The following is a 57,671-nucleotide window of genomic DNA, read 5'->3' as shown; positions in this document are numbered from 1 at the left end:
GCTGGAGCGCCTCGCCGAGCCCTCCGAGGAGTCACGCGCCTCGACTCTGCACGCCCGGACGATGGAGATATTCGAGCTGCGCGGGCTGTTGAGCCGTTTCGGCGACCTGCCGAACGAGCCGACAGGGCATTTCGGGGGCATCCCCCTGCCGCTGAACGAGCCGGGTCCGTATCCCGGACAGTGGAAGTCACCCCAGACCGAGACTGTCGCGATCCTCCGCGAGTGGGCCAGGGGACTGGGTGCGCGGATACTCGACGCTCATGAGTTGCGCGGGCTGTCACAGCACGACTCCGGCGTGCTCGCCACGGTATCCACACCAGAGGGTCCGTGCACGGTCGAGGCCGATGCCGTCGTCGGCTGTGATGGGGAACATAGTGCGGTGCGGCAGCTGGCCGGCATCCCGTTGCGCGGGCGGGCAGCCGATAAGCAGATGCACCGGATGGACATCACTGGCGTCGATATACCCGGCCGACGGTTCCAACGGCTGCCAGGCGGGTTGGCTGTCGCGGCCCGACGCGGTGAGGTCACTCGAGTGATGGTGCACGAGTTCGGCGCCCGTCCCGCGGCCACAGGCGCCGAACCAGGGTTCGCCGAAATCTGCGCGGTGTGGCGGCGAGTCACCGGCGAGGATATCGCCGCGGCGACGCCGATCTGGGTCGACAGTTTCGACAACGTCTCGCGACAGGCCGAGAGCTACCGGTCCGGGCGAGTGCTGTTGGCTGGCGACGCGGCTCATCAGCAGATGCCGGTCGGTGGGCAGGCGATGAACCTCGGTATCCAGGACGCGTTCAACCTCGGCTGGAAACTCGCCGCATATCTGCGCGGACATGGCGGCGAGCCCTTGCTCGACAGCTACCACCGCGAACGGCACGCAGCCGGGGCGAAGGTGCTCGCCGATATCGAGGCACAGACCACCCTGTTGCTGGAAGGACCGCGGATCGAGCCGCTACGCGAGGTGTTCACCGTTCTGCTGCAACAGCAGGAGGTCAGGCACACGCTCGCCGCAGCGATCAGCGGTGTCGATATCGACTACGCGGCTCTGGATTCAGAGCATCCACCGACAGTGACCTCCGCCGCCAGAGTGGACCCGCAGTCGATCACGAGTGCGGACGCGCGCACGGCGCTGCGCGCGGGTCTGGGCGTACTACTCGACCGTTCTGCGGACGATCGCGCACACGAGCGACTCAACAGAGCATTGCTCGGCTACCGCGACCGGGTCGTTGTCGCCCGCGACACCGAGCGACCCGCCAAATATCCGCTACGCCAACTTATCCGGCCCGACGGCTATGCCGCGTGGGCAGCGGACGAGGCCGAGGATTTGCCCGCACCGCAGCTGCTCGCACACTGGTTCGGGCCGGAGCGGGCACCTGCCACGAACGGGTCGACCCCGAGCACAGACATATCACGAGAACACACCATTACGAACACATCTCGATCGGAGTATGCAATGAACCGACTCACCGGAAAGACCGCACTCGTCACCGGCGCAGGCCGTAATATCGGGCGAGCGATCGCTACTCGCCTCGCCGCAGATGGAGCACTTGTCGCAGTTCACTACAGCACCAGTAAGGACGAGGCCGCCGATACGGTCGCCGCCATCGAGAAGGACGGCGGTCGAGCATTCGCCATCCACGCCGACCTCGGCGAGCAAGCCGGTATCCACCAGCTGTTCTTCGAACTCGAGCAAGGGCTCAAACAGCGCACCAGCTCGACGGAGCTGAACATTGTGGTGAACAACGCGGGCGTCATGGGCGGGACGACGCCCGAGGAGACCACGCCCGAACAGTTCGACCGGCTGTTCGCGGTGAACGCGAAAGCACCGTTCTTCATCCTCCAGCGCGCTGCCGCGCTGCTGAGTGACAACGCCCGAATCATCAACATATCCTCGGGTCTGACCCGCGTCGCCAACCCCGCCGAAGTCGCCTACGCCATGACCAAAGGCGCGATCGAACAGCTGACCCTCCACATGGCCAAACACCTTGCGCCACGCGGGATTACGGTCAACAGTGTGGCGCCCGGCATCACCCGCAACAACAACCCGGTCTTCGGTATCCCCGAAGCCGTCGAGCAGATGGCGGCGCTGTCGGCATTCAACCGGGTCGGGGAGCCGAGCGATATCGCCGACACGGTAGCCTTCCTCGCCTCCGACGACGCACGCTGGATCACTGGTTCGTGCCTGGACGCCAGTGGCGGAACGCTGCTGGGCTGACCGACCCGAGGCAATCTCGCCGGACTCCTCGGGAGGGAGAGTCGATGCCCACCACACCCACAGAACGCGCACTAGATGCCGGGCCGCTCACAACGTCGGCGCGCAGGCACGGGCTCGTGGCTTTCCTGGCCGCGAACATGCTGATCGATGCACTCGAAGTTTCGATCATGATCGTCGCGATGCCGACGATCGCTGAGGATCTCGGCATCAGCCGGACTACAGCGTCCTGGGCGATCACCGGATTCGCCATCGGATTCGCCGGCGCGCTGCTACTCGGCGGTCGTCTGGCCGCCCGACTCGGCATGCGTCGGGTGTACCTGGCCGCGCTGCTGGTCTTCGTCCTGGCGTCCCTACTCGGGGCGGCGGCCAACGATCCGGCCTTGCTCGCGGCCGCACGCGCCCTCAAGGGCGCGTGCGCAGCGCTCACCGCGCCATTAGGACTCGCGATCATCTCGACCGCACTACCGCCTGGACGTGCGCGCGACATCGGACTATCGGTCTACACCCTCGCGGGTGGCGCCGGATTCTCCGTCGGATTGATCCTGGCAGGTGGGCTAGCGCACGCGGACTGGCGTTGGACCTTCCTGGTCCCGGCGGTAGTCGGGAGCGTGGTCTTGGTCGCGGGCGCCGGACTCATCCCTCGCGAGGGGCCCGCGGCGCGCGGGCGCGCTGGTGCGAAACCGCTCGGGACGGTGAGCGCAGTACTGTTCACCCTCAGCGTAGCTACCTGCGTCCTGGCGATCACCACAAGCGCCGAGTACGGGTGGTACAACCGCACTACCGTGACATGCCTGGTGCTCACCGCACTGTCGGCGCTCGTTCTCGTCGCTGTCGAACGCAGAAGTTCGGAAGCGCTGTACCGCTCGCCGGTACTCACCGACCGGACGCTGCTGGTCTCGATGGTCGGCGCGGCAGCTATGAACGGCACCAATCTGGCGCTGCTGCTCATCGTGACGATCCGCTTGCAGTACGACCTGGGATGGGGTCCGCTGTGGACAGGAATCGCCCTGCTGCCCGCGAGCATCCCTCTCGTGGTCGCCGCCCCGCTTGCTGGACAGCTGCTCCGGCGATTCCCGGCCTCAGTACTGGTCGCAACGGGCACCGCGTGTTCGGTCGCCTCCGCACTGACCTTCCTGTCCCCCGCGGCGCCGAGCCGTTACCTCACCGATGTGTTGCCCGGAATGCTGCTGCTGGGCGCCGCGTTCGCCGCGGGCTTCGCCGCACTCAACGCGCAGGCCGCGACCACCGTCGATCCGGCACGCAAAGCCACTGCCATCGGCCTCTACCAGACCGCGGTCCAACTGGCTGCGGCGATCGTGCCCGCCGCCGTCGCCGCTGCTCTGGTCGTGGGTTACCGGCATGCCGTCGTGCTCACAGTCGTGGTCGCCCTTGCGGGTGTGCCCGCGGCCATAGCAGGCGTGCTGCTCAACGCGCGCAACCGAGCTGAACCCTCTCGCGTCGAAAAGTAAGCGACGCGTGCTCGCCGCACTTCGCACGGCGCTGCACATCGACCAGAAAAGGAAAACCATGTCAGACAAGCCGATCCGCCTGATCGTCGTCTGCGCCAGTGTGCGCGACGGACGTTTCGGTCCTACCGTCGCGCGGTGGTTCGCCGAGTACGTTGCCCGCAACGAGCAACTCGAGGTCGACTATCTCGACCTCGCTGAACATCCGCTGCCGTCGCGGATCACCGAGCATCCCGACGCACACGACGCGGAGTCGCTCGGTGAGGTGTCCGCCAGCCTCTCTCGGGCCGATGCCTTCGCTCTGGTCACCCCCGAGTACAACCGCAGCTTCCCGGCCTCGCTCAAACATCTGATCGACTGGTGCCGAGAGGAATGGCGGGCCAAGCCAGTGGGATTGGTGTCCTACGGCGGGCTCGCGGGCGGGCTGCGCGCGGTTGAACAACTACGTCCGGTGCTCGGTGAGGTGCACGCGGTCGCCCTGCGCGACACGGTCAGCTTCCACAATGCCTGGGACCAGTTCGACACTACGGGACAACCGACCGACGAGGCCGGTGCGAACGCGGCGGCCGACACCATGGTCGAGCACATCCTGTGGTGGGGTCGCGCGCTGCGGACTGCGCGCGACGAGACGCCGATGCACTGAATCGGCGACGAAAATCCTGCTGCCAGGATCACGCACCGACGGTCAGTGCAGATACCGGAGACTACAGTGTTCAAAACGCTTACGGCGTTCCACGAATGGTTCGCCGACCAAAACAGGAAAAGCGATTACCGGGTCGCGGTTACCCCGCTCGAAGCGCTCGACGGTTGGGGAACCGATACGGAAACCGGGACGCTGCGCCACAAGAGCGGGAAATTCTTCTCCGTAGAAGGCATCGCGGTCGAAACCGACAACGGAGCCGCGTGGTCCCAGCCGATAATCAATCAACCGGAAATCGGCATACTCGGCATCGTCGTCAAACGAGTCGGTTACTCCTATTACTGCCTGATGCAGGCGAAGATGGAGCCGGGAAATATCAACCTGATCCAGCTCTCGCCGACCGTGCAGGCGACCCGTAGCAATTACACCAGGGTGCATCGCGGCAATGCGGTCCCCTATCTGGAACATTTTGTGACGCCCGCGCCCGGCAGCGTGGTCTTCGACTCTTTGCAATCCGAGCAGGGCTCGTGGTTCCTCGGTAAACGCAATCGAAACATGATCGTCGAGGTCCCGGATTGGTTGCCGCTGCGCGACAACTTCTGCTGGCTGAGTCTCGACGAACTCGCCGAGCTGATCCACATCCCCAACCTCATCAACATGGATTCGCGAACGGTGCTTTCAGGTCTGCCGTTTCTCGATCGCGGTCACCGCGCGGTCGAAGCGGGCGTGCCCGAGCCGCCCGGCCCCGCGCGGCATCCCCTTAGCGCACTGCTGAGCTGGTTCACCGACGCGAAAGCACGGCATCGGCTCGCCCGACGATCGACATCGCTGCGGCATCTGCCCGAATGGACCTATTCTCCTGGTCTCATCTACCGGCCCGACGGCAGGCACTTCACGGTCATCGGCGTCGACGTCCAAGCTAGCAACCGAGAAGTGGCCCAATGGGCACAGCCCATGTTACGACCGATCGGCCAGGGGGTAATCGCCTTTCTCGGCCGCCATTTCGATGACCAGTTCCACATCCTGGTGCACGCGCGCACCGAGGCAGGCACGGCCGACGTCGTCGAGATGGGACCCACCGTCGCCTGCATCCCCGACAGCTATCGCGGTGACCCAGGTGCAGACCAACCGCTGTTCCTCGACATCGTCCAGCAGGCCGGGCCTGCCGACCGCCTGGTCGACGTCGTGCACTCAGAGGAAGGTGGACGGTTCTACCAGGCTGAGAACCGCTATCTCGTCATCGATGCCGGCGACAGCGTGCCGCATGAGGTGCCCGCCGACTACTGCTGGATGACGGTCGCCCAGCTGACCGGATTCGTGCGCTTCGGCAATCACGTCAATGTCGCGGCGCGCTGCCTGCTCAGTTGCATGGCCGACGATATCGCGGAGAAAGCGATGGCAACCCGATGACGACTACGACACCCAAGCGGGCCCTCGTGCTCGGTGCGACAGGCTTCGTCGGCAGACATATCTGTGCGGCGCTGCGGGCCGATGGGTTCGAGACGGGCGAGGTCGCTCGCCACCACCCCGACACGCCGCCGGAAGGCCCGTTCACGACACTGGATCTCGGCGCCGCCGCGCCGGAGACGATCGGCGGACTCATCGACTCGTATCGACCGGATGTCGTAGTCAACACCATCGGCAGCATCTGGGGTCGGTCCGACGAACACATGTGGTCGGCTGCGGCCGAACCCGTGCACAGGCTCATCGCCGCACTCGGCGGCTGCGAGCACCGGCCATGGCTCGTGCATCTGGGTTCGGTCCTGGAGTACGGGCCCATCGGCGAAGGGAAGCAGGCGGGCGCCGATCGTAGCCTCGCCCGGCCCACCAGCGCCTACGGCGAAGCGAAACTCGCAGCTACCGAAGCCGTGTTGGACGCGGTGGCCACCGGGACGGTCGACGCGGTCGTGCTGCGCATCGCGAACGTCACAGGTCCTGGCACGCCTGCGGTCAGCCTTCTCGGCATCGTGGCCCAGCGCCTACTCGCGGTGACAGACCTCGCGGTGACAGACTCGGACACGCCGCCCGAGATCACCCTCGACGCGCTGGTGGCCCACCGCGATTACGTCGACGTCCGAGATGTTGCCGCCGCTGTCGCCGCCGCCACGCGCGTGCGCAGGCCCGGCGCTGTCTTCGACATCGGGCGCGGTGAGGCGGTAAGCGTACGCGAGCTGGTCGCCATGCTCATCGCCGCGAGCGGTTCAGGGGCACGCGTCGTCGAGCGGGCACGCACGGCGGATCCAGGCGCATCGAACTGGACGAAGGTCGATATCGAACGCGCGCGCCGCGAGCTGGGTTGGCGGCCCGAAATCCCACTGCGGGAATCGGTCGAAGCCTTCTGGGACGAAATCCGCGCTACTCGTACAACGGCGCTTTCCGATCCCGCGCACACCGGATGAGGCGGACCCGCGCCGGACACACATCGCTGATCACCCCACAACCCAAGGAAAGACCATGAAGATATTGTTCGCCGCGCACGCGAGTCACGCGACGGCCTTCGCGCTGGCACCGCTGGCCCACGCTGCGAAAAGCCAGGGCCACCAAGTGGTCATGGCCGGTTCACAACAGACCGTGGCAGCCATCACCGCCTCCGGACTGCCTGCCTTCGCCTGTACCGACCGACCTCTGTCCGAATTCATCCTGCTCGAACGCGACGGCACACCCGTCGCCCCCGCCGACGGCGACGCGGGCATGATGTTCAACGCGGGCCGGTTCTTCGGCAGATACGCCGCCACTATGTTGTCCGCGCTGACGGGACTGACCGAGCACTTCCGGCCCGACTTGGTGGTCGGCGGGAGCCTCTCGTTCGCGGCGCCGCTTCTGGCAGCCGCACTCGATGTGCCTTATGTCCGACAGACCTGGGACATGTACGAGATCGCACCGTACTTTGCCGGCGCCGAGCACGAACTCGCACCCGAACTAGCCGCCGCGGGCCTGCGGAAACTGCCGACTCCATGCTTGACGCTCGACGTGGCCTTGCCGTCGCTGGCGACCCGCCACGACGACTCGCCCCACCACCCCCTTCGTTTCGTCCCCGCCAATACCCAAACGGCCTTCGAACCGTGGATGGTGCAACGGTCGGGCCGCCCGCGCGTGTGCGTGACAATGGGAAGCCGGGTACAGCTGGTCGACACCTACGACACCAGCTTCCAGAAACTCCGCAATCTGATTACGGCGCTGGCGGATCTGGACGTGGAGATCCTCGTCGCCGCGCCCGACCAAGTCGCCTCGCAGATCGGTCATCTGATACCGGTGGGGCACGCAGGCTTCATCCCGCTCGACATCGTCGCGCCGTCTTGCGATGTGGTGGTGCACCACGCGGGCGGCGTCAGCAGCCTGACCGCACTCGACGCGGGTACACCGCAGGTCATGCTGCCCGATGCCGAGATATGGGAACGCACCACCAACCAGATCGAGGCGTTGGGCGCAGGGGTTTCGATATCCCCCGGCGAAGGGGTGATCGAGCGCGCGGTCGCGGCCTGCCGGACAGTGATCGAGGACGACTCGTTCCAGGCCGCGGCAGGAAAACTCCGCGAAGAGATCCGCTCGATGCCACATCCTTTCGAACAAGTGGCCGAACTGGAGGTCGCCCGGCGAAATCACCGCTGATGCCGGATACCCGCAATACCTCGCCACCGATAGGAACGTTCGCAGCAATACCGTAGGAGCGGCATCGTGAAAGGCATCATCCTGGCCGGAGGACACGGAACCCGGCTCTATCCGATCACCCTCGGAGTATCCAAACAACTACTACCCGTCTACGACAAACCGATGATCTATTATCCGTTGTCGGTCCTGATGCTGGCGGGCATCACTGATATCGTGATCATTTCCACGCCGCGCGACCTGCCCGCATTCCAGCACCTACTCGGCGACGGCTCTGCGATCGGATTGTCTTTGAGCTATGCCGAACAAGCCGAACCGCGTGGCCTGGCCGACGCATTCCTGATATCACAACACCATATCGGCGACGACTCCGTCATGCTCATCCTCGGCGATAATATTTTTCACGGCCCTGGTTTCAGCCTGATGCTGCAGCGCGCGATCAAGGAAGTCGACGGATGCGTCCTGTTCGGATATCCGGTGCACAACCCCCAACGCTATGGTGTCGCTGAGATCAGCGGTGCGAATGAACTCGTCGACATCCAGGAAAAGCCGGAGAATCCACGGTCGAATCTCGCGATAACCGGTCTCTACGTCTATTCCAACGATGTCGTCGATATCGCCAAGGAACTCCAGCCGTCGGCACGCGGAGAACTGGAGATCACCGATATCAACCGCGCCTATATCGCCCAGCGACGCGCGGAACTGGTCCAGCTCGGCCGCGGTTTCGTCTGGCTCGACACCGGAACCCACGAGAGCCTGATCGAGGCGGGCCAGTACGTGGAGATCCTGGAACGACGCCAGGGCGTACGGATCGCATGCATCGAAGAGATCGCCCTGCGCATGGGCTATATCGATCCGGAAACCTGCCACCAGCTCGGACATCAGCTCGGTACATCACCCTACGGCCGCTACGTCATGGACGTCGCGAGCGCCCTGTGACTCGACACGACGAAAGGAGTCGGCTCATGTACAGCTTCGCTACGGACCCGGCGAGGAGTCATCGATGAGAATTCTCGTCACGGGCGCGGCGGGTTTCATCGGTTCGCACTACGTCCGCCGCAGACTGGCCGCAGGCACCGAGGTCACGGTTCTCGACGCGCTGACCTACGCGGGCAACCGCGCGAATCTGCCCGCCGACCATAGACGACTGACGTTCGTGCACGGCGACATTTGTGATCGTCCCACAGTCGAGGCCCTGGTCTCCGACTGCGATGCAGTCGTCCATTTCGCGGCGGAATCCCACGTCGACCGATCGGTCGGCTCGGGCGCTGCCTTCGTGCGCACGAATGTGCTCGGCACCCAAGTCCTGCTGGAGGCCGCTGTCACCCGCCGCGTACGCAAGGTCGTGCACGTATCCACCGACGAAGTGTACGGAACGATCGACGACGGCTCGTGGACCGAAAGCTCTCCACTGCTACCGAATTCGCCGTACGCGGCCTCCAAGGCGGGTTCGGACCTGATCGCACGCGCCTACTCGCGCACGCACGGACTGAACATCTCGATCACGCGTTGTTCGAATAATTACGGCCCACATCAACACCCGGAGAAATTGATCCCTCGATTCGTCACCAATCTGCTCGAAGGCATCCCCGTTCCCCTCTACGGCGACGGAGGCAACACCCGCGAATGGTTACACGTCGACGATCACTGCCGCGCTATCGATCTCGTACTGGAGGGTGGGCAGGCCGGAGCGATCTACAATATCGGCGGACAGGCGATGTCGAACCTGGGGCTCACTGAACGAATCCTGGAACTCTGCGGCCACGGGCCGTCGATGATCCGCTACGTCGCTGACCGCCTCGGCCACGATCGCCGTTATTCGGTGGACGACAACAGAATCCGCGAAGAGCTCGGATGGTCGCCCACAATCGCTTTCGACGACGGCCTGGCCGAGACCGTCGCCTGGTACCGGTCGAATCGCCAATGGTGGGTGCCGCTGCGCGAGTCCCCCGCGCCGTCACAGACCACCCCTCCCCTTCCGATCCACTGACCCGACAGGAGCCATCATATGAGTACCTACGTATGGGATTACCTCGCCGAATACGCCAAAGAGAAAGACGACATACTCGCCGCAGTACAGACTGTTTTCGAATCGGGACGGCTGGTGCTCGGGGAGAGTGTCAGCGGATTCGAGCGCGAGTTCGCCGCTTATCACGATCTAGCGCACTGCACTGGAGTCGACAACGGGACCAATGCCATCAAACTCGGGTTGGAGGCAATCGGTATCGAACCCGGTGACGAGGTCATCACCGTCTCTAATACCGCCGCGCCGACCATCGTGGCCATCGTCGGCGCCGGCGCGGTCCCGGTGTTCGTCGACGTACGCGAGGACGATTTCCTCATGGACCCCGACTTGGTCGAGGCCGCCATCACACCACGGACCAAAGCTATTCTCCCAGTGCACCTCTACGGTCAATGCGCCGACATGGCACCGCTGCGCGCACTCGCGGACAAATACGGCCTGCTGCTATTCGAGGACTGCGCCCAGTCTCACGGTGCCCGCCAACACGGCGAACTCGCCGGCACAATGTCCGCGGCGGCGGCGTTCTCCTTCTACCCGACCAAGGTGCTCGGCGCCTATGGCGACGGTGGTGCCGTCATCACCGCCGATGAACGAATCGACCGCAATCTCAAGCAGTTGCGCTACTACGGGATGGACAAGGTTTATTACGTCGTGCGCAGTCCCGGCCACAATTCCCGTCTCGACGAAGTGCAGGCCGAGATTCTGCGGCGCAAGCTGACCCGCCTGGACCAGTACATCGCCGGGCGCAATGCAGTCGCCCAACGCTACGTCGAGCAGCTCTCCGACCTAGAGCGGCCCGGCGGTTTTCGGCTGCCGCGCACCAATGCGGGCAACACCCATGTGTACTACGTCTATGTGGTGCGCCATCCGCAGCGGGACGCGATCATCGAAGCACTACGCGCATTCGATATCCATCTCAACATCAGCTACCCGTGGCCGGTGCACACGATGAGCGGGTTCGCCCACCTCGGCTACAGAGAGGGCGACCTGCCTGTCACCGAGAAACTAGCCGGGGAGATCTTCTCGCTGCCCATGTACCCGTCCCTGTCGGAGACCGAGCAGGATCGGGTCATCGCAGCCCTGCGCTCGGTCCTGAACCGGCTGTGAGCCGAACGCACCGCCGCGACGGCGCCGGAGATCTGCTCGACCGCGATCCCCGGCGCTGAGGTATTCCTGGCACCGGGGTATTCCTGGCACCCGGGTATTCCTGGCACCGGGCTACCGCGCGACACCCGCGAACTATTAGCGACACCGCTGTGGGCGACCGGGCAGGCGCTGTGGCGCGACTTCAGTCGATGATCCCGCGGATCAGGACAGCAAGCCTGGCCTCGCTGCGATTGCGCTCGGGATCATGACCATCGGCCCAGGCCAACGCGTTGGCGAGAACGAATACGTCAGCGCCGTCGACCTCAGCGCGCACCCGTCCCCGTGCCCGCGCCACAATTGATTCGGTGAGCGTTTCCAGGCTGCGGCAGATATGGGACAGCGGTCCTTCGCTGTCCGGCCCAGCGGCCAGCACGGTGTCCGGCAGACCCGCATAGATACCCGCGTAGTCCGAGAGCAGCCGGATCCATTGCGACAGCGCATCAACCGGATCGTCGGCCGCATACAGGCGGTGAGCGTCGGCGTGCAATTCCGCGACGTGGTCGGCGACCGCGGCGGCCACCAGATCGGAACGGGCCGGGAAATGACGATACAGCGTTCCGGGACTGACACCTGCCGCGCGAGCGATGTCATCGAGCGGAGCCTCGACTCCCTTGCCGGAGAAGGCGGCACGCGCGGCGGCGACCACCGCCGCTCGGTTGCGCGCGGCGTCGGCGCGCAGGGACTTCCCGGTGGATGTGGCCACAGCGTTTCCTTCCCTTGACCTATCCGGATGCAGTCTCCATATAATAATCGAATACAGTCTCCGTTTACTGTACGGAGTGCACATACCAGACAAAGGAGTATCCCATGAACGGATCCGCGCCGACCACCGGCGCCGGACATCCGGCCCGGTGGGTTGCGCTCGCCGTGCTGGTGTTGCCAGTACTGCTGACCTCGATGGACTTCTCGGTGCTGTATCTGGCGATCCCGGCGATCAGTGCCGATCTGGCTCCCACCAGCAGTCAAATGCTGTGGATTCTCGACATCTACGGATTCGTCCTCGCGGGCCTTTTGATCACGATGGGCAACCTGGGCGACCGATTCGGACGCAGGTTGATCCTGCTGATCGGCGCGACGATCTTCGGCGCCGCATCGGTGCTCGCCGCCTTCTCTGCCAGCCCGGAAATGCTCATCGTCGCACGAGCTCTCATGGGCTTGGGCGGGGCTACGTTGATGCCGTCGACACTGTCGTTGATCCGCAATATGTTCGACGATCCCGATGAACGCGCCAAGGCGATAGGCGTGTGGACCGCGGCCTTCGCCGGTGGCGGCGCCCTCGGCCCGATAATCGGTGGCGCACTGCTGAACTATTTCAGCTGGGGCACGGTATTCCTGATCAATGTGCCGGTCTTGATCATCCTGCTGATCGCGGCCCCGGCTCTGGTCCCCGAGCACCGCGACCGCTCCGGTGCCCGGTTCGATCTGCCCGGCGCGGCGCTATCCATGGTGGCGGTCCTGCCGCTGGTGTACGCAGTCAAACACGCCGCCGAGATCACCGGTTGGGATGCACGGGCATCCCTGGCGACCGTCATCGGCGTCGTCGGCGCGACACTGTTCATGCTGCGACTGCGCACCGCGGCCCATCCGCTCATCGACACTTCACTACTACGCAACCGCCGCATCCTCGGGGCACTGGCCGCGATCACACTCGGTATCATGGCGCTGCTCGGGCCCAATATGTACCTGGCCCAATACCTGCAACTCGTCATCGGCCAGTCGCCGCTTACCGCGGCGCTGTGGATGATCCCCATGACCATCGCCGCCATGGCTGGATCGATGCTCGCACCGCAACTACGCGCCAAGACCGGAACGGCGGCCGCAATCGCCATCGGATTCACTACCGCCGCAACCGGGCTCGTCGTCATCGCACTCACCCCGTCCTCGGATGGTGCCTTGATCATCGTGGCGGGCGGCGTCGTTCTGGCCGCAGGCGTGACCACCGTCATGACCTTGGCCACCGACGCCATCATCACCGCCGCGACACCCGAACAAGCAGGCGCGACATCCGCCGTGCAGGAGACTGGATCCGAATTCGGCGGCGCGCTCGGCATCGCGTTCATGGGCTCGCTCGGCGCCGCCGTATACCGTTCCGAACTCGACGACGCGGGCGACATACCGGCCGCCGCGCGCGAATCCCTTGCCGGCGCGCGCGAAACGGCCGCGTCCCTGCCCGAACAGCTGCGCGACGATCTGCTCACACATGCCAATGATGCCTTCACCTCGGGGCTGACCGTCGCTGCGACCGGCGCCGCAGTCGCCATGGCGATACTGGCTGTGGCCATCCCGTGGCTCATCCGCGGCACCGACGAGACTGCTGCCGCCGGGGGGATCGAAGCAGACAATGAACTGGAAAAGCACAGCGTAACAACCACATCGAGCCCCATGGGAGAGGAAAACCCCGCATGAACTCTCAGCAGCCGCTCGGCTATCTGATCAAATCACTCGACAATGCCCTGCACCGCTACGTCGATGGTGTGCTGCGCGAAGCCCACGGCGTCAGCCGCGGTCACTGGCAGGCACTACGTACCGCGCAGAATGAACCAGATCTGACCCGCGAAAGGTTCGCCGAGGAGGCCACCGCCTTCTACACGCCTGATCAGATCGAGGAACTGTTCGTGTCGCTGACCGACAACGGCTGGCTGCTCCTCGTTCCGGTGGATACCGAAGCCACCGCTATGCAGATCACCGACGCAGGCCGCGAATTGCTCGAACAGATGGGCCGCACGCAGGCACGCACCGCCGAAATCGTTTCTCACGGGGTGTCTTCCGAGGACTATGCCACCGTCTTGCACACACTTGGCAAGATGCTGGACAATCTGGAAGCGGCCACGCCGCGGTCCGCCGAGAAGGCCACTACTTCCTGATCTCACATCGCCCGCGAAAAGGTCGGTGCGGCGGTATCGTTCGCCGCCGCACGACTGTTGAATCCGGAAGCCGGGATGAAGACGTCAAGCCTCGCCGATCCGGAAGCCGATGCCGCGCACGGTCACTATCCAGTCGGCACCACCGAGTTTGTTACGCAGGCTGCTCACGTGGGTGTCAAGGGTCCGGCGCGACCAGCAGTCGCCCCATACCCGGCGCATGATCTGCTTACGCGGCATCACCCGCCCCTGTGCCGAGGCGAGCAGGTAAAGCAGGTCGAATTCCTTAGGGGTTACGGAGACCGGATGATCGTCGAGATGGACCTCACGGGTGGCGGAGTCGATACGCAGGGGCCCGTGCACGATCACTCGGTGCAGCGCTTCCTTTGCGGGCAGGGTGCGACGCATCACTGCCTCCATTCGCACCAGGAGCTCACGAAACCGGTACGGCTTGACGACGTAGTCGTCGAGGCCCGCTTGGAAGCCGAGAACCATGTCGAGCTCGCTCTCGCGCATGGTCACCGCGATCAGCGGCACGTCGCTGGAGGATCGGATCGCACGACAGACCTCGATGCCGTCGAGATCCGGTAATTCCAGGTCGAGCAAGACGATCGAGGCCTCGTCGTGAGTGCGCAACGCCTCGGTCGCGGTTTTGACGGCGGTCACGGAGTAACCGTGCCGCTGCAACTCCCGACTCAAGATGCCGACATGCTCGTCGTCATTCTCTACGAGCAATACGTCGAAAGACTGCGAGATCTCAGTCGGAGTAACGGTTTCCCGCAAATGGCCATTGGCGTTAACCCTGTCAAGCATCGGGTCTACCCCCCTAGCTGGGTTCGCCGCATTCATGCGGCATGGGACGAAGGGCTCGCGCGCAACGACGGACGTGGCCCATGACTAAATTTCCGACGAACTCCGAGCTGGGGGGTCGGAAATATTTCGGACAGCAAAGTTTTGGTTTTCTCAGGCTGCTGTACTCTGTCCGAGTCACTCGGACTCTACCTCGTTCGACATCCGACAGTCAATTCCGGAATGTATTCGAATCCGGCTGCGCCACAACTCGACATAGCCGATCAATCCTTTCCCCATATGCTCATATGTGGGATACTCTGTGCAGTTGGCACGCGCATTATCCAGGGCACCATCGAACGATTCCGCCCAGGCGTTACCGAAGCGAGTAGCTGCGCGCCCTGCCAGATGCCGAACACCCAAATCCTCAGTTATGGAAGCGAATTCCATCAGTAGGTACGGCGAGCCGCAATCGTCGCGGAAGATCGCCTCCGCACACAGGAAAGATGGACTCCGCACCACCATACGAAGCACATCTGCCACCAATTCAGTGCACGTGCACTCGGCCAGCACACAATCGGCGACCTTTTTCGAGAAACAATCCAGCACGGCTAAACAATCGAGCACGGCCGTCCTTATATGACTTGCGAGCACATGCTCGATTTATTCCATTTCCCCTGTTCAAGTCCGAGAAATCATTAATGTAATTTTTTGTTTATACACAGTTAATATTCCTGTCATATACATTCCGCCTTCTGAACGATTCCGACGGATTCCCGGACGCATGGCGACGACGACCGGAAACCGGACCGCGAGACGGCGTGCGGATGGCTAGCGAAATTCTGTGAGAGCATCTGGGACACGTTGTCCGCCAACATAATTCCCGGTCAGCTGACCAAGTTGTCCGGTATGTGGTTCAACAAGTCATATGCACTGATCTCCGACGACGATCCATAGCAGTTTTCGCTGGATTTCGCGTTGTAGAGCCGAAATCTGGTGCGGCAGGCTATCCGCCGGGATCTACTCGCGGCGATCCAAACGGCGGGCCGTGAAATCTATGGCACGAGCCAACGCGAGCGGTCGATAAAGCAGTGTCCACCCGAAGCGAATGCCGGGCCGAGGTCGGACCGAAAGCGACTGGACCACGCCGAATCCCCCGGCATCGCATCCTACGACCTGGTATCAACCGCTACAGGAAGTGCGGCCAGAGCCGTTACCGATACAGCCCCGGCTCAGGACAGCCTCGGTCGGTCAGCTGTCTTTCTTAGGCTGGTTGCGATTGACCAGCTCCGACAGATCGAAACCTTCCAATCCAGGAGGCAGCTGGTTGAGACCGTTGGGCATGCTGGAGAGATCGGGCATCCCGGCAGGCATCCCGCCCATAGCCGGAAAACCACCACGCACCTTCGGCGGAGTCGGCCCACGGCCACCCTTCTTACCTTTTTTGCCCTTCTTCGTGTTACGTCGGCGGGAACCGGGCAACCCCATCTGCCTGCCCATCATCGCCATCATCTTCTTGGCCTCGAAGAAGCGGTCGACCAGCTGGTTGACCTCGGAGACCTGGACGCCAGAGCCGTTGGCGATACGCAGGCGACGAGAGGCGTTGATGATCTTGGGGTTATCCCGCTCGGCCGGAGTCATCCCACGGATGATCGCCTGCACTCGGTCGAGTTGCCTGTCATCGACCTGGGCGATGGCGTCCTTCATCTGCCCCGCGCCCGGCAGCATACCGAGCAGGTTGCCGATCGGACCCATCTTGCGGATGGCCAGCATCTGATCGAGGAAGTCTTCAAGGGTGAGTTCGCCGCTGCCGATCTTGCGCGCGGCCTCCTCGGCCTGCTCGGCGTCGTAGACCTGCTCGGCTTGCTCGATCAGGGTGAGCACATCACCCATACCGAGAATACGGCTGGCCATCCGGTCCGGATGGAAGACGTCGAAGTCCTCCAGCTTCTCGCCAGTGGAAGCGAACAGAATCGGCACACCGGTGACCTCGCGGACACTCAGTGCCGCACCGCCCCTGGCGTCGCCGTCGAGCTTGGTGAGCACCACACCGGTGAAGCCGACACCGTCACGAAATGCCTCGGCTGTGGCGACCGCGTCCTGACCGATCATCGCGTCCAGCACGAACAAGGTCTCGTCCGGCTGCACGGCGTCACGGATGCCCGCAGCCTGCCGCATGAGCTCTTCGTCGATACCGAGACGGCCCGCAGTGTCGACGATGACGACGTCGTACTGTTTCTGTCGCGCTTCCTCGACACCGCCGTCCGCCACATTCACCGGATCGGCGGCCGAGATACCCAGCGGATTCTCACCACCGCCGACGGAGGTGCCGGGGTGTGGCGCGTGGACAGGCACGCCCGCGCGCTCGCCGACCACCTGCAACTGAGTGACGGCACCTGGTCGCTGGAGGTCGCAGGCCACCAGTAGCGGCTGATGTCCCTGCTCCTTCAGATGTTTCGCCAGCTTGCCCGCGAGTGTCGTCTTACCGGAACCCTGCAGACCGGCGAGCATGATCACCGTCGGCGGTTTCTTGGCCAGGTGCAGGCGCCTGGTCTCACCACCGAGGATGCCGACGAGCTCCTCGTTGACGATCTTCACGACCTGCTGGGCCGGATTCAGTGCCGCAGAGACCTCTGCCCCCTTGGCGCGCTCCTTGATCCGGCTGATGAAGCCTCGCACCACGGGCAGTGCGACATCGGCCTCGAGCAGAGCAAGGCGGATCTCACGGCAGGTGGCATCGATGTCAGCCGGTGACAGACGCCCCTTACCGCGCAGGTCCTTGAGGGCACCGGCAAGCCGGTCGGACAGGGATTCGAACACCGATCGCGCTCCTGATCTCGGGGGACGTCACATTCTCTCCCAGAGTAATGGGATCGCCCAGCCGATCGCGCAGGCGGTACGCCCTTCCAGAAGGAGCACGCCTACTCGTCGAACACATCGCGGCGTGGTTTGACCGTTTTGCGGTAATCGTGGTTTTCTGCGGCCACCATGGAGACCGCCTCATTGGCGGTCAGCCCCAGTTCGAGCGCCAGGTGATCGAGGACTGCCCATTCCGCCATGCTCGGAATAGGCTCAGCGGCGACCATGGAAGCGATCGTCATCGCGGTCACCGCCTGTTGCCCCGTCACGGTACGCCCTGGCAGCCAAGAGACCACCCAGCGGTCACCGCCGACACAGCGCGCCATATGCGTAGTCTCGTCACTTGTCATGGTCGACGCCGAAACTACTTCAATTGCCACCGACCCGCTCCCTCGCGCTCGCGATAGCCAGACATTCTAGATCGTAGAGGGCGATCCGCCGCATGGAACTCAGCGATAGCAAATATTTCGCAACATATTGGCTACCACACGAAAACGCATGCCATCACCAGTATCCGAGCGCTACTCAGCCTTCGCCGCCGGCTTCGGAACAGGCTTGGGAACTACTGCGAGAATGGCCTCCTCAATCGTTTCCCGGCGCACCGGACCGTCCTCGGCACCCAGCTCGAGGCAAAAACTGTCGACCACCGCAGACCCCATAGTGAGTACCTTGGCCCAGCGAACGTCGGCTCCGCAATCGGCCAGCGCGGCGGCCAACCGGCTCAGCAAACCGATCCGGTCCTCGGCGCGCAGCTCCAGGATCACTTGGCCCGGCACTGAGACATCCGACCAGATCACCCGAGGCCAGGCCTGCGCGTACCGGTTCGAGCCTGCCTCGATCGCCGCTTGCTCCCGTCTGACCAGCGCCGCGGACACATCCAGATCCCCTACTACGGCGCGGACCAGTTCCTGCCGCAACAAGCCGGGGTCCGGCGGGTCACCGAACGTGGGAGCGACCACGAAAGTATTCACGGCGGAAGCGCCTTCGACACCGAGCGTCGCCGACAACACCCGTAGCGAGTGCAGTGCGAGTACACCCGCCGCGGCGGAAAGCAGCCTCGGGCCGTCAGGCGCTATGACGGTAACCGCATAAGTGTGTTTGCTCTCGCCTGGCTCCAGCGTGACGTGCACTCCGCCTGCCCTGGCCCGCTCGATCAATTCCGGTGCGACCGGCTCCGGCGCGGGCAGCTGATCGCCCGCCATGACCAGCCTGCAGCGCCGGACCAGCTCACGGATCAGCGAAGCCTTCCAGTCTCCCCACACCCCGGGACCAGTGGCCAGAGAATCCGCCTCGGCCAAAGTGTGCAAGAGTTCCAGCAGCTGTGGATCGCCGTCGAGTGTCTCCACCACGTACCGCACCGTCGCTGGATCGGATAGATCACGTCTGGTCGCGATGTCCGGCAGCAAGAGATGGTGGCGGACGATCGCACTGAGAGTCCGCACATCAGATGGCTGCAGCCCGAGGCGTCGACCGATATGGGTGGCCAGCTCGGCACCGATGGCGCTGTGGTCGCCTGCGCGCCCCTTGCCGATGTCGTGAAGCAGCGCGCCGAGCGCGAGCAGGTCCGGACGGGCTACGCGGGTACTGATCGCACCGGCGTACGCAACCGTCTCCATAAGATGACGATCGACGGTCCACGTGTGCAGGACATCACGTGGTGGCAGGTCACGCACGGCGCCCCATTCCGGAAACAGCCTGCCCCACAAGCCGGTACGATCCAGTGCCTCGATCGTTTCAATGGTGCCGCGACCGGCGTCCAGAAGAACCAATAGATCTTTGAGGGCGTCTTTGGGCCATGGCTCGCGCAACTCCGGCGCGTTCTCCGAAAGCCGGTTCAGGGTGGTGGCCGACATCGGCAGCCCGGTCTGCGCCGAAGCTGCCGCCACCCGCAGTACCAGTCCGGGGTCGCGCTGTGGGCGCGCGTCCCGAGCCAATACGACTTCGCCCGCGTGCTCGACCACCCCCTCATCGAGTGGTCGGCGCACCGGCATCCGGCGAAGCCGGGCCAATCCCCGGCGTGGAAGCGCATTGGCCGCAGTACGTAGCCCGACTTCTACCGAATAGCTCACTGTTCGCGCCGAATCGCTCAGTGTACGAGCCAGATCGAACCGGTCACCGAGGCGCAGAGCCGCGCCGATCTCATCAGCGTCCTGCGCACGCAACTGGTCCCGGGCGCGGCCTGCCACCCGATGCAGTTCGGTGCGCACGTCCAGCAAACGCCGATGCGCCTGGCGCAATCCGCCTCCGGGCACATCCGGCCCCAATCCCGGCATGGCGTCGGTCAGCTGAGCGATGGCCAGCGCTTCGAGCAACTGGATGTCGCGTAGTCCACCGCGCCCGTTCTTCAGGTCGGGCTCGGCCCGATGCGCGATCTCACCACTGCGCTCCCATCGAGCCAGCGCCTGTGCGACGAGCTCATCGAAGCGGTTGCTGATTCCGGTGCGCCATTCCCGGCGTACCCCACTGATCAGCAGATTGCTCAACTCCTGGTCACCGACGATATGCCTGGCCTCCAGCATGCCGAGGGCGGCGATGAGATCTGCGGAAGCCACCCGGACCGCTTGCGGCACCGTTCGTACGCTGTGGTCGAGTTTGATATGTGCGTCCCAGAGCGGATACCACAGCCGATCGGCGACCTCGGCCACCCGGACCGGATCGACGTCGGCATGCACCAACACCAGATCCAGGTCCGAGTAGGGCAACATCTCACTGCGGCCGAGCCCACCGACGGCCATCACAGCCAGCCCGCTATCGGCGGTGATGCCGAGTTCGGCGCCCTTGCCGGCGAGCCAGAATTCGTACAGGTCGACCAGAGCGCGGCGCAGCGATTCGACATCCAGCCGAGGGCTACGCGGCAGGCCACCTTCCAGCAGCTGAGTTCGGGCACGGACCAGGTCGGCGGCCCCTTTGACTTCCTTGTCCGCTGCCGCAGTCCTCCTCGGATCACTGTCTCGCTCGTTCCGCCTACCCACAGACCACCACCCATTTCATGCGCGCGACCCCGCCCCGACCGGCACGCCGGTGGGAGCGGGGCCACCGCTCGACTCGATATTCGTTACAGCGCGTCGGTACCGCGTTCGCCGGTCCGCACCCGAACGATCGAATCCACTGGGGTGACCCAGACCTTGCCGTCACCGATCTTTCCAGTGCGGGAGGCCTCCACGATTACCTCGACGACCTTGTCGACGGACGCGTCGTCCACCACTATCTCGACGCGGACCTTGGGCACGAAGTCGACCGAGTACTCGGCGCCGCGGTACACCTCGGTGTGCCCCTTCTGCCTGCCGTACCCCTGCACCTCGCTGACAGTCATGCCCAGCACACCCGCCTGCTCGAGCCCGGCCTTGACATCCTCGAGCGTAAACGGTTTGACGATTGCGGTGATCAGTTTCATATTCGTCATGCCTCCTTGACGGCGGAACGTGCCGTGCTACCCACAGCGGCGAAGTCGTAGGCGGTTTCCGCGTGCTCGGACTCATCCAGGCCAACCGACTCGGCTTCTTCGCTCGCGCGCAGCCCTATGGTGAACTTCACGATATAGGCAATGATCAACGTTGCGATGAAGGAGAAGGCAAGCACCACAGCGGCACCCGCTATCTGCCGCCACAACTGATCGAATCCTCCGCCGTAGAACAGTCCGGCGACACCGGCACCCATCTCGGGCGCCGCGACGAAACCGACCAGCACCGTACCGACGATACCGCCGACCAGGTGTACGCCGACCACATCGAGCGAGTCGTCGAAACCGAACTTGAACTTGAGGCCGACCGCGAGTGCGCACAGCGCACCGGAGATCACGCCGATGGCGAGCGCGCCGAGCACGTTCACTGATGAACAGGACGGAGTGATCGCGACCAGGCCCGCCACGATGCCGGAAGCGGCGCCGAGCGAAGTGGCCTTACCGTCACGTAGCTTCTCTACCAGCAACCACGCCAGCATCGCGGCGCTGGTCGCGACGGAAGTGATGATGAAAGCCGAACCAGCCAGGCCATTGGAGCCGAGAGCGGAGCCGGCGTTGAACCCGAACCAGCCGAACCACAGCAGACCGGCGCCGAGCATGACGAACGGCAGATTGTGCGGCCGAAACGGAGTGGCGGGCCAGCCCTTGCGCCTACCGAGCACCAGCACCAGCGCCAGCGCGGCGGCACCGGCGTTGATGTGCACCGCCGTACCACCGGCGAAGTCGATCGCTTCGAGCTTATTGGCGATCCAGCCGCCTTCGTGGACGATGACGTCCTCGTTTTCGGGGTCGGTCGCATTGAAGTCGAACACCCAGTGCGCCACCGGGAAGTAGACCACCGTGGCCCAGATGCCCGCGAACAACAGCCATGCGCTGAACTTCAAGCGGTCGGCGACCGCTCCCGAGATGAGGGCTACCGTGATGATGGCGAACATCATCTGGAAGGCGACGAAAACCGTCGCCGGTATCGTGCCCGCGAGCGGAACCTCTTCCGAGCCGCTGATCAAGCCTTTGAGACCGAAGAACTGCGTGGGGTCGCCGATCAAGCCGAAGGTGTTGTCACCGAATGCGATCGAGTAGCCGTACAGCGCCCACAACACTCCGACCAGGCCCATGGCGCTGATGCTCATCATGAGCATATTGAGTACGTTCTTCGACCGGACCATGCCGCCGTAGAAGAAGGCCAGACCGGGAGTCATCAACAAAACAAATGCTGCGCTCACCAGCATCCATGCGGTATCACCGGTGTCCGGTACACCGGTAAACGGGTATTCCACTTATGTCCTCCTCATCTTGGGCCCAGTCGGTTCCGGCGAATGGACCTGCAGAGAAGGGTGCTTATTCGGTGTTTCATCCGTAGAGCTACGGTGTTTCACCTGAGTGAACGGATGACATGGCTGTGTTGCCACCACGTTTCACAAAGTGCGCTGGATGTTTTCCGGTGCAGTGAGCCGGTGTCCGGACAACACCGTGAACAGCGTTTCCATATGGTGAACACCCAAAGTATGCGGCCCGCGACATAAGCCTCAGGTCACGATCCCTTGGACCGCGCACTCTTGGGACCACGCACCCCTGAGAGAGCTCAACCCAGCAGCGCGTCCACGAACGCGCCGGGCTCGAAAGGGGCGAGGTCGTCGGCGCCCTCACCGAGGCCGACCAGTTTCACCGGCACCCCCAGCTCATGCTGTACCTGGAAGACGATCCCACCTTTGGCCGTACCATCCAGCTTGGTAAGCGCGACACCAGTGATATCGACCACCTCGGCGAATACTCGCGCCTGGGTCAACCCGTTCTGCCCGACCGTGGCATCCAGGACCAACAACACTTCATCGACGGCGGCCTTCTTCTCTACGACTCGCTTGACTTTGCCCAGCTCGTCCATCAAGCCGGTTTTGGTGTGTAGCCTGCCCGCGGTGTCGATCAGCACTGTGTCGACTCCCCGATCGATACCCGCGGCCACCGCGTCGAACGCCACCGCCGCCGGGTCGGCACCTTCACGACCGCGGACGGTCTCGGCACCCACCCGCTCTCCCCACGTCTGCAACTGGTCGGCGGCCGCGGCCCGGAAGGTGTCGGCTGCGCCCAACAGCACCCGCCGACCGTCTGCGACGAGCACACGGGCGAGTTTACCGGTAGTGGTGGTTTTCCCGGTTCCGTTCACACCGACCACCAACAAGATCGACGGATGATCCGGGTGCGGCAGCGCGCGGAGCGAACGATCCAGTTCCGGCCGCAGCTGCTCGGTGAGCACCTCCCGCAGCACGGCCCGCGCTTGATCGGTGGTACGCACGCTGCGAGCCGCCATCTCGGCGCGCAAACGGGATACCACCGCCTCGGTGCTCGCGGCACCGAGATCGGCCAAAACGAGGGTGTCTTCGACCTCTTCCCACGAGTCCTCGTCGAGATCACCGCCGCCGAGCAGCCCGAGTAGGCTTTTGCCTACCGCGTTCTGCGATCGGGACAACCGTCCACGCAAGCGGACCAAGCGGCCCTCGGTTGGCTCGATCTCTTCCAGCGCGGCCGCGGTCTCCGCACTCGCCGTAGTATCCGGAGCGACAGTATCCGGAGCGACGAACTCAGTGACGGCGGTGCTGGTTTCGGCAGCGGCGATGTCGGCAGTGGGCGGTTCCACCTGCGATTCCGCTCGGTCGGTCGGCGCCGACGGAGCCGACTCTGCTACCGGAGGGCGTGTCGCGGATTCGGGTTCGGCGGGTGCTTTCGTCGGCTCCGTATCACCGGATACCACAGGCTGCTCGACAGCATCCGTCTCCGGTAGCGGGATATCGGTAATGCCCCGCTTGGGCGCGTCGCGCGGTACTGCGGCATCGTCTCCGATGCGTGGCTGTCCTTCCGTGTCGGTGCGCTCCAGGGGCTGCGGTTCGGTCGCGGTGCCGCCATGGCTGAAGCTGAAACCGCTGGAAGCGGTATAGCCACCGGACCGATCGGTCACCTCTTTCTCCCGTGTGGGCGAAGCCAGCGACACGCGGCCACGCTTGTACCGGATGAAACCGGCGACAAGCAGAACCATCAGCAGCAATACAGCGACCGCGGCAATCAGAATCCACACTTCAGAACTCACGCGGACCATCCTTGCAGATATACCGGCACGGACCGGGCATGAGCCACGCCGAGCGCGATCGGATAGCACCAGCTCGAACAGTGGCACAGCGGATATCCCGCGCCGAGAACCCCGACACAGCCTGCGAGATTTCTTGTCCTGCGGAACTTCTCGCAAAGTGACAATAGGATCAGCGGCGTGACTGATCGAAACGTGCTTGGGGGGCCGCTAGAAGAGTGCGGCACCGATCCCCTCACCGGCTTCTACCGGGACGGCTGCTGCAGTACCGGGCCGGAGGATCTGGGCAGCCATACCGTGTGTACCGTCGTCACGGCCGAGTTTCTGGAACATCAGGCGTCCATCGGCAATGATCTGAGCACGCCACGCCTGGAGAACAACTTTCCCGGCTTGCAACCGGGTGACCGGTGGTGCGTGGTGGCCGTGCGCTGGTTGCACGCGCACGAGGACGGTGTCGCCGCGCCTGTGGTGCTCGCGGCCACGCATGAGAACGCCCTGGAGGTGATCTCGATGGATGTTCTGCGCAAGTATGCCGTCGACGTACCGGATGATGTCAGCGACCTGCTCTGAGCACCTGCGGCCTATCGGAGTTCATACGGTCGAGAGATACCGGGGATCGACTACCCGACGGATCAGCCCGCCGTGCCCGCCGGAGTCGGATTCTCCCCGCGCAGCCGCTGCGAGATCACTTGAGTGATGCCGTCACCGCGCATGCTGACCCCATAGAGTGCGTCGGCGATCTCCATCGTCGGTTTCTGATGCGTGATGACGATCAGCTGACTTTTCTCCCGTAACTGTTCGAACAACCCGATCAGGCGGCGCAGATTGGTATCGTCCAGCGCGGCCTCGACCTCGTCCATCACATAGAATGGCGAGGGCCGAGCACGGAAGATCGCCACTAAGAGCGCGACGGCCGTGAGTGATTTCTCCCCACCGGACAGCAACGACAGCCGCTTGACTTTCTTTCCCGGCGGACGGGCCTCCACCTCGATACCGGTGGTGAGCATATCGGAGGGGTCGGTGAGTAACAGCCTGCCTTCGCCACCGGGAAACAGTTTCGCGAACACCTCGACGAACTCCCGCTCGACATCGGCGTAGGCATCGGTGAACACCTGCAGGATGCGGGCATCGACCTCGGCGACTACGTCCAGCAGGTCTTTGCGAGCGCTCTTGACGTCTTCCAGTTGAGTTGCCAGGAAGTTGTAGCGCTCTTCGAGCGCCGCGAACTCTTCCAGCGCGAGGGGGTTGACCTTGCCCAGGGTGGCGAGATCCTTCTCCGCGCGTTTAGCGCGCCGCTCCTGGGTCGGCCGATCATAGGGCATCGGGGCAGGAGCGCTGACCTGTTCACCGTGCTCCTTGGCCTGCTCGTACTCCCTCGACTGCAACGCCGAGGGGGGTACCGCAACGTCGGGACCATACTCGGCGATCAGATCATCGAGCGCGATACCGAACTGCTCGACAATAGTCGCCTGAAGCTGCTCGATGCGCAGCGCCGCCTGAGCCTTGGCCACCTCGTCGCGGTGCACCGCGTCGGTGAGCTGGGCCAGCTGCGAGATGAGCGTACGAACGCGCTCCTTGATCTGCTCAACCTGAGCAGCGCATTCGGAACGTCTGCGTACCAGCTCGTCTCGGCGGGCATCGGCCGCGGCGATCACCTCATCCAATTCGGCGGCGATCTGCCCACCGGACTCGGCTACGGCAGCAGCCACCTCGGCCGCCCGCTTCCGCGCGGCCTGGGCGCGCTCGGCGCGAGCACGGCTGTCCCGCTCAGCGCGGGCGGCGCGGCGCAGCGAATCCGCCTTGCCACGCACCGATTCCGCGCGTTCTTCGGCAGTGCGCACGGCGAGCCTTGCCTCGACCTCCATCGCCCGTACTTCTGCCAACGCGGCTGCCGCCTCTTCGCGTGCATAGCCCGCGGATTCAGCGCCTGCCGCACCCGCACTGTCGGCTTCGACCTCGGATTGTTCGTGTTCTGCGTGCCGAAGGCGATCTTCTAGTTCGGCGAGGGAGGCCAGCGCCTCCCCTCTACTCGCCTCGGCCTCGGTGCGCTGTATCGATAGCCGCTCGCGCTCGGTATGCGCGGTGCGGGCGTTTTGACCGAGTCTGCCGAGCCGCTCATAGATCGCCACCAACGCCTGGTCGGATTCATGCAAGGCTAGTAACGCCTGGTCGACGGCATTTTTGCGATCAGCCTGCTCGGCCAGCGCGCCGGACAGCGCTGCTTCGAGTTCCTCGGCGCGGTGCTGGGTCAGCACCAGCTCGGCCTCGGCCGCATCGATATCGGCCTGGACCTCCAGCCGGCTCGGCGCGCGATCGGAACCGCCGAGCAACCAGCCGTTGCCCGCGAGATCACCGTCGCGAGTGACCACGCGGATATCAGGGCAGGACGCAAGAGTCGCCCGGGCCGCGGGCAAGTCGTCCACCACCGCGATGTCCACCATAAGCGCGGCGATCGCACCGCGCACAGCGTCGGAACACTCGATCACATCGAGCAGTAGGCGGGCATCCGCAGGCAACGCATCGAGCTGCGGTCGATCGGTGGACGCGGTGCCGAACACCACGGCAGCGCGCCCGACATCAGCCTCCTTGAGCGCGCGGATCGCGGCGTAGGCTGACTCACCGGTGTCGGCGGCGACCGCATCGGCGAGTGGACCGAGCGCGGCGGCGACCGCCGCCTCGTAGCCGGCCCGCACCCCCAACAGCGCCGAAAGTGGGCCGAACGAGCCCTTTGCCCGGTTCTCTAGCAGCCAGGCTCCCCCGTCGCGGCGGGCCAGGTTCATCCCGAGCGCCTCGATACGCGCGCTCAACGACGCCACCCGCTTGCTCGCCTCACGATCCTGCGCACGCAGTTCAGCGACACGTTGGTCAGCCAGCTCCAGCGCCTGCACCGCATGCTCATGCTGTGCGTCCAAACCCGCCTCGCCTTCCTCCAGTTCGTCGAGTTCGGCCTGTCCACTGTCGAATTCGTTCTGTGCGGCTGTCCCGCGGTGACCGACCTCATCGATGGCGACCGAAAGCCTGGCAATCTCCGTGTCCATCGACTGAGCCCTGGTACGCAGAGTGTCGACCTTGCCTGCCAGCCGGGCCAGTCCCTCACGCCGGTCGGCGACCGCTCGCACTGCGGCCAAATGCGCCTGCTCCGCGGCCTTGGCCGCGATTTCGCGTTCGGCCAGCTGGTCTCTGGCCGCCTCCAACGTCTCGACCGCGATCTCGACCGACTCCCGCAGTTCGGCCTCCTCATCCGCGACCCGCTCGGCCTCAGCCTCCAGTTGTTCGGGGTCGCGCCCGGTGCCGACCGGGACAGCGGCTGCCAGATGACGCGCGCGGTCACCAGCGATGCGAATAGTCGCGTTGACCCGTTCGGCCAGCGCGGAGAGCTGAAACCAGATCTGTGCCGCGGCCTCCGCACTCGGAGTCAACCGTGAGAGCTGAAATTCCTGCTGAGCCAGCGCCGCATTGGCGGCATCCAGCTCCGATTGCACCGTGATCTGCTGCTCACGGGCGTATGCCTCTTTACTCTGTTGACTTTCCAGTTCGCGACGGCGAGTGACGAGATCGTCGGCGGCCAGCCGCAGCCGAGCATCACGGAGGTCGGCCTGCACGGTCGCTGCTCTGCGAGCTACCTCAGCCTGCCTGCCCAACGGCTTGAGCTGACGGCGCAGCTCAGTGGTGAGGTCGGTGAGGCGAGCCAAGTTCGCTTGCATCGCCTCGAGCTTGCGGACCGCCTTTTCCTTGCGCTTGCGATGCTTGAGCACACCGGCGGCCTCTTCGACAAAGGCGCGGCGATCCTCCGGACGCGATTCCAGGATGGCCGACAGCCTGCCCTGCCCTACGATGACGTGCATCTCGCGACCGATGCCGGAATCGCTGAGCAATTCCTGCACATCCATCAGGCGACAGGAATTGCCATTGATCTCGTACTCGCCCGCACCGTCACGGAACATACGCCGGGTGATGGACACCTCGGTGTAATCGATCGGCAGTGCGCCGTCGGAGTTGTCGATGGTCAATGTGACTTCGGCCCGACCGAGCGGCGCGCGCCCCGCGGTACCGGCGAAGATCACATCCTGCATCTTGCCGCCCCGCAGCGCTTTCGCACCTTGCTCGCCCATTACCCAGGAGAGCGCGTCGACGACATTCGACTTACCCGATCCATTAGGTCCCACCACGCAGGTGATGCCGGGCTCCAATCGCAGCGTCGTCGCGGACGCGAAGGACTTGAAACCCTTCAACGTCAGACTTTTCAGGTGCAAATTCGACCTTTCCGTACTCTGCTCGGTCGTCGATTCTTCCCGGTTGCCGGTCAGCCTGGTCGCGGACAGCGCCTTCGGCAACCAGTTATGGTATCCGGCGCGTACCACAAGACTCCGTCAGGACCGCACGTGCTGCGATAGTTATCGAAGGGGTGGCAACCAGCCAGGAAACCCCGTATCCGCCTGCGCTGATGACTGCAAGCAGCCCTTATACCGCTGTTTACCGCACGTGGCCCCCAGTACAACGCGCACGCCTGATGCCGAGTCGCCCATCGCACCGCAGGCTGGGATCGATGGGAGCCGATCACCCGCAACGGAGTGTCGACACGTACTTCTTTCTGTTGCCGAAAAGCATGACCGTCAATAGTCCAGCGGTAGCGTGCGGAGCATCTGGCACAGCAATACGGACAGGTGCTCGAGCTCGGCCCACCGAGCGACCCTGGCCACGCCACCGGTGAATTCGCGAGGAGGCACAGATGTCGCAGACAGTGCACGGGATCGTAGCGCGTAGCAGGGCGGCATCGGTCGAACTCGTCGATGTAATCATCCCCGATCCCGGACCGCACGATGTGGTGGTACGAATGCAGGCCTGCGGAGTGTGCCATACCGACCTGCACTATCGAGAGGGTGAGATCACCGACGACTTCCCCTTCCTGCTCGGCCATGAGGCAGCAGGCGTGGTATACGCCGTCGGCGCCGAAGTCACGCACGTGGCGGAGGGCGACTTCGTAGTCCTCAATTGGCGCGCAACCTGCGGCGAGTGCCGGGCGTGCCGACGCGGCCGTCCCTGGTACTGCTTCGACAGTCACAACGCAAGCGTGCCGATGACCCTCGCCGATGGTACCGAGCTGAGTCCGGCCCTGGGGATCGGCGCGTTCGCCGATAAGACACTCGTGCACGAACGGCAGTGCACCAAGGTCGACCCGGCAGCCGATCCGGCGGTAGCCGGACTACTCGGCTGCGGTGTCATGGCAGGCCTCGGCGCGGCGCTGCACACCGGCGCGATAGCGCCCGGCGACACCGTCGCGGTGATCGGCTGCGGCGGAGTAGGGGACGCGGCGATCGCCGGGGCGCAGCTGGCCGGAGCCAAGACCATCATCGCGATCGATCGGGATGTCAGAAAACTGGGCTGGGCTACCGAGTTCGGCGCCACACACACGGTCGACGCGGCCACAGAGAATGTCGTCGAGCAGATCCAGCGACATACCGGCGGCTGGGGTGCCGATGTCGTCATCGACGCGGTGGGACGGCCGGAAACCTGGAAGCAGGCATTCTACGGCCGCGACCTGGCCGGCACAGTCGTCTTGGTCGGCGTGCCGACTCCAGGCATGCTCATCGAGCTGCCGCTGCTCGACCTGTTCTCCCGCGGCGGTGCTCTGAAGTCTTCCTGGTACGGCGACTGTTTGCCGGAACGCGACTTCCCCACCCTGATCGATCTACATCGCCAGGGCAGACTCCCGCTAGACCGTTTCGTCACCGAGCGCATCCGGATCGATCACGTGGAGCAGGCCTTGAACAAGATCCGTACCGGCGACGTGCTGCGTTCGGTGGTGCTCTGGTGAGCCCGCATACCGAATACAGCCCGGAAAGGTGAGGCAATCGTGATAGCGGCAGTGGTCGTTGTCACCGGACCGTCACTCGCCCCGCGCAGCTCACCAGGTCTATCGGAAGTTGTTCCACCGAGAGGGAACGACGCGTAATGATGGAAGTCATGGAACGCGGTCAGCTGTGGATATACCTCGGTGCCGCGCCGGGAGCAGGCAAGACCCACGCCATGCTGCACGAAGCGCACCGATGGCTGCAGCTCGGCCAGGACGTGGTGGCCGCGGTTACCGGGCCCCACGAAGACAAGGAGACCGCTCGGCTGCTCGAAATCATCGAGCGCATACCTTCGAAGCTGATCGATTATCGCGGCACAACCTCCACCGAGCTCGATACCGAGGCAATACTGCGGCGAGCCCCCGCGATAGTACTGGTCGAAGACCTGGCATATACCAATCTGCCCGGCAGCAAACACGAAAAGCGCTGGCAGGACGTAAACGATCTGCTCGACGCCGGCATTGATGTGTTCTCCACGCTCGAAGTTCAGCAGCTGGAAAGTTTCACCGACGTCGTAGCTCAGATCACCGGCAACAGGCGCGGCGAGACCGTGCCGGACGCTGTGGTGCGCGCCGCGAACCGTGTGGAGCTGGTCGACATCACCCCGGAAACACTGCGCCACACCCTCTCGCATGAGGGCATGAGCGCCGCCGAGAAAATGGCCGCGGGGCTGCGTGCCTACTCCCAGCGAAGAGAACTCCCCGCGCTGCGGGAGTTGAGCCTGCTATGGCTGGCAGGCCAGATCGAGGTCGCGCTGGCGGAATGCCGGACCAGTCGCATGAGTACCGAACCGAAGGAAGCACGCGAACGTGTCATGGTGGCGGTGACCGGTGGCCCTGAATCGGCGACCGTAGTACGCAGGGCAGGCCGGATCGCAGGAAAATCCGGCGCCGAGCTAGCGATCGTCCACGTCGTGCGTAGCGATGATCTGGCCGGTGTCTCCGCCGAACGCCTCACCTGGCTGCGCGAGCTCGCGGCAGAATTCGGCGCCTCGTTGCACACCATCACCAGTGATGACGTGCCCACCGCATTGCTCGATTTCGCCCATGAGACCAGCGTCGCGCTGCTCGTACTCGGCGCATCGCGGCGCTCCCGCTGGGCGGGGATACTCGCCGAGGGCACCGGCTCCACCGTGCTGCGACTCGCCGATGAGATCGACGTTCGCATAGTGACGCATGAATACGCGCAACGAGCTACCCGGCGCATGGCCCCTGGCACACGTCGTCGCACTATCGCCTGGCTCGCCGCGGTCCTCCTCCCCCTCCTGGTGTTCGCGATCAGCGTCACGGTCCTGGACAACATCATGGGTCTCGTCGCGATCAGCGCGCTGTTCGTGATCGGCGTCGTCGCAGTGGCTCTGCTGGGCAGGATTGTGCCCGCACTGTTCTCGGCTTTGTTGTCCGGCCTGTTGACAAGGTTCATCGCGCCGCCGCGCTATAGCTTGGCGGTCACTGAGCTGACCGAATGGATCACCCTGATCGTGCTGCTCACTGTCGGGGTCTCGATAGTGCAACTGGTCGATCTCGCCGCAAAACGGACCACGCAGGCGCGTCAGGCATCTCGGCAGGCTGAGCTGCTGACTATGTTCTCCGGCGCCATTCTGCACGGCGCGGATCTACCCAATCTACTCGAGCAGCTCAAGGAGTTCTTCGCGCAACGCGCAGTCAGTCTGGTGGCGAATGAGCAAGTGCTGGCCGAGGTCGGTGCGGATCCACCGCACCGACCCTCCGATGCGAGCACCGTGATAGAAGCGAGCGATTCCCACCATAAACTGTTACTCGCGGGTCGCCCGCTCGCAGCGGCCGACCGGCCAGTACTCAACGCGGTGGCCAATCAATCGGTCGCGCTGGTGCGGCAGACTCGTCTGGCCGAGGAGGCCAGCGCCGCCGCGGCGTTGGAGGAGGCCAACCGCTTACGACAAGCGCTGCTCTCCGCAGTGAGCCACGACCTGCGTACCCCCTTGGCCGGAGCCAAAGCGGCGGTCTCCAGTCTGTGCAGCGATGACGACGACATCGAGTTCTCCCCGGAAGACATCACCGAACTCTTGGAGACAATCGAAGAGTCGGTGGACCAGCTCACCGCGCTGGTCGACAACCTGCTCGACTCATCCCGACTCGCGGTCGGCGTGGTCACACCGCAGGTACAGCGAGTGTATGCGGAGGAAGCAGTACACCGTGCGCTGGTGAGCGTCGGGATGGGTGCGCGCGGACAGCGACGCGCCTCCATAGCCCGGATCCGGGTCGAGGTCGGCGACATCGTGGTCTGGGCCGACAGCGGCCTGTTGGAGCGAGTCCTGGCCAACCTTCTCGACAACGCGCTGCGGCACGCGCCGGACGGCGCATCGATCTCGGTCACCGCCAGGCGCGCTGGTAACCGCGCGGTGATCGCCGTGGTCGACTCCGGCCCTGGCGTACCGCAGGGCATGGAAGAGCGGTTATTCGAGCCGTTCCAGCGTTTCGGTGACCGGGACAATACCGCCGGCGTCGGGCTGGGGCTATCGGTGGTGCACGGATTCGTGCAGGCGATGGGCGGCATTGTGCGGGCCGAGCCGACAGCTGGAGGAGGATTGACCATGCTGGTCGATTTACCCGCGGCCGAGGCGCTCGGCACGGGCACCGAAAACGCACCCGAGATGATAAGTGCAGGTGAGCAAGGGGCCCCCGAAGACACAGGAGGCGGCGATAGTGACGAAGACGCTGGATACGGCGCCGATAAAGGTGCTCGTCGTTGACGATGAACAGCAAATCGTGCGCGCGTTGCGGATCAATCTGTCGGTCCGCGGCTACGAAGTGATCACTGCGGCGACCGGTGGCGCAGCCCTGCACGCAGCCGCCGACCAGCATCCGGACGTCGTGATCCTCGACCTCGGGCTGCCCGACATCGATGGCATCGAAGTGCTCGCCGGGCTACGCGGCTGGACCTCGGCGCCAGTGATCGTGCTGTCCGCTCGGAGCGACTCCGCCGATAAAGTTCAAGCGCTCGACGCGGGTGCCGACGACTATGTCGCCAAACCATTCGGCATGGACGAACTGATGGCGCGGCTACGCGCCGCGGTCCGCCGCGGCACCACCGACGCCGACTCTTCGGCTCCGGTAGTGACAACCGAATCGTTCACAGTCGACCTGGCCGCCAAGAAGGTCACCAAACGCGGCAAGACCGTACACTTGACCCCCACTGAGTGGGGCATGCTGGAGATGCTGGTGCGCAATCGCGGCAAGCTGGTAGGGCAACGCGAGCTGCTGCGCGAGGTGTGGGGTCCGTCCTATGCCACCGAGACCCACTATCTACGCGTATACCTGGCACAATTGCGGCGCAAGCTGGAAGACGATCCGTCCCGGCCGAAGCACCTGCTCACCGAAGCGCGCATGGGCTACCGCTTCCAAGAGTAGTTCACCGGCCACCCATCCTGGTGTAGCCGGACGTCATAACACCGGGGCACGAGCCGAGCGCGAGGGAAATGGCAGGATCGAGCCCATGGCTGAACAGACCGCTACCACCGCCACCGAGACACCGAGCGCGCAGGAACCCACCACGTTGTGGGTCGAGCGCACCGGAACCAGGGCATATACCGGCCGCAGTTCCCGTGGCGCCGAGGTCTTGATCGGTTCGCGAGACGTCCTCGGTGCGTTCACTCCTGGTGAACTACTGAAGATCGCCCTGGCCGCCTGCTCTGGCTTGAGCGCGGATTTCCCACTGTCGCGCAAACTCGGAGACGACTTCGACGCGACTATCCGGGTCTCCGGCGACGCCGATCGGGAGAACGAGGTCTACCCCCGGATAGACGAAGTGTTCGAACTCGACCTCAGCGAACTCGACGACGAAGCACGCGAAAGATTACTGGTCACCGTGCAGCGCGCGATCGGCAAGGTGTGCACAGTGGGACGGACGCTGCAGGCAGGGACAAGGGTGACCCTGTCATTCGACATCGAAGAGTGAAGAAGCGCCTGAAGAACGAGAACCTGGTGAGAACTCGAAGCATAGGAGCAGCCCTTGACGGACGAGTCTGTTCGGTTGAACGCGTGGGTGCACGGACTGGTCCAAGGCGTGGGTTTCCGTTGGTGGACCCGTTCGCGGGCACTGGAACTCGAGCTGGTCGGCAGCGCGACCAACACCAAAGACGGCAGGGTGCGCGTAGTCGCGGAAGGACCGCGATCCGCGTGTGAACGGCTGTTGGAGCTGCTGCGTTCAGGGGGTGCGCCCGGTCACGTGACTGTGGTTGTGGAAAGCTGGGAATCCCCACGGGGCGATACGACCGGTTTCGAGGAACGGTAGCACTAGTGGTGCCCCAGGTGACGACGGGGAACGACAGTGAGCACGAACCTGTCGCGGTCGCACACCATCCCTCTTCGGAAGGATCACGTCTACCGCGGTCGCCGACTGTGCCGCGGTAGGCGATACCACTGGGTGGATATGCGCTCTCCACGCCCGCCACGGAGAGCGGGAACCGAGAATCAGCCGCTGTCTGCGTGATCGAGGCAATAGGCCGCGGCCGCGAGGTACTGGCGACACTCCGGGCCGTGTCCAGCGTGCACGCTACGAATGAACAATGCGCGGTCCAAGTCGAGATCCGTCGTGGGCTCCGCGTGGCAGTCCCGGTACTGCGTCCGCCACAGGTCTCGTGTATCCAGTGATGTCCGCATCACGCACCTCCTATGCCTGCGTATCAGTGCGAGAAGGCTCATCGGCTCGCACGGACTACGTCATCGAGATACCAGACGCCAGTCATCGGGAAGACGCGCAGCGGTGATCTGCGTGCCCTCCGCCTCCAGATCGACAGTGATGGCACCCAGCCGCAACGCTCGCAGCGAGACCCTGCCCCAATGCGCCGGGAGCTGCGGACGCGCGGTAAGCGTCCTGGTCGGGGCATCGGGATCGAGCCCAAGAAACGCTCGTACCAGCAGCAGCGGCGCAGCGCTCGCCCATGCCTGCGGAGAGCACGAGGTTGGATATGGCACCGGTGTGGCGAAACGCGACCGCGGAAAACCGCAGAACAACTCCGGTAGCCGTCCATCGAACACCGCTGCGGCATCCAGTAAGCCGATGGCCAGCTGCGTCGCCAGTTCGACCGCGCCGGGCAGGTGCCGATAGCGCAACAGACCGGCTACCGCGATCGCCGTATCGTGCGGCCAAACCGAACCGCAGTGGTAGCTCATCGGATTGTAGGCACCCATATTCGATGCCAGGGTGCGCAATCCGAATCCGGAATCCATCTCCGGACCCGCCATGTGCAGAATCAATTCTGCCGCGTGCTCGTCACTAGCGATGCCCGACCACAAGCAGTGCGCCGCATTACTGGTCAGTGCGTCGACCTGACGCTTGCTCCCATCCAGCGCCACGGCGTACCAGCCACGGTCGGGTAACCAGAACTGCTCGGCGAATTTACCGCGCAATACCTCCGCGCGCTCACGAAGCTGCCCGGCGGATCGTGGCTCGTCGAAAGCGTCCGCCAGCTCGGCCCTGGCCAGCAATGCCGCATGCACATATCCCTGGACTTCGCACAGTGCGATGGGGGTTTCGGCGAGATGTCCGGTAGCATGATTGATTCCGTCGAAGCTGTCCTTCCATCCCTGATTGATCAGACCACGGTCGGTCGCACGGCGGTATTCGATAAAACCGTCGCCATCGCGATCGCCGTAGTCGGTGATCCAATGCAGCGCGGCATCGGCAGCGGGCAACAGCAGCTTGATCGCTTCCGGGTCCGCACCCCAGCGATGGCATTCGGCAAGCAACATCACGAACAACGGTGTGGCATCCGCGCTTCCGTAGTAGATATTGCCACCGAGCACCTGCCCGCCCGCCGGACCACGACGCATCTCGTGCATGATACGTCCCGGTTCCTCCTCGGTAAGAGGATTGACTTCTTGACCTTGCAGTTCCGCCAGCTGCTGTAATGTGCCCAGTGCCAGATCGACTGCCAATGGTAATGCCATCCATGCGGTGAGCAGGCTGTCTCGACCGAACAGGGTCATGAACCACGGAGCACCCGCGGCGACGAACGGTCGAGCCTCACTGGATTCGTCGTGGATCTGCAACGCACCCAGGTCGCTTTCGGTACGACGCAGTATCCGAGTGAGCACCGGATCGGATGCGGCGATATCAGTGGCGTTGTCACGCCATGCTTCGATCTTGCGGCCCGGTGCGCTGGCTCCGTAATGCGCACCAGGGGCAACAGCCTGAAAACGCTGGTTACCCAATGTCGGCTGCGCGATGATCTCAGTCTGCCAGCACTCGCCGACCGGTACGATCACCCGCCAGATCATCGTGCCCGGCAATACCTCTGCTTCCACCGTGGTCGAGATCGAGATTCCCCGGCTACGATCGGCATAATCGTGCAGCACCAGCTCGCTGTCCGCGACCGTTACATCGGCCCTCGTGTTCCCTGCCCGCCCTTCCTTCACCGCGAACAGATCGATGAAATCCGCGTCCACGTGCAGCTCCAGTAGTACTGCCGTGGGCTCGCGCCCCATATTCTCCAGAGTGAGCAGCTCATGCATGCCATCGGCGACAATCCGTTCGCGCACCACCAGCAGCGTGCTGTCGGCCAGACCCGCCTGCGGCGGTCTGCGCAACACGAACCTGGCGGCGAACGCCTCTGGGCTCAGCACCGAAAGCGGCTCGGCGGGCCTGCCGTTCACCAATAGTTCCCAGCGGGACAGCACCCGCGCGTCCCGGAAGAACAATCCGTGTGGCTTGCCCGGTTCGACATCGCCGAGCCGGTTCGACAAACAGAATGTGCCCCCCTCGACCAGAGTCACCGAGCCACACCCCCCGAACCCGGTCGGTTCGCCGGAATTCAGGGGGGCAGGATTCGAAGGTCTACCGGTCACACCAATCCGCTCGCCGCGACTCTGATCGTTGTAGCGGTCGACGTCGTGGCATCGATCGGTACCGCACCGAACCGTTTCTTGGCTCGCAACAACCTGCGATACACCTGCTCATAACCGAAACCGAGAGTATCGGAGCCGAATTTCGCCTGTACATGGGCCCGGCATGCGATCGGGTCCATCGCCCGGACCGCTTCGATGGCTTCGGGCAGCTCGGCGGGATCGTCGCAGACCCGACCGGTCGTGCCATCGACGATCACCTCGGACACCGCCCCACCACGCAACGCAACCACCGGTGTGCCGCAAACCATGGATTCGATCATCACCATGCCGAATGGTTCCTCCCAACGGACCGGGAACAACAGGCAACGCGCGTTGGCGAGTAGCTTACGCTTGGCCGAGGCATCGGCGAGGCCGAACAGATGATCGTTGTCGGTCAACAGCGGCCGCACCTTCTCCTCGAAGTATGCTTGCTCGCTGCGTTCGCTGCATTTACCGGCAAGCACCAGCGGGATACCTGCGGCATGCGCGGCCTCCAACGCCAAATGCGGAGCCTTGCACTCGTTGAACCGACCGAGGAACAAGGCGTAATCGTCCTTTTCCACACGAAACGGCCAGTCGTCGACGTTCAACGCATTGTGCACGCGCCCAGACCAATTCAAGCCCGAGGCGAGCTCGCGCTGCCGGTCGCTGATCGCTACCAGCGCCACCTCATCACCCAGGTCATGGTAGTAGCGGTAGATATCGGCCTCTATCGGCCCGTGCACAGTCAGCACCGTAGGCAGGCCGAGCTGCTGGAAAGCGAACGCGTTGAGCGGGCCGGCGAAGGTGTGATCGTGTACCAGGTCCACGCCTGCTGTCGCGACGAGCTCCTCGATCGCGCGGCGCACTCGCAACGCGTGCACGACTTCGGGGAACGGCTCTCCGAGTCGCTCAGGCACTGCGCGATCCCACACTGGTAAGAACTTGGCCTTGGTGCCCGACTCCCCCGCGCCGAGCAAGGTTATGTCGTGACCACGGTCGACCAAGGCGTCGACCAGATCGGCGACCACTGCCTCGACACCGCCGTACGCCTTGGGGGGAACATCGAAATACGGCGGCACCACCATCGCAATGCGAAACGGACCGCTGGAATGATCTATCTGCAGATAGTCGGACGACGCCATCGACAGATCGGACGACACCTTCTGCGCCGAAACCGCGCTCATGACCCTCCTTCCAGGGACAACCAGTAGCACTCGCATCCACCCAGCACTCGGAGCACCGGGTGCCGAACTGAACTAGTGGCCGCCGCGGCGGGGTGAAGACCGTGCTGCACCGCCGTCCATGGGGCTTGGTTGGCCTGGTCACGCGTCCGGCATGATCAGGGGGGCCACTTGGGGAGGTACCTCAAACTGGTTCGATCAAACCAAACAGTTCGGGAAAAATCGCCGCATCCAGCGTTCATTCAGCGACCGCTGGGTAGTCCGGTAGCCCGCTTTACCCGCTCCGGCCAGCGCGCTTCATCTACCGCGCCGGGGACGAACGCCGCTTGGACCAGCGTGTCAACCGGCGATGACAACCCTGGAGTCCCACCCCGCGGTCACGACGACGCGGACACCGAGTACGCGCTCGACAGCGTATGGTCCAGCGAACGTCGTTGGGACGGTATCCCGTTCGCACCACAGTCGAAGCCGATCGAAAGGCCGAGCCGTACCCGTCCCACGAGCGGGCGAAAGATCCGAGCCGGATCACGCGAACCCTCCTCAGCGCACCCAGTAATCGTATCCGGTGTGGAAACGACTATCATTTCGCCGAATAGGCTGCGGGTGGCCCCTGACTAGATGGCGCGATCCGTGAGCCGGTGCGACTACGACACCGCCACCTTCCGACAATCCTTACCGCAGCGAGCAGGGCGAAATCGAGCACCGGGCTACCGGATTCGGCTGTACTTCACGACAGCCACCCCGTCCTCGAACACCGTGCTGGTGATCACCCGGAATCTGGCCGGTTCCGGCAGCCGTGGTCCCGAATCGAACAGCGGGCGGCCACGGCCGAGCACGATCGGGTACAGCTTGAGGAATATCTGATCGATCTCCGGAAGCAGCGCCTGTGCCAGTTGTCCGCCGCCACACAACCAGATGCCCAGCCCACGCTCCCGCTTGAGCGTGCGGACCTTTTCGATAAGATCTCCGGAGATCAGTTCCACGGCCGGATCGGGGCTCTCGGGCAGGGTGGTCGACACGACGAACTGCCGCAGATGGGCATACGGGCTCGAAGTGCCGGTACGTACCCCGAAGTCGTGTGTCTTACGTCCCATCAGCACGGTGTCGAAGTAGCGATTGCGCGCCTCGACCCCGATCGCTTCCCGCACCTTGGTCGGCAGTGTCTCCGGGTACTGCGCGTTGATCGCCGGGCCGTGATCGCCGCCGACCGGGAAGAAGTCGACGGAGCCCTCTTCGGTGGCGATGAATCCATCAATGGTCGACGCTACGTAATAGGTGAGTTTTCGCATAGTTCAGCACCCCGAGCCAGTTGCGATGATCGAGAAGACGTGAGCTTGCGCATGCTTCCTTCCTCACGGCCGAGTAGCATTCCGAGCCGCCTGAGGAAACGGTAGCTCGCCGGTACTAGCGACGGCGAGACTCAGGTTGGCAACGCGGGCAGGAATAAGACGATCGATTCATGAACCGCTCCCGAATGATCGCCGCGCCACACTGGCTACACGGCTCGTTCTCCCTGCCGTAGACGGCAAGAGAGCGCTCGAAATAACCGGACTGGCCGTTGACGTTCACATAAAGCGCGTCGAAGGATGTACCGCCCGCGGCGAGCGCTTCCGCCATCACCGCGCCGACCTCGGCGAGCAACCTCCGCACAGCGGGCCCGGACAGCCCGGCAGCCGGTCGGCCACCGTGGATTCCAGCGCGCCAGAGCGCCTCGTCAGCGTAAATATTACCGATGCCGGAGACGACGCACTGATCGAGCAGAACACGTTTGACCTCGCTCGGCTTGCCTCGGATGACCGCGACCACGGATTCGATGTCGAACCGCGGGTCCAGCGGGTCACGGGCGATGTGCGCTACCGACTCCGGCACGAGTGTTCTGTCTACTTCGACCAGCGGTGCGAGCGCCCAGCCACCGAAAGTGCGCTGATCGACGAAACGCAGCTCGGTACCGTTACCGAGGGCAGCGCGGATATGGGCGTGTTTCTCCAGCGGTGCGTCCACCGACCGAACCAGCATCTGACCACTCATCCCCAGATGCACGACCAAAGCGTCTTCCTGGTCGCCGAAGGTCAACCAGAGGAACTTGCCACGCCGCGCGGCCGATTCGACCTTCAGCCCAGTCAATCGTGCGGCAAGATCGGCGGAACCGCCGAGATGGCGGCGCACCGAACGCGGATGGGTGATCACCACCGATTCCACCACGCAGCCGACCACGTACTCGGCAAGTCCGCGGCGAACAACTTCGACCTCGGGAAGCTCAGGCACGTCAGGTTTCAGCGGTCAACACCGTATAGGCGGCACCCGCGGCCTTCTGCTCGGCTTCCTTCTTGGATCGACCGATACCCTGCCCGTAAGCTCGGCCACCGACCACCGTGGTCGCGGTGAATTCCTTGTCGTGATCCGGACCGGTCGAGGTGATCTCATAGCTGGGCACGCCGAGGCCACGCTCTGCGGTCAGCTCCTGCAGACTCGTCTTCCAGTCCAGGCCGGCGCCCATGCGCGGGCCACGCTCGAGCAACTCGGCGAACAGCCGCAACACCACTGCGCGCGCCACCTCGATGCCGTGCTGCAGGTGCACGGCACCGAGTAGCGACTCCATACCGTCGGCGAGGATGCTCTCCTTGTTCCGGCCGCCGGTGAGCTCCTCACCTTTGCCCAATAGCAGATGCGCTCCGAGGCCGCCTTCCCCGAGGCCACGCGCGACCTCCGCGAGCGCGCGCATGTTCACCACACTCGCGCGTAGCTTGGCCAGCTCGCCCTCGGACTTGCCGGGATGTTCGTGATACAGCCGCTCGGTGATGCTCAGCCCGAGAACGGAGTCGCCGAGGAACTCGAGTCGTTCATTCGTCGGCAGGCCACCGTTCTCGTATGCGTACGACCGATGTGTCAGCGCAAGGCGTAACAGATCTGGCTGTACGTCGACGCCCAGTGCGGCAAGCAGGCTCGCATGCACACCGGACGAGTCGTTTTCGTCGGTCACGTCGCTACGACAGCTCGAAATCAGATCGCGGCGGTGACCTGGCGGCCCTTGTAGGTGCCGCAGGACGGGCAGGCGATGTGCGGCAGGGTCTTCTCACCACAAGCACGATTAGGGCAGGTGATCAGGGTCGGCGCGGTGGCCTTCCATTGGCTGCGCCGCGACCTGGTGTTGGAACGGGACATCCGGCGCTTGGGAACGGCCACGACTACTTCTCCTCTGTCCTGATTGGCTCGCCGTTTCGGCTGATCGGTCTTGATTCAATGGTCTCGGTCGGCCGCACCTTCGTCGGAGCTGCCTACGCCGGGCGATCCGGAGGTGAATTCCGCCAGCCCGGCCCAGCGGGGATCCAGTATCTCATGCTTGTGTCCGGATCCTGCAATCGCCATCCGTACTCCGCATTCCGAGCACAGCCCGACGCAATCCGGAGTGCACAGCGGCCGGAGCGGAAGCTCCAAGCCGAACGCATCGATCACCACAGGCTCCAGGTCGATGGTGTCGTCGAGCATGCGGTATATCTCGTCGTCTTCGGTGGTCTGTTCGGTGGCACTGTCCGGGTAGGCGAACAACTCGGTGAGTTGTACATCCACCTCGCCGACGAACGGCTCCAGGCAGCGCGAGCATTCCCCCTCAGTCGGCGCGGACACCGTTCCGGTGACCAACACCCCCTCGGACACCGCTTGCAACCGCAGGTCGAGCTCCACCCGCGCCCCCAGGGGAACGGCGATCAGCTCCAGACCGATCCGCTCCTGCGTGGTCACGGCGCGGTACAGCTCGCGCATGGTTCCCGGCCTGTGGCCGAGGCTGCGGGTGTCCAGCATGAAACCCGCGTCCAGCGGTCGGCGCCCAGCCGACTGGGAACGCGGTGTGAAACCGGCGGACATCACGAACTCGCTCACGATCGGGGACTATGGGCAGCCACTCAACAGTACGCGACCATGCGGTTCTCTCCAAAGGAGTCAACCGTTCCTCTTCGTTGTCGACGAAATCGCTACCTCCGGAATTCAGTGGCATAGTCAGGCGCTCCCGTTTCGACCCGCAACTGATGACGCCCGCGCCCGACCGTACGCAGCACACTGTTGAGCGTCTCCTCGAAATCGGCCAGCCTGGAGTCGACGTAGTGATCACATTCTTCGCGCAACCGATCGGCTTCCGCATGTGCGGCGTCGATCACCTTTGCCGACTCGGCATGCGCGACACGCACCACCTCGGCCTGCGCGACCATCCGCTCCTGCTCGGCAAGCCCCTCGGCGACAGAGCGCTCGTAGGCAGCCTTCCCTGTCTCGACCATCCGTTCCGACTCGGCGCGGGCCCGGCCGGTCACCGCCTCGTATTCGGCGTTGCCCTCGACCATCACGCGCTCGGCCTCCTCCTGTGCGGAGGTGACCAAGCGATCAGCGTGTGCGCTGGCTTCGGCGACCATACGATCAGCGTGGGCCTTGGCATCGGCCAAGATCCGGTCAGCCTCATCGCGAGCCGTCCCGATAGTACGCTCGGCCTGCTCGTTGGCACCTCGCACCGTGACCTCGGCCGAAGTCCGGGCGTCAGAAACGATCTTGTCCCGGTGATCGAGTACATCCTGCGCGTCGTCCAGTTCCCCCGGCAGGGCGTCGCGGACATCATCGAGTAGTTCGAGCACATCGCCGCGTGGCACGATGCAGCTACGGGTGGGTGGGATGCCGCGCGCCTCTTCGACGATGGCGACCAGTTCGTCGAGCGCTTCGAATACGCGATACATGCTCACTACCCTTCTGCGGACTCACGGTGAGGCTCCCCACCAACGCTCAGTGTGCCCCGCACCACAACCCGCACCGAGCACTTTCCGGTGTGTCGTGCCGATGTCTTGCACGCCACAACAACCAAGTGGAGATTAATTCTCCGCTTCATGCTACATTCGTCGGGGAGGTCGACCAAGCTCTGCGACATCGCCCGCGGATCCCGGGATCGCGGACGACGCGGCCCGAAAGCAAAACAGCCAGAGGAACGGACACCACCCGTCGAGTGTCGACAAGCTCCGACGCCGAGCGATCGCTGGGCGTGCGCTACAAACGGAACTCGCCGAGAAGCGACGGGGACAGCGATGACCACCGCCGTTGCCCCGGCCGACGGCTCGTGTTCGATCGGAAAGACGATGACTGCTCTGGGACTGCCTCGACTGAGGGGAGCACGCTCCACCAGCTACCTCGTGCCGTGGTACGGGGTGCCGTGGTACGGGGTGCCGTGGTATGGACCTCATCCGGTACCGCGCACCACACCGGTCACGGACCGGCTGGCACAGCTGACCCGGTATTTGCGCGGCGACCGCGCCTTGGCTCAATTGATCCGTTTCGCCCTCGTCGGGGGATCGAGCAACGTCGCCTACGTACTGCTGTTCTTCGTTATGCACAGCGTCGGCCCGCTGACGGCCAATATCGTCGGTTCCATTGTCAGCACCATGATCGCCAACGAACTACACCGCCAGCTCACCTTCCACGCCGCAGATCGGATCGGCTGGTTCACCGCGCAGTGGGAAGGCGGTGGGCTGGCACTGGTCGGTCTGGGCATCACAACCGTGGCACTGGCCGCTCTCGGTATGTGGGCCCCAGGCCTCGGTGATACCGCGCAGGCGACTGCGGTCCTGGTTATCAGTGCCGCAGTCGGAGGCATGCGTTTTCTGGCGTTACGCGGCTTGGTCTTCTGAGTTCTCCCGGCGTCCGGGATGCCGAAGGGCGCTGGGTGTCAGCGCTGACGTTCAGCGAGACGATCGAGCATCCGTTTACGCACCGAGGGGGGCAGCATATCGGTGACGTCGCCACCGAACGCAGCGACCTCTTTGACCAGAGAGCTGGACAAGAAGCTGAATGAGGGGTTGGTGGCGATGAAGAAGGTGTCCACTCCGGAGAGTTTCTTGTTCATCTGCGCCATCTGCAGCTCGTAGCCGAAGTCACCCGCATCGCGCAAGCCCTTGACAATAGCAGTGATGCCTTGGTCGCGGGCGAAGTCGACGAGCAGGCCGTGCCACGACTCCACCCGGACATTGCCCAGATGGGCGATGGATTCGCGCAGCATCTCGATGCGCTCCTCGACACTGAACATACCCTGCTTGTTCTTGTTGATCATGACGGTGATGATGATCTCGTCGAACTGGGCCGCCGCCCGAGTGAATACGTCGAGATGTCCATAGGTCACGGGGTCGAAGGACCCGGGGCACAGCGCTCCTGCCATGAGCCGACGCTAGCACCGACCCGACAGCCCGGCAGCAGTGGACGGGCAACGCTTATCCGTTCGGATCGAATTCAGCCAGATCGATGCGTGTTTCGCCATATCGGCGCGATGCGGTCGGAGCAAGTCCTGCGGGCCACATGATTTCGGGCGAACGCGCGGAGCGCTCCACGACGACCAGGGCTCCGGGACGCAGCCAGCCACGCTCGACCAGCGCGTGCAGGTCTGTCAGCACAGCAGCATCGTCCACCGCGTATGGCGGGTCGGAGAAAACCACATCGAAGCTCTCCGTCGTCCCACCCGATCGCAGCACGCTCGCCACCGTCGCGACCCGCAGCTCGGCGCCAGACAATCCGAGGTCAGCGATATTGCCACGCACTACCTCGGCTGCCCTACGGTCGGACTCGACGAGCAGAGCGTGCTCGGCGCCACGCGAGAGTGCCTCCAGCCCGAGCGCACCGGAGCCCGCATACAGATCGAGTACTCGGGTACCCACGAAATCCAACCGGGCGTCCAAGGCGCTGAACAGAGCCTCCCGCACCCGGTCCGACGTCGGACGGGTGCCTGCGGGTGGTACCCGGAGGCGCCTGCCACCCGCTGTCCCCGCGACGATCCGCGTCATCGGACAGAGCGCTCCCGATGTTCGGGCATTGTCAGTTCGATCAGCAGATCGCCGCCTTCGACCTGCTGCAGAGAACCGATCGCGACCCGGCCGACAATGCCTGCGCGTGGCGCAGTGATCGCCGCTTCCATCTTCATCGCCTCGATGGTGCCGATGGTATCGCCTGCCGCGACCTCATCACCTTCGGACACGGCGAGTGTCACCACGCCGGCGAACGGCGCGGCGATATGGCCCGTATTGGCTTTGTCGGCTTTCTCCGCGACCGGAATCTCTCCTGCGATGGAGCGGTCACGCACCGCGATCGGGCGCAGCTGCCCATTCAGGATGCACATCACCGTACGCATCCCGCGCTCGTCCGGCTCCGAAATAGCTTCCAGACCGATGAGCAGGGTGACGCCCCTTCCCAGCTGAACCCGATGCTCCTCCCCACGGCGCAGACCGTAGAGGAACTGGTTGGTCGACAGCCCGGAAGTATCACCATACTGCTCGCGGTGGGCGAGGAATTCAGCGGTAGGACCGGGAAACAGTAATCGGTTCAGCGTCGCTCGGCGCTCCTTGGATGTACCTGCGAGCCCCGCCTCGTCCGCCGGAGTCAACGGCGTCTCCGGCTTCGCCGCCGTACGGCCTGCCAACGCCTTGCTGCGGAACGGCTCGGGCCAACCACCCGCGGGGGTGCCGAGCTCGCCACGCAGGAAACCGATCACCGAATCCGGTAAGTCGTAACGGCCGGGATCGGCGGCGAAATCCTCGATGCCGACACCGGTGCCGACCAGCGCCAGCGCCAGATCACCGACAACCTTCGACGAGGGGGTGACCTTGACCAGACGTCCCAGCAACCGATCCGCCGCGGCGTACTTCGACTCGATCTCCTCGAACCGGTCACCGAGGCCGAGCGCAATCGCCTGCTGCCGCAAGTTGGACAGCTGGCCACCGGGGATTTCGTGAGTATAGACCCGGCCAGTAGGTGCGGGCAGTCCGGACTCGAAGGGCGCGTACACCTTACGCAGCGCTTCCCAGTACGGCTCCAGATCGCAGACATTCTGCAGGTTCAGACCGGTGTCGTAGGCGCTGTGCGCAGCGGCCGCGACGATCGCCGACAACGCGGGCTGGCTGGTAGTCCCTGCCATCGCAGCGCTGGCTCCGTCCACCGCGTCCGCACCCGCCTGCCAGGCGGCCAGATAGGTCGCCAGCTGACCGCCGGGAGTGTCGTGGGTGTGCACATGCACCGGCAGGTCGAAGTTGCTCCGCAATGCGGTGACCAGCCTGATCGCGGCAGGTGCGCGCAGCAGACCAGCCATGTCCTTGATGGCGAGCACATGCGCGCCCGCATCGACGATCTGTTCGGCCAGCTTCAGGTAGTAGTCGAGGGTGTAGAGCGACTCGTCCGGATCGGCCAGGTCGCCGGTGTAACTCATCGCGACTTCCGCGACAGCCGTGCCGGTTTCGCGTACCGCGTCGATCGCCGGGCGCATCTGGTCGACATTGTTGAGCGCGTCGAAGATGCGGAAAATATCAATACCGGTCCTGGTAGCTTCCTGGACGAACGCGCGGGTCACCTGTTCCGGATAGGGCGTGTAACCCACCGTATTGCGTCCGCGCAGCAGCATCTGCAGACAGATGTTCGGCACTGCTTCGCGCAGCGCGACAAGCCGCTCCCACGGGTCCTCGTACAGAAAGCGCAGGGCCACGTCGTAGGTAGCGCCGCCCCATGCCTCGATGGACAACAATTCCGGTGTCATCCGCGCCACGTGCCCGGCTACCCCGAGTAGACCATTGGTGCGCACCCGGGTGGCCAGCAGCGACTGGTGCGCGTCTCGGAAGGTGGTATCGGTGACTCCGACCGCCCGCTGCTCGCGCAAGCCCCGCGCGAAACCCTCCGGTCCCAGCCGCAACAGCCGCTGCCTGGAGCCGGGCGGCGGTGGCGCGCTCAGATCGATCGAAGGCAGTTTGTCGTGCGGATACACCGCAGTCGGCCGCTCCCCGTGCGGCTTGTTGACGGTGACATCGGCCAAGTAGCTGAGGATTTTGGTGCCACGGTCGGCCGAACCACGCAAGGTGAGCAGCTGTGGACGCTCATCGATGAACGATGTGGTCAGCCGACCCGCCTTGAAGTCGGGATCATCGAGCACTGCGAGCAGGAACGGGATGTTGGTGGCCACGCCCCGGATACGGAACTCCGCCAGCGCCCGGCTCGCCCGCGCGAGCGCCACGCCGAAGCTATGACCGCGACAAGTGAGCTTGACCATCATCGAATCGAAGTAGGCCCCGATCTCCGCGCCGAGGTTCGCCCCGCCGTCGAGACGGATACCCGCGCCACCCGGCGTGCGGTAAGCAGTGATCCTCCCGGTGTCCGGACGGAATCCGTTGGCCGGGTTCTCGGTGGTGATCCGACACTGCAGCGCGGCGCCGCGAATAGTGACCGACTCCTGACTCAAGCCCAACTGCTCCAGTGTTTCGCCCGCGGCGATACGCAGCTGCGATTGCACCAGGTCCACATCGGTGATCTCTTCGGTCACCGTGTGTTCGACTTGGATGCGTGGGTTCATCTCGATGAAGACATGATTGCCGCGCTCATCGAGCAAGAATTCGACGGTGCCCGCGCAGGAGTAGCCGATCTGCCGCGCGAAAGCTACCGCGTCGGCACAGATCCGATCACGCAGCCCAGGGTCCAGATTCGGCGCAGGCGCGAGCTCGATCACCTTCTGGTGGCGGCGTTGCACCGAACAGTCCCGCTCGAACAAGTGCATCACATTGCCGTGCTGATCGGCCAGGATCTGCACCTCGATGTGGCGCGGGTTGACTACCGCCTGTTCCAGGAACACAGTGGGGTCGCCGAATGCCGACTCCGCCTCACGCGAGGCCGCCTCGATCGATTCACGTAACTGGTCGGCCGTGGCGACTCGGCGCATACCGCGCCCGCCACCGCCTGCCACCGCCTTGACGAATATCGGGTACTCCAGATCCCGCGACGCGACGATCAATTCATCCGCGTCCGACGACGGAGCGCTGGAACGCAGTACCGGCAGGCCCGCCGCTTCGGCCGCGGCGATGGCGCGTGCTTTGTTGCCCGCGAGTTCGAGCACATCGGCGGAAGGGCCGACAAAAGTGATGCCCGCGCGTGCGCAGGCCGCAGCCAGCTCCGGATTCTCCGAGAGAAATCCGTAACCCGGATAGACCGCATCAGCCCCCGCCGACTTGGCTGCCTCGACGATCGCGTCGATGGATAGATACGCCCGGACGGGATGGCCCGGCTCGCCGATCTGGTACGACTCGTCCGCCTTCAGCCGGTGGAACGAATTGCGATCCTCGTAGGGAAACACGGCGACGGTCCCGATGCCGAGTTCATACGCCGCACGGAAGGCTCGGATAGCGATCTCGCCACGGTTGGCAACCAAGACTTTCGAGAACATTGACCTAAGGTACCGGCTACACACATCGCACAGCCCAAGAAGCCTCGTTCGCGAAGTGCTCCGCGGCAGCGAAAGCGGCCGGGGCGCCCCGAAACGACAGTCGCCGCCCGCGGAGCGAACCACCGCGACGCATACCATCACGAGGTCGCGTCCTATACTGAGCGGGCAGCTGGTTCACCGGCGCGCGACAAGATGGAGCCCCGTTGTCGCGCACCGGAGTCGAGCCCGCCTACGGCAACGTTACGGCGAGCGAGAGGGAACCCGGTGGGAATCCGGGACTGTCCCGCAGCGGTATACAGGGAACGACCGCCGTCACCAGGCACTGAGTCCACCGGGCCGGAAGGCTCCTCGACTCGGGAAGCGACGGCCAGTAGGTCGGCCATCGGGCCACCGGTACAAGCCGGAGAGGCACCAGCCGGTGCCCGCGAGTCCGAAGACCTGCCAGCCGTGCCGGGTACGCCGTACCCGGCGGCCACCGCCTCGTGGATTGGGCGGGCGGATCACCAGCTGACTTGTCGGGCTCCTCCGCTGAGGATATCCGGCGGCACAAGGTTCTCCACCTGCCCGTATGGCGATGGCTTTCATCCTGAGCAATGGAGAAGAATCGTGACTGTTCCACAGCACAAGCAGTTCACCGCGACAGTTCTCGGACTACCGAGAGTGGGACCGAAACGCGAGCTCAAACGGGCTACTGAAGCCTACTGGGCCGGCACAATCGACGCCGAGGCGTTGCATACTGTGGCACGGGATCTCCGGCACGCACAGCTCACCGAATTGCAGGCCGCGGGGCTGGACTCGATTCCGGTCGGCACCTTTTCCTACTACGACCAAATGCTGGACACGACCGTCCTGCTCGGTGCGCTGCCGCCAAGGGTCGCGGAGATCTCCGACCCCATGGATCGGTACTTCGCCGCAGCGCGCGGCACCGACACGATCGAACCGTTGGAGATGACCAAATGGTTCGACACCAACTACCACTATCTGGTGCCGGAAATCGGGCCGGACACCGTGTTCTCGCTACACCCAGAGAAGCTGCTGACAGAACTTCGGGAAGCGCTGGAGCTGGAGCTGCCCGCGCGACCGGTGGTGATCGGTCCGATCACCTTCCTGAAACTGGCGAAGGCGACCGACGGCTCGGCAACGGCTCGGCTACTGGAGTTGTTGCCGCTGTACCGGGAACTGCTGCGCCTGCTCGTGGCCGCGGGGGCGCAATGGGTGCAGATCGATGAACCCGCACTGGTCACCGACCTGACCGCAGAGGAGGTCGAGCTGGTGCAGACCGCTTACACCGAGCTGTCCGCCGCGTCTGCGCGTCCCGCGATCCTGCTCGCGACCTACTTCGGACATCCGGATGCCGCGCTAGGCGCCTTGGCGAACACCGAGATCGAGGGTATCGCCATCGACTTCATCTCCGGCACCGATGTTTCCGTGGTGGCGACCGTGCCCGCGCTGGCGAGCAAGCTGGTCGTCGCGGGAGTCGTCGACGGACGCAATGTATGGCGCACTGATCTCGAGCATGCCCTGTCCACTCTTGGCACCCTGCTCGGCTCCACTGCCCACGTAGCGGTGTCGAGCTCTTGTTCGTTGCTGCACGTGCCGTACACACTGACCGCGGAGAACCGGTTGGACGAACGGCTGCGGTCCTGGCTGGCCTTCGGCGCGGAAAAAGTCGCCGAGGTGCGCACGCTCGCGACCGGCCTGCACTCGGGCCAGGAGGCCATCGAAGCCGAGCTGGACGCGGCGCGTACGGCACTGGCATCGCGGCGATCGGATCCACGGCTGCACGATCCGCGGGTACGAACCAGGTTGGCTGCCCTGACACCGGATGCCACTCGCCGAGCCTCCGCCGACCGGCGTCGAGAGCTGCAACAAGATCGATTACGACTGCCTGCACTGCCCACCACGACTATCGGTTCCTACCCGCAGACATCCGCGATCCGGCTGGCGCGGGCAGCGTTGCGGAAGGGCGAAATCGACCACACGGAGTATGTACGGCGGATGCGCGCCGAGATCGCGGAGGTCATCGCCCTGCAGGAAGAACTCGGGCTGGACGTGTTGGTGCACGGTGAACCTGAACGCAACGACATGGTGCAATACTTCGCCGAGCAGCTCGAAGGATTCGCTGCCACCGAGCAGGGCTGGGTGCAGTCCTATGGCACCCGGTGTGTACGGCCACCGATCCTGTTCGGGGATGTGGCACGGCGAGAACCGATGACCGTCGAGTGGATCGGCTACGCGCAGTCGCTCACCGCCAAGCCGGTCAAGGGTATGCTCACCGGTCCGGTGACCATCCTCGCGTGGTCGTTCGTGCGCGACGATCAGCCACTGGGCGATACCGCGCGTCAAGTGGCGCTGGCGATCCGGGACGAGACCGTGGATCTGCAGTCGGCGGGAATCCGGATCATCCAAGTCGACGAACCGGCCCTGCGTGAGCTGCTTCCGCTCCGCGTAGTCGATCGGCCCGCGTATGTGGCCTGGTCGGTGCACTCGTTCCGGCTCGCGACTTCAGGAGTGTCGGATGCGACCCAGATCCATACCCACCTGTGCTACTCCGAGTTCGGTGAGGTGATCGACTCGATCATCGGCCTGGATGCCGATGTCACCTCGATCGAGGCCGCGCGCTCACATATGGAGGTGCTCGAGGACCTCGATGCCGCGGGCTTCGACCTCGGTGTCGGCCCTGGTGTGTACGACATCCACTCCCCACGGGTCCCCAGCGTGGCAGAAATCACTCTCTCACTATATGCTGCCCTGAAAGCCATTCCTGCCGAACGACTTTGGGTCAATCCGGACTGCGGGTTGAAAACCAGGGGACGCGCCGAGGTAGAAGCCGCACTACGCAACATGATCGCTGCCGCGGCGGCGGTACGGTAGGCGCAGACGGTCGTGTCGTAGTCCCCGTGCCATAGTCCCCATGTCGTAGCTCCATCGGCCCGAGCGATGTTCCGGTGCCCCTTCCTGTCCCGAAGAGACACCGGAACATCTTCGGTCTCAGCCTGTCTCCGGCTCAGAACGCGGCGGCCGCCATCGTCGTGAGGTATACCGGTCACACGGCTCCTCCCTCCGCGTGACCGGTAATACCCGCGCTCGTACCCGCATCCCCCGCCGCCACGCTGTATGACATCCGGGACAACGCTCCATCGGCACCCCCTTCTCGCATGTGGTCAACGATCCGTACTTTCTTTCCTTATCTACTTCGACGCACACATATCCGATTCGGTTCCCCTCGGCCGCACTGAATCGCGCCCCGAATTCAGTGTTCTCCAGACCATGCGGTTTCCGCTCCGCGCTCGGGGCCCCGTACTCGCGACCTCCCTACAAACCGAAGACTCGCCGAAAGCACCTTCGCGTACTACACAAATCAGACCTACCGTCCAGTAGCTCGGTGGAAGCACATTTCCGCAGGAAACAACGTGTGATTTTGCGATGACTGCAAATAGTCGCCACTACCATCATGCGCGTGCGCAAGATGTATGCGGGCGCCCGCCTTCGGCGATTGCGCGAAGAGCGGAGACTGACCCAGACAGCCCTGGCGAAATCGCTGGATCTGTCGCCCAGCTACCTCAATCAGCTCGAGCACGATCAGCGGCCCCTCACCATTCCGGTCCTACTGAAACTCAACTCCACCTTCGACCTCGACGTCCAATTCTTCGCCGCCGACTCGGACGCTCGCCTCGTATCCGATCTACATGAAGTGCTGGCGGACGCCGCGGGCGGACATACCGCGCCGCTGACCGAGGTGGAGGAGCTGGCGACACGTCAACCGGAGATCGCCAAGATCATCGTGGCGATGCACCGTCGGCTACGCACAACCACCGACCAGCTCGATCTGCTCTCGGCACGAGTATCCGCACCCGCGGACGTGCCTGAAATACCCATGCCCTACGAGGACGTGCGCGACTTCTTCTACGACCATCACAACCACATCTCGCTGCTGGACACCACCGCCGAGCAGCTATTCGAGAACTCCGGTCTCAGCATCGGCTCACTCGATCGACAGCTGGCGCGCATCGTCGAAGAGCGCGCCAGGGTGAAGGTCCTCGTCCGCGGCGACGGTGCGGACCCGACTGTCCCCAAACGGCATTACGAACCCGAAAGCCGCACTCTGACACTGGCCAGACGCTTGCGTCCCGGCCAGCGCGCCTTCCAGATCGCCACTACCCTCGCCTTCCTGTTATATGGGAACGAGCTGGATGCCGTACTGGCTGAAGCCCCTTCGCTCAGGGGTGAATCCCACACGCTGGCCAGGGTCGGACTGGCCAACTATTTCGCGGCCGCGCTGGTATTGCCCTATGGGCGATTTCTTCGATCGGCCGAGGAGCTGCGGTACGACATCGATCTGCTCGGCCTGCGTTTCGAAGTCGGCTTCGAAACGATTTGCCATCGACTCAGTACACTGCAGCGACAGGGGCAGCGGGGCGTACCTTTCTTCTTCGTCCGCACCGACCAGGCGGGTAATATCTCCAAACGCCAGTCCGCCAACGCATTCCACTTCTCCCGGATAGGTGGCAGCTGCCCGCTGTGGGTGGTGCACGAAGCCTTCGCACACCCCGGCCGTACCCTCACCCAAGTCGCTGAAATGCCCGACGGTCGGCGCTATCTATGGATCGCTCGAACGACCGCGACCGCGCCACACGGATTCGGCAGCATAGCAAAGAATTTTGCGATCGGCCTCGGCTGCGATATCGAACACGCAGAACGCCTGGTGTACTCGTCCGGAGTACCGTTGGACAATCCAGCCGCCACAATACCGATCGGCGCGGGATGCAAGGTATGCGAGCGCCCTGCGTGCGCACAGCGAGCGTTCCCGCATATCGGCAGTTCGCTGGCGGTTAACGAACACACCACGACTGACCTGCCCTATCCGCACATCGGCTGCTGACCCGCCTCACGATCGAAGGCCCCGGACTGCCATAACGACACCACAGCTCGCCGAACACGAAAGCGGGCCCGCATCGCGGGCCACCGGAATATCAGGATTTGGCCAGATACTCCAGCCGCTCGGAGTCGACAGCGGCATGCATGATCCCGGCCAAACCGGGATGACGGGTCAGGCCGGGATCGGATCTCACCACAGCGCGGGCGAATTCCTGGGCAGCAGTGATGACCTCGAGATCATCCAGTAACGACAGCAGGCGCAGTGAGCGAGCCGTACCGGACTGAGCGGCGCCGAGCACATCACCTTCTCGACGAGTGCGCAGATCGAGCACCGCTAGTTCGAAACCGTCGGTAGTGGCGGCTACCGCGTTCAACCGCGCCATCGCAGACCCCCTTGGCGCGGCATCAGTGACCAACAGACACAGGCCCGGATGCTCGCCGCGGCCGATCCGGCCGCGCAGCTGATGCAATTGGCTGACACCGAACCGGTCCGCGTCGACGATAACCATCACCGTCGCATTCGGCACATCGACACCGACCTCGACCACGGTGGTGCACACCAGCACATCTACCACCCCCTCAGTGAATTCCCGCATCACCTGGTCTTTTTCATCAGCAGGCAACCTGCCGTGCAACAGCCCGACCCGGACTCCGGACAGTGGCCCTTCGCGCAGCATCTCGAACACCTCCAGCACCGCTTGGGTAGCCGGAGCGTCCTGGGCGCCATTACCGGATTTCGCGCGACCGGTACGGGACTTACCCGGACCGTGCTCGTCATCGCCGATGCGCGAACACACCACATAGGCTTGGCGACCGGTGGCGACCTCCTCCACGATCCGCTCCCAGGCGCGGTTCACCCAGTTCGGATGCTGCTTGCGCGGCACCACCTTCGAGGTGATCGGCGCGCGTCCCTTCGGCAGTTCGGCCAGCGTGGAGGTCTCCAGATCGCCGAGAGTTGTCATCGCGATGGTGCGTGGGATCGGCGTCGCGGTCATCACCAGCAGATGAGGGCTGACGCCAGTCTTCGCCTTGGTACGCAAAGCATCCCGCTGTTCAACGCCGAAGCGGTGTTGCTCGTCGACCACTACCATGCCTAGATCGAAGAACTCGATATTCTCCTGGATCAGCGCATGTGTGCCGATCACGATGCCCGCCGCACCGGTCAGCGCGTCCAGCAATGCGGCTTTCTTCGCACCGGCCGACATCGACCCGGTCACCAGCACCACACGGGTCGCGTGCTCGCCGGCACCCAGCTCGCCCGCTGCGCCAAGCTCACCGAGCATGCCACGCAAGGACCGATAATGCTGTGCAGCAAGAACTTCCGTCGGGGCTAGCAGCACGCATTGCAGGCCGGTATCGACCACCTGCAGCATGGCGTGTAAAGCGACGATAGTCTTGCCGGAACCCACCTCACCTTGCAGCAACCGGTGCATCGGCTGCTCGCGAGCCAGGTCGGTGGAGATCTCGCCGATCACCCGGCGCTGTCCCCCGGTGAGATCGAACGGCAGCCTGTGCTCGAAGGCCGCGGCAATGCCATCGGCGCGTGGCAGGCAAGCCCGCGCGCTGCGGCCGGACACTTCATGTCGCCGCTGGGCCAGTACCAACTGCAGAGCAAGCGCCTCATCGAAACGCAGCCGATCCTTGGCTCGCGTGATATCGGACTTGTGCTCGGGCAGATGGATCAAGCGGAGCGCGTCGGAGACATTCAGTAGTGTGTGTTCAGCGCGCACCTGCTCCGGAAGCGGATCCTCGACGAGGTCGAGCTGGTCCAACACCTGACGCACGCACGCGAGCACATCCCAGCTCTGCACCTTCGCGGTCGCCGGATAGACCGGGATGAATTCCCGCTCCAGAAACGTCGTGTCCACTCCCTCGGCGTCTTTCGCGCTCTGCGCCAGACCACGTAGGTCTCCACCGCCACGCACCGTGGTCAATGCGCCGACCGAGTCGTCACTGCCCACCTCCGGCAGGATCAAGTAGCCGGGATGACTGAGGTTCCACTGACCGGGACGCCAGTAGTTCACGGTGCCCGACATCATCGCCCGCAGGCCTTCGCGGACGACGTACTTCACCTTGTCACCGTTGAAGAACGTGACATCGACACCACGCCCGGAACCGGTGTCGAGTACCACCTTCAGCAGCGAACCGCGGCGGTTGCGCATCGGCCGCAGTTCGGCCTTGGTGACACGCCCTATGACGGTGATATGCGAACCGTCATCGGGCGCTTCCTCCGTGAGCGGCTGGCCTTGCGTCGCGTAGCGCAGCGGGTAATGCCGCAACAAGTCTTCGACGGTATGCATATCGAACGCATCCACCAGCGCGCCCGCCGCTTTCGCGCCCAGAACGTGGTCGAGCCGATCACTCAATACCGCCATGGTCTATTCCACTCCGATCTGCACCACATCGCCGTACTGCCCACCGGAATACACGATCACCTCCACCCCGGGAAAGCCTCGCTCGATATGTGCGGTGAGTTCGTCGCCGAGCTCGGCCTGCGCCACTGCACCCATCAGCAAGGTGACCAGCTCGCCACCGAAAGCGAGCAACCGGTCGAGCAACGTCCGCCCTGCTGTGCGCACATCGCGGTCGATCACGACTACGTCGTGGCCGACCAACCCGAGTCCGTCGCCCGCTTCACAGGTACCGACCATGGTGAGCGCGCGCTCAGTCGCGGTACGCAGCGATCCCCATCGTGTAGTCGCGGCGGCTTCCGACATGGCGAAGGCGTCGTCGACCGCGATCCGCCCTCGGTCGTGCACAGCCAACGCGGCCAGCCCCTGCACCATAGACGCACTGGGTAACAACAACACGTCCCGATACGCGTCACGAGCCGCGACGCCGATAGCGACCAGTTCGTGCGCAGGCAGCGCGCCATTGGGCAGCACCAGTACTTCACGGTTGGGCATCCGACGGATCGCGGCCAGCAGTATCGCCGCGGTGACCAGCTGGTCGTCTGGGAGTACTACCGCGCCCGCGTCCTCGAACAGCGTTGCGGCACCATCCCCGGCGACTACCGCGAGCACTCCCCGATCAACCGAAGCCGCCGGATTCGCCATGGCGGCACGGTCACCGATCGCGCCCGTGCTGCCCAACCCGGTCGCACCGAGCCCGCACGTGGAAACCGCCGACGATACAGAGTGCTCACTATGCCGGGCACGGTCATTGCGATGCGAGGCCGAGGCGACAGGCTCGATCCGGATTCGGCTCAGCGCGCCCGCCGCTATCCCCGCCTCCACCGCCGCACCCGCGTCAGTGCAGTGCACATGCGCCGACCAGGATCGGTCACCATCGCCTACGATCACGACCGAATCGCCGAGCTCGGCCAAGCGGGCTCGCAGAATCGCCACTGCCCGCTCATCAGCGCCCGCCAGGAGATACATCACTTCATACTGCGATTCAGCGGTGCCTGCCGGTGTGAAGCGGCCTGCGGCGGGCTCGGGCCGGGAGTACCTCGGCCGGGTCGGCGCCTCACCGCTGGTCGTCGCGACCAGACTGTCCAGCAATACGAGCAGCCCGCGGGCGCCGGCATCGACGACACCGGCATCCCGTAACACACCGAGCTGGAAGGGCGTATCGCCGAGTGCTTTCGCGGCGCCGCCGGCCGCTACTCGCGCCACCTCGGCCAGCACGTGATCCGGGCTTGTCTCGGCAGCGGCGGACGCACGGTCCAATACCGTGAGTATGGTCCCCTCCACCGGCACGCTCAACGACTCACGAACCAGCCGCGCCGCCCTGACGAGCGCGATGCGCAGCGTACCCGCTGTCAGCGGGCCACCACGCACCGCTTCGGCGATGCCGCGCAGCACCTGAGAAAGAATGGCCCCGGAATTACCGCGGGCGCCTACTGTCGCACCGTGCGCCATCGCCGCGGCGATCACACCGGCTATATCCCCTCCTTCGTCCACCGCTTCCGCCGTCTCGACCGCAGCACGCATCGTGGCCAGTAGATTGGTTCCCGTGTCCGCGTCCGGGACGGGGAAGACATTGAGCGCGTTGATCTCCTCACGCCGGTGCGCCAAGCCTGCGACGCAGGCGTGGCCCCAGCACAGCAATGCCGCACCGTCCATCGCTTCCCACGTCTTCGGCACCACCATTTCTCCCTTCCTCGACCCCGCCGCACCGACCATCGCAAGGTTAGCGGGCGGACCCGACAGAGAACCGGTAGTGCCGCATCGGCACCCTCAGCTGTGCCCAGCGACCGCGGACACATTTCCGGAGACCGGTTTGGTGGATCGGCGCCTGCGCAGCTACCCTTGCAGGGTTGCCTTGCGCGTCCACCGCCGGTCCGCGCTGGTCGGCTCCAGTCGGCAGGGCACATCACGACATCGATCCTGGATTCGCCGCACCGCGAAGGCGGCGGCCCCACCATGACATGAAGGAGTTCGCGACTATGGCTGCCGTCTGCGACGTCTGCGCCAAGGGCCCCGGCTTCGGGAAGTCGGTCTCGCACTCGCACCGGCGCACCAGCCGTCGCTGGAACCCGAACATTCAGACGGTTCGCGCGCAGGTCGCGCCGGGTAACACCCGCCGTATGAACGTGTGCACCTCTTGCTTGAAGGCGGGCAAG

Annotated in this window: 44 protein-coding genes and 1 riboswitch (2 of these 45 running past the window's edge); of the genes, 21 read left to right on the top strand and 23 right to left on the bottom strand. The window is 64.3% G+C overall.

Annotated features, from left to right (window positions below):
• From ACX4ZE_RS03385 to ACX4ZE_RS03345, 9 genes are all read left to right on the top strand, one after another.
• Nucleotides 1-2,209, top strand: the 3' portion of a protein-coding gene (locus ACX4ZE_RS03385) for an SDR family oxidoreductase (RefSeq protein WP_480271786.1). 101 nt of this gene lie to the left of the window's left edge; only the last 2,209 of its 2,310 coding nucleotides appear in the window; the start codon falls outside the window, past its left edge; the stop codon is at nt 2,207-2,209.
• Between the two features lie 44 nt (nt 2,210-2,253).
• Complete coding sequence (locus tag ACX4ZE_RS03380; RefSeq protein WP_480271785.1) at nt 2,254-3,678, top strand: MFS transporter; 1,425 nt, start codon at nt 2,254-2,256, stop codon at nt 3,676-3,678.
• Between the two features lie 58 nt (nt 3,679-3,736).
• Nucleotides 3,737-4,318 (top strand): NADPH-dependent FMN reductase, encoded by a 582-nt coding sequence (locus tag ACX4ZE_RS03375; protein WP_480271784.1) that lies wholly within the window; start codon nt 3,737-3,739, stop codon nt 4,316-4,318.
• A gap of 66 nt (nt 4,319-4,384) precedes the next feature.
• Complete coding sequence (locus tag ACX4ZE_RS03370) at nt 4,385-5,725, top strand: NDP-hexose 2,3-dehydratase family protein (RefSeq protein ID WP_480271783.1); 1,341 nt, start codon at nt 4,385-4,387, stop codon at nt 5,723-5,725.
• Nucleotides 5,722-6,714, top strand: a complete 993-nt coding sequence (locus ACX4ZE_RS03365) for an NAD-dependent epimerase/dehydratase family protein (protein ID WP_480271782.1) — start codon at nt 5,722-5,724, stop codon at nt 6,712-6,714. Before ACX4ZE_RS03370 ends, ACX4ZE_RS03365 begins: the two co-directional genes overlap by 4 nt.
• Nucleotides 6,715-6,769: 55 nt before the next feature.
• Nucleotides 6,770-7,924: a glycosyltransferase gene (locus ACX4ZE_RS03360; RefSeq protein ID WP_480271781.1), complete on the top strand. Its 1,155-nt coding sequence runs from the start codon at nt 6,770-6,772 to the stop codon at nt 7,922-7,924.
• A gap of 66 nt (nt 7,925-7,990) precedes the next feature.
• The gene (rfbA, locus tag ACX4ZE_RS03355) at nt 7,991-8,860 is read left to right on the top strand and encodes a glucose-1-phosphate thymidylyltransferase RfbA (RefSeq protein ID WP_480271780.1); all 870 of its coding nucleotides are present in this window, start codon (nt 7,991-7,993) and stop codon (nt 8,858-8,860) included.
• Between the two features lie 64 nt (nt 8,861-8,924).
• Nucleotides 8,925-9,911 (top strand): dTDP-glucose 4,6-dehydratase, encoded by a 987-nt coding sequence (rfbB, locus tag ACX4ZE_RS03350; RefSeq protein ID WP_480271779.1) that lies wholly within the window; start codon nt 8,925-8,927, stop codon nt 9,909-9,911.
• A gap of 18 nt (nt 9,912-9,929) precedes the next feature.
• A complete protein-coding gene (locus tag ACX4ZE_RS03345) occupies nt 9,930-11,051 on the top strand; it encodes a DegT/DnrJ/EryC1/StrS family aminotransferase (protein ID WP_480271778.1) in 1,122 nt (373 codons plus the stop codon).
• Nucleotides 11,052-11,232: 181 nt separating this feature from the next.
• On the opposite strand, the gene ACX4ZE_RS03340 is transcribed toward ACX4ZE_RS03345, so the two are convergent.
• Nucleotides 11,233-11,793: a TetR/AcrR family transcriptional regulator gene (locus tag ACX4ZE_RS03340; protein ID WP_480271777.1), complete on the bottom strand. Its 561-nt coding sequence runs from the start codon at nt 11,791-11,793 to the stop codon at nt 11,233-11,235.
• Nucleotides 11,794-11,897: 104 nt separating this feature from the next.
• Between ACX4ZE_RS03340 and ACX4ZE_RS03335 the strand changes: the two genes are divergently transcribed.
• Both ACX4ZE_RS03335 and ACX4ZE_RS03330 read left to right on the top strand, forming a co-directional pair.
• Nucleotides 11,898-13,496 (top strand): MFS transporter, encoded by a 1,599-nt coding sequence (locus ACX4ZE_RS03335; protein ID WP_480271776.1) that lies wholly within the window; start codon nt 11,898-11,900, stop codon nt 13,494-13,496.
• On the top strand, nt 13,493-13,954 hold the full coding sequence (locus tag ACX4ZE_RS03330) for a hypothetical protein (protein ID WP_480271775.1): 462 nt from the start codon (nt 13,493-13,495) through the stop codon (nt 13,952-13,954). Before ACX4ZE_RS03335 ends, ACX4ZE_RS03330 begins: the two co-directional genes overlap by 4 nt.
• 84 nt (nt 13,955-14,038) lie before the next feature.
• On the opposite strand, the gene ACX4ZE_RS03325 is transcribed toward ACX4ZE_RS03330, so the two are convergent.
• From ACX4ZE_RS03325 to ftsY, 7 genes are all read right to left on the bottom strand, one after another.
• Complete coding sequence (locus ACX4ZE_RS03325; protein ID WP_480271774.1) at nt 14,039-14,764, bottom strand: response regulator transcription factor; 726 nt, start codon at nt 14,762-14,764, stop codon at nt 14,039-14,041.
• Nucleotides 14,765-15,991: 1,227 nt separating this feature from the next.
• Complete coding sequence (gene ffh / locus ACX4ZE_RS03320) at nt 15,992-17,560, bottom strand: signal recognition particle protein (RefSeq protein ID WP_480271773.1); 1,569 nt, start codon at nt 17,558-17,560, stop codon at nt 15,992-15,994.
• A 101-nt stretch (nt 17,561-17,661) separates the two neighbouring features.
• Nucleotides 17,662-17,979, bottom strand: coding sequence for a hypothetical protein (locus ACX4ZE_RS03315; RefSeq protein ID WP_480271772.1), 318 nt, complete (start codon nt 17,977-17,979; stop codon nt 17,662-17,664).
• A 141-nt stretch (nt 17,980-18,120) separates the two neighbouring features.
• Nucleotides 18,121-20,493, bottom strand: a complete 2,373-nt coding sequence (locus ACX4ZE_RS03310; RefSeq protein WP_480271949.1) for a [protein-PII] uridylyltransferase — start codon at nt 20,491-20,493, stop codon at nt 18,121-18,123.
• A 161-nt stretch (nt 20,494-20,654) separates the two neighbouring features.
• The gene (locus ACX4ZE_RS03305) at nt 20,655-20,993 is read right to left on the bottom strand and encodes a P-II family nitrogen regulator (protein WP_480271948.1); all 339 of its coding nucleotides are present in this window, start codon (nt 20,991-20,993) and stop codon (nt 20,655-20,657) included.
• A gap of 5 nt (nt 20,994-20,998) precedes the next feature.
• A complete protein-coding gene (locus ACX4ZE_RS03300) occupies nt 20,999-22,288 on the bottom strand; it encodes an ammonium transporter (protein ID WP_480271947.1) in 1,290 nt (429 codons plus the stop codon).
• Between the two features lie 353 nt (nt 22,289-22,641).
• The gene (ftsY, locus tag ACX4ZE_RS03295; RefSeq protein ID WP_480271771.1) at nt 22,642-24,147 is read right to left on the bottom strand and encodes a signal recognition particle-docking protein FtsY; all 1,506 of its coding nucleotides are present in this window, start codon (nt 24,145-24,147) and stop codon (nt 22,642-22,644) included.
• A gap of 168 nt (nt 24,148-24,315) precedes the next feature.
• On the opposite strand from ftsY, the gene ACX4ZE_RS03290 reads away from it, so the two are divergent.
• The gene (locus tag ACX4ZE_RS03290) at nt 24,316-24,705 is read left to right on the top strand and encodes a DUF2237 family protein (RefSeq protein WP_480271770.1); all 390 of its coding nucleotides are present in this window, start codon (nt 24,316-24,318) and stop codon (nt 24,703-24,705) included.
• A 62-nt stretch (nt 24,706-24,767) separates the two neighbouring features.
• Here the strand turns inward: ACX4ZE_RS03290 and smc are convergent, their stop codons facing one another.
• Nucleotides 24,768-28,388: a chromosome segregation protein SMC gene (gene smc, locus ACX4ZE_RS03285; RefSeq protein ID WP_480271946.1), complete on the bottom strand. Its 3,621-nt coding sequence runs from the start codon at nt 28,386-28,388 to the stop codon at nt 24,768-24,770.
• Between the two features lie 476 nt (nt 28,389-28,864).
• Between smc and ACX4ZE_RS03280 the strand changes: the two genes are divergently transcribed.
• The 5 genes from ACX4ZE_RS03280 (at nt 28,865) to ACX4ZE_RS03260 (ending at nt 34,259) form a co-directional block, all read left to right on the top strand.
• Nucleotides 28,865-29,950, top strand: coding sequence for an S-(hydroxymethyl)mycothiol dehydrogenase (locus ACX4ZE_RS03280; RefSeq protein WP_480271769.1), 1,086 nt, complete (start codon nt 28,865-28,867; stop codon nt 29,948-29,950).
• Between the two features lie 137 nt (nt 29,951-30,087).
• The gene (locus ACX4ZE_RS03275) at nt 30,088-32,718 is read left to right on the top strand and encodes an ATP-binding protein (RefSeq protein ID WP_480271768.1); all 2,631 of its coding nucleotides are present in this window, start codon (nt 30,088-30,090) and stop codon (nt 32,716-32,718) included.
• Nucleotides 32,672-33,376, top strand: a complete 705-nt coding sequence (locus ACX4ZE_RS03270; RefSeq protein ID WP_480271767.1) for a response regulator — start codon at nt 32,672-32,674, stop codon at nt 33,374-33,376. The genes ACX4ZE_RS03275 and ACX4ZE_RS03270 overlap by 47 nt, the downstream gene beginning before the upstream one ends.
• Nucleotides 33,377-33,461: 85 nt before the next feature.
• Nucleotides 33,462-33,923, top strand: a complete 462-nt coding sequence (locus ACX4ZE_RS03265) for an OsmC family protein (RefSeq protein WP_480271766.1) — start codon at nt 33,462-33,464, stop codon at nt 33,921-33,923.
• A 54-nt stretch (nt 33,924-33,977) separates the two neighbouring features.
• Nucleotides 33,978-34,259: an acylphosphatase gene (locus ACX4ZE_RS03260; RefSeq protein WP_480271765.1), complete on the top strand. Its 282-nt coding sequence runs from the start codon at nt 33,978-33,980 to the stop codon at nt 34,257-34,259.
• Nucleotides 34,260-34,438: 179 nt separating this feature from the next.
• On the opposite strand, the gene ACX4ZE_RS03255 is transcribed toward ACX4ZE_RS03260, so the two are convergent.
• The 9 genes from ACX4ZE_RS03255 to ACX4ZE_RS03215 form a co-directional block, all read right to left on the bottom strand.
• Nucleotides 34,439-34,627 carry a hypothetical protein gene (locus ACX4ZE_RS03255; RefSeq protein ID WP_480271764.1) on the bottom strand — a complete coding sequence of 63 codons (189 nt, stop codon included), beginning with the start codon at nt 34,625-34,627 and terminating at the stop codon, nt 34,439-34,441.
• Nucleotides 34,628-34,687: 60 nt separating this feature from the next.
• Nucleotides 34,688-36,814: an amylo-alpha-1,6-glucosidase gene (locus ACX4ZE_RS03250; protein WP_480271763.1), complete on the bottom strand. Its 2,127-nt coding sequence runs from the start codon at nt 36,812-36,814 to the stop codon at nt 34,688-34,690.
• Complete coding sequence (locus ACX4ZE_RS03245) at nt 36,811-37,977, bottom strand: glycosyltransferase family 4 protein (protein WP_480271945.1); 1,167 nt, start codon at nt 37,975-37,977, stop codon at nt 36,811-36,813. Before ACX4ZE_RS03245 ends, ACX4ZE_RS03250 begins: the two co-directional genes overlap by 4 nt.
• Before the next feature lie 746 nt (nt 37,978-38,723).
• Nucleotides 38,724-39,305 carry a dihydrofolate reductase family protein gene (locus ACX4ZE_RS03240; protein WP_480271762.1) on the bottom strand — a complete coding sequence of 194 codons (582 nt, stop codon included), beginning with the start codon at nt 39,303-39,305 and terminating at the stop codon, nt 38,724-38,726.
• Between the two features lie 115 nt (nt 39,306-39,420).
• A complete protein-coding gene (gene mutM, locus ACX4ZE_RS03235) occupies nt 39,421-40,281 on the bottom strand; it encodes a bifunctional DNA-formamidopyrimidine glycosylase/DNA-(apurinic or apyrimidinic site) lyase (RefSeq protein WP_480271761.1) in 861 nt (286 codons plus the stop codon).
• A gap of 1 nt (nt 40,282) precedes the next feature.
• The gene (gene rnc / locus ACX4ZE_RS03230) at nt 40,283-40,996 is read right to left on the bottom strand and encodes a ribonuclease III (RefSeq protein ID WP_480271760.1); all 714 of its coding nucleotides are present in this window, start codon (nt 40,994-40,996) and stop codon (nt 40,283-40,285) included.
• Between the two features lie 20 nt (nt 40,997-41,016).
• Entirely contained in the window at nt 41,017-41,199 is a 183-nt protein-coding gene (rpmF, locus tag ACX4ZE_RS03225) for a 50S ribosomal protein L32 (RefSeq protein ID WP_480271759.1), read from the bottom strand.
• Nucleotides 41,200-41,253: 54 nt separating this feature from the next.
• The gene (locus ACX4ZE_RS03220; RefSeq protein ID WP_480271944.1) at nt 41,254-41,877 is read right to left on the bottom strand and encodes a YceD family protein; all 624 of its coding nucleotides are present in this window, start codon (nt 41,875-41,877) and stop codon (nt 41,254-41,256) included.
• Nucleotides 41,878-41,984: 107 nt separating this feature from the next.
• On the bottom strand, nt 41,985-42,731 hold the full coding sequence (locus tag ACX4ZE_RS03215; RefSeq protein WP_480271758.1) for a DivIVA domain-containing protein: 747 nt from the start codon (nt 42,729-42,731) through the stop codon (nt 41,985-41,987).
• Nucleotides 42,732-43,124: 393 nt separating this feature from the next.
• Between ACX4ZE_RS03215 and ACX4ZE_RS03210 the strand changes: the two genes are divergently transcribed.
• Nucleotides 43,125-43,673, top strand: coding sequence for a GtrA family protein (locus tag ACX4ZE_RS03210; protein ID WP_480271943.1), 549 nt, complete (start codon nt 43,125-43,127; stop codon nt 43,671-43,673).
• A gap of 38 nt (nt 43,674-43,711) precedes the next feature.
• Here the strand turns inward: ACX4ZE_RS03210 and coaD are convergent, their stop codons facing one another.
• Genes coaD through ACX4ZE_RS03195 form a run of 3 tightly spaced genes read right to left on the bottom strand, consistent with a single transcriptional unit; the run spans nt 43,712 to nt 48,226 of the window.
• Nucleotides 43,712-44,197 carry a pantetheine-phosphate adenylyltransferase gene (gene coaD / locus ACX4ZE_RS03205; RefSeq protein WP_480271757.1) on the bottom strand — a complete coding sequence of 162 codons (486 nt, stop codon included), beginning with the start codon at nt 44,195-44,197 and terminating at the stop codon, nt 43,712-43,714.
• A 52-nt stretch (nt 44,198-44,249) separates the two neighbouring features.
• The gene (gene rsmD, locus ACX4ZE_RS03200) at nt 44,250-44,816 is read right to left on the bottom strand and encodes a 16S rRNA (guanine(966)-N(2))-methyltransferase RsmD (protein ID WP_480271756.1); all 567 of its coding nucleotides are present in this window, start codon (nt 44,814-44,816) and stop codon (nt 44,250-44,252) included.
• The gene (locus ACX4ZE_RS03195) at nt 44,813-48,226 is read right to left on the bottom strand and encodes a pyruvate carboxylase (RefSeq protein ID WP_480271755.1); all 3,414 of its coding nucleotides are present in this window, start codon (nt 48,224-48,226) and stop codon (nt 44,813-44,815) included. The genes rsmD and ACX4ZE_RS03195 overlap by 4 nt, the downstream gene beginning before the upstream one ends.
• Before the next feature lie 254 nt (nt 48,227-48,480).
• Nucleotides 48,481-48,666: riboswitch (cobalamin riboswitch) on the top strand.
• Between the two features lie 166 nt (nt 48,667-48,832).
• On the opposite strand from ACX4ZE_RS03195, the gene metE reads away from it, so the two are divergent.
• Both metE and ACX4ZE_RS03185 read left to right on the top strand, forming a co-directional pair.
• Nucleotides 48,833-51,100, top strand: a complete 2,268-nt coding sequence (gene metE / locus ACX4ZE_RS03190; protein WP_480271754.1) for a 5-methyltetrahydropteroyltriglutamate--homocysteine S-methyltransferase — start codon at nt 48,833-48,835, stop codon at nt 51,098-51,100.
• 586 nt (nt 51,101-51,686) lie between these two features.
• A complete protein-coding gene (locus ACX4ZE_RS03185; protein ID WP_480271753.1) occupies nt 51,687-53,108 on the top strand; it encodes a short-chain fatty acyl-CoA regulator family protein in 1,422 nt (473 codons plus the stop codon).
• A gap of 91 nt (nt 53,109-53,199) precedes the next feature.
• On the opposite strand, the gene recG is transcribed toward ACX4ZE_RS03185, so the two are convergent.
• Together recG and ACX4ZE_RS03175 are read right to left on the bottom strand one after the other, a co-directional pair.
• Nucleotides 53,200-55,479 (bottom strand): ATP-dependent DNA helicase RecG, encoded by a 2,280-nt coding sequence (recG, locus tag ACX4ZE_RS03180; protein WP_480271752.1) that lies wholly within the window; start codon nt 55,477-55,479, stop codon nt 53,200-53,202.
• Nucleotides 55,480-55,482: 3 nt separating this feature from the next.
• Nucleotides 55,483-57,198 carry a DAK2 domain-containing protein gene (locus ACX4ZE_RS03175; protein WP_480271751.1) on the bottom strand — a complete coding sequence of 572 codons (1,716 nt, stop codon included), beginning with the start codon at nt 57,196-57,198 and terminating at the stop codon, nt 55,483-55,485.
• 296 nt (nt 57,199-57,494) lie between these two features.
• Here ACX4ZE_RS03175 and rpmB point away from each other — a divergent pair, with 296 nt between their 5' ends.
• A protein-coding gene (gene rpmB / locus ACX4ZE_RS03170) for a 50S ribosomal protein L28 (protein WP_459547281.1) crosses the window boundary here: on the top strand, nt 57,495-57,671 show its 5' portion. Its footprint extends 15 nt past the window's final position; the window shows 177 of its 192 coding nt (coding positions 1-177); the start codon lies at nt 57,495-57,497; the stop codon falls past the right edge of the window.

Source organism: Nocardia sp. TBRC8007 (assembly GCF_056629435.1).
The sequence above is the reverse complement of the archived record's forward strand: the minus strand, read 5'-3'. Positions and strand labels throughout refer to the sequence as shown.

Excerpts from the sequence above, each read along its gene's own strand:
- ACX4ZE_RS03375 (WP_480271784.1), top strand. The coding sequence starts at position 3,737 with ATGTCAGACAAGCCGATCCGCCTGATCGTCGTCTGCGCCAGTGTGCGC.
- ACX4ZE_RS03335 (WP_480271776.1), top strand. The coding sequence starts at position 11,898 with ATGAACGGATCCGCGCCGACCACCGGCGCCGGACATCCGGCCCGGTGG.
- ACX4ZE_RS03300 (WP_480271947.1), bottom strand. The coding sequence starts at position 22,288 with ATGCTGGTGAGCGCAGCATTTGTTTTGTTGATGACTCCCGGTCTGGCC.
- coaD (WP_480271757.1), bottom strand. The coding sequence starts at position 44,197 with ATGGCAGGAGCGCTGTGCCCCGGGTCCTTCGACCCCGTGACCTATGGA.
- ACX4ZE_RS03215 (WP_480271758.1), bottom strand. The coding sequence starts at position 42,731 with ATGTATCGCGTATTCGAAGCGCTCGACGAACTGGTCGCCATCGTCGAA.
- ACX4ZE_RS03220 (WP_480271944.1), bottom strand. The coding sequence starts at position 41,877 with ATGTCCGCCGGTTTCACACCGCGTTCCCAGTCGGCTGGGCGCCGACCG.
- ACX4ZE_RS03280 (WP_480271769.1), top strand. The coding sequence starts at position 28,865 with ATGTCGCAGACAGTGCACGGGATCGTAGCGCGTAGCAGGGCGGCATCG.
- rsmD (WP_480271756.1), bottom strand. The coding sequence starts at position 44,816 with ATGACGCGGATCGTCGCGGGGACAGCGGGTGGCAGGCGCCTCCGGGTA.
- ftsY (WP_480271771.1), bottom strand. The coding sequence starts at position 24,147 with ATGGTCCGCGTGAGTTCTGAAGTGTGGATTCTGATTGCCGCGGTCGCT.
- ACX4ZE_RS03245 (WP_480271945.1), bottom strand. The coding sequence starts at position 37,977 with ATGGCGTCGTCCGACTATCTGCAGATAGATCATTCCAGCGGTCCGTTT.
- ACX4ZE_RS03210 (WP_480271943.1), top strand. The coding sequence starts at position 43,125 with ATGACTGCTCTGGGACTGCCTCGACTGAGGGGAGCACGCTCCACCAGC.
- ACX4ZE_RS03175 (WP_480271751.1), bottom strand. The coding sequence starts at position 57,198 with ATGGTGGTGCCGAAGACGTGGGAAGCGATGGACGGTGCGGCATTGCTG.
- ACX4ZE_RS03325 (WP_480271774.1), bottom strand. The coding sequence starts at position 14,764 with ATGCTTGACAGGGTTAACGCCAATGGCCATTTGCGGGAAACCGTTACT.
- ACX4ZE_RS03345 (WP_480271778.1), top strand. The coding sequence starts at position 9,930 with ATGAGTACCTACGTATGGGATTACCTCGCCGAATACGCCAAAGAGAAA.
- ACX4ZE_RS03195 (WP_480271755.1), bottom strand. The coding sequence starts at position 48,226 with ATGTTCTCGAAAGTCTTGGTTGCCAACCGTGGCGAGATCGCTATCCGA.
- ACX4ZE_RS03360 (WP_480271781.1), top strand. The coding sequence starts at position 6,770 with ATGAAGATATTGTTCGCCGCGCACGCGAGTCACGCGACGGCCTTCGCG.
- rfbB (WP_480271779.1), top strand. The coding sequence starts at position 8,925 with ATGAGAATTCTCGTCACGGGCGCGGCGGGTTTCATCGGTTCGCACTAC.
- ACX4ZE_RS03255 (WP_480271764.1), bottom strand. The coding sequence starts at position 34,627 with ATGCGGACATCACTGGATACACGAGACCTGTGGCGGACGCAGTACCGG.
- recG (WP_480271752.1), bottom strand. The coding sequence starts at position 55,479 with ATGGCGGTATTGAGTGATCGGCTCGACCACGTTCTGGGCGCGAAAGCG.
- ACX4ZE_RS03240 (WP_480271762.1), bottom strand. The coding sequence starts at position 39,305 with ATGCGAAAACTCACCTATTACGTAGCGTCGACCATTGATGGATTCATC.
- ACX4ZE_RS03330 (WP_480271775.1), top strand. The coding sequence starts at position 13,493 with ATGAACTCTCAGCAGCCGCTCGGCTATCTGATCAAATCACTCGACAAT.
- ACX4ZE_RS03380 (WP_480271785.1), top strand. The coding sequence starts at position 2,254 with ATGCCCACCACACCCACAGAACGCGCACTAGATGCCGGGCCGCTCACA.
- ACX4ZE_RS03265 (WP_480271766.1), top strand. The coding sequence starts at position 33,462 with ATGGCTGAACAGACCGCTACCACCGCCACCGAGACACCGAGCGCGCAG.
- ACX4ZE_RS03365 (WP_480271782.1), top strand. The coding sequence starts at position 5,722 with ATGACGACTACGACACCCAAGCGGGCCCTCGTGCTCGGTGCGACAGGC.
- ACX4ZE_RS03275 (WP_480271768.1), top strand. The coding sequence starts at position 30,088 with ATGATGGAAGTCATGGAACGCGGTCAGCTGTGGATATACCTCGGTGCC.
- ACX4ZE_RS03305 (WP_480271948.1), bottom strand. The coding sequence starts at position 20,993 with ATGAAACTGATCACCGCAATCGTCAAACCGTTTACGCTCGAGGATGTC.